We start from the raw sequence: 56,425 nt of genomic DNA, 5'->3' as shown, positions 1-56,425 counted from the left end.
GTGCAGCCTGGTCGTGGTGGTCGCCGCGGATCCGCCGACCCCGACACCGGACAACTCGTCGTACAACGACGCGGTGGACTTCGCCGAGGGACTCGATTCCGGCAGCGCCGGCTCGGTCGTCGCGGGGACGCCGGAGACGGCGCAGAACGGCGGCCTGCTGAAGGCGCTGCGCGGTGACGCCGACGCGACCAAGAACGTGTCGTCGGTGGACGTGGCCAACATGCCGAGCGGTCAGGCGACCATCGTGTTCGCCCTGGTCGAGCAGGCCGGCGGCAAGGCCGGCCAGTACGGCGGGGTCGACGCCAAGAACGGTGTCGCACCGACCGCCGTCCAGGCGAAGAACTGAGTGCCCCGTAAGCGACCTTTCGAAAGGCTTGAATCTGATGGGCTTGGGGAAGTTGGGCGCCGCTGTGGTGTCCGCTGCGGCCACTGTGGCGATCGAGCGGGCCGCCGCGAAGCTGCCGAAGGAGAACCGGGCGCCGTTCGAGCGCACGAACCATCGCGGTGAGACGGTCACCCTGCTCGAGGGCCCGGTAGCGGTCCTCGGTGCATTGGCGGGCGTCGCCGCTGCAGGCGGTCCGGCGAGGACGTCGGCGTTGATCGCCGGTGCGGTGTCCGGAGCGGTCGGGGCGTACGACGACCTGGCCGGAACCACGACCACCAAGGGTTTTCGCGGTCATCTGAGTGCGTTGAAGCGTGGCGAGGTGACGAGCGGCGCGGTGAAGATCCTCGGCGTCGGCGCGGCCGGGCTGGTCGCCGCGGCTTTGTTGCCGCGTCGCTCCAAGGGTTTCGGTGCGGTCGTCGAGATCGTTGCCGACAGCGCCTTGATCGCCGGCACCGCGAACCTTACGAACCTGATGGACCTCCGGCCGGGTCGCGCACTGAAGGCCGTGACTTTGTTGAGCGCGCCGGTTGCTCTGTCGAGTGGCCCGGCCGCGGCCGTGGTCGGAGCAGCTGGTGCCTCGGCGCCGTCCGACCTCGGCGAGCGGTCGATGCTGGGTGACTGTGGTGCCAACGGACTCGGCGCGATCACCGGTACGGCGTTGGCCGCTTCGCTGCCGCGTCCGCTCAAGGTGCTCGCGCTCGGTGCGGTCGTCGCGCTGAACCTCGCCAGCGAGAAGGTCAGCTTCACCAAGGTGATCGCCGAGACGCCGGTCCTGGACAAGATCGACCAGTGGGGCCGACGACCCAGGTGACCACGGGTGGTCGGATCGCCCGGGCGGCCCTGCTCGTCGCGGGCGTCACGGTCCTGGCCCGCGTGGTCGGGTTCGGTCGCTGGCTGGTCTTCTCCAAGACGGTCGGCGCCGGCTGCCTGGCGGATGCGTATGCGACGGCGAACCAGCTGCCGAACGTTCTCTTCGAGATCGTGGTCGGCGGTGCGCTCGCCGGTGCGGTGATCCCGGTACTGGCCGGTCCGGTGGCTCGTGGTGATCGTGCTGCACAAGGGCGAATCATCGGGGCGCTGCTGAGCTGGTCGCTGGTGCTGCTGACGCCTTTCGCCTTGCTGGCTTGGGCGTTGGCGTCGCACTACACGGACGCGATGCTGGCTGCCGGTGAGTCTTGTCCGGGGTCTGCATCTACGGCTACGCGGATGCTGTTGATCTTCGTGCCGCAGGTGTTCGGCTATGCCATTACGGTAGTCGCTACTGCTGTGCTGCAGTCGCACAAGCGTTTCGCTGCTGGTGCTGTGGCTCCTCTGGTTTCCAGCTTGGTTGTTGTCGCCACCTATGTCGCCTTCGCTTCAGTAGCTCCTGTTGCTGATCAGGCATCGCGTGGAGCCTCCGACTTGCTTGCCTGGGGCACCACCGCCGGTGTGCTGGCTTTGGCGGTCACAGTGCTGGTGCCGATGCTCTTCCTGCGCTTGCCCATTCGCTTGACCTTGCGACTCGAGCCAGGTGTTGGGCCCGTACTACGGAAGCTCGCTCTTGCGGGCCTTGCTGTGCTGGTTGCGCAGCAAGGTGCTTTCCTCGTCACGACCTACTTGGCCAACCACCGCGGAGCAGCTGGAAGCATCGCGGTCTACACGTGGGCCAACGCGGTGTACCTGTTGCCATACGCAGTACTGGCTGTGCCAATCACTACTGCGGTGTTTCCTCGGTTGGCGGCTGCTTTTGAGTCGCGGGACTTCTCCGCGTTTGATCTTTACGCTGGTGGGTCGACGAGGGCGGTCATGCTCGCTGGTGGAGCTGGTGCTGCACTGCTGGTCGGTACTGCTGTGCCGGTCGCGCGCATCTTTGCGTATGACGACGGCCGGGTAGTTGAGTCGCAGGCATCCTCGCTGGGTGCCGGGCTGGTCGCCTTTGCTCCGGCGATCATCGGGTTCTCGGTCTTGATGCATCTTGGTCGGGTTCTGTATGCGCGGCATGCAGGTCGCCAGGTCGCACTAGTCACTGGCGGGGCCTGGCTGGCTGTAGCTGTAGCTGGAGTACTGCTGACTTTGCGGTGGGACGGGTTGGACGCGGTGGGCGCTCTGGCGGCAGCGATGTCGATCGGCATGGTTGGCGGCGCTATTGCATTGCTGGTGGTGTTGCACCGGGTGGCCGGAGCTGGTGTGCTCAGCGGGTTGTCGCGTGCGACTGGAGCCTCGGTACTAGGGGCAGTGGTTGCTGGAGCTGCTGGCTGGCTCGTGGCCTTGCCTGCTGGTGACGGGGGCTGGGGGAGCGCCCTGGTGTTCTCGGTGTTGTCCGGATTGGCCTGTGTGGTTGTGTACGGCGCTGTAGTGGTTGCTGTGGATCGCTCGGACGTGCGGGTATTGCTCCGGAGGGGCGTTATGGAGGGGAAGCCATGAGAATCGGCCTGCTGCTGGCAGAGTCGCGGGGCGGGATCGGGCAGCACGTCGCCTCACTGGTGCCTCGGTACATCAAGGCTGGTCATGAAGTCGTCGTGTGCGCACCGCCTGGCACCACGGACCACTTCGACTTCGGTGATGCCGTAGTCGTTGCGCAGGCTCCTGGGTTGCGTGGCAGCGACGTGATCCACGCACACGGCTACCGGGCCGGTATGACGGCGCTGCGCGACCGGTCGCGCTTGAGGCCGCTCGTGGTGACGTGGCACAACGCAGTACTGGCTCCTGGGCCGCGTGGCGTTGTGATGCGCCTCGGGCAGCGGTTGGTGGCTCGTGGAGCCGACCTGACTCTAGGGGCGTCTAGCGACCTCGTGGAGCTCGCTCGCTCACTAGGTGCGCGCCAGGCTCGACTCGCGCCAGTGGCTGCGCCGGCAATCCCAGAGGTCCGTACGCCGTCCGCTGCGGTCCGGGAGTCGCTCGGGATCGGCGATAGGCCCCTGGTGCTCACTGTGGGTCGACTTGCACCACAGAAGGACTACCCGACGCTACTGTCCGTAGCCGCTCTCGTGGCCACGGAGCGGCCGGAGGTGGTGTTCCTGGTCGTTGGTGATGGGCCGCTCAGGGACAACTTGCAGGCGCGGATCGACGCCGAAGGCCTGCCGGTGCGGCTACTGGGGCATCGGGACGACGTGGCGGACCTCCTGGGTGCCTCTGATGCATTCCTGCTGACCTCGCACTGGGAAGCGCGTGCTCTGGTGTTGCAGGAGGCGCTGCAAGTCGGCGTACCGGTGGTGGCGACGGCGGTCGGCGGCGTACCGGAGCTGGTGGGGGACAGCGCGATCCTGGCGTTCCCGGGAGACTCGCGGGCGCTGGCGGACGGCGTACGGAAAGTTCTGGATGATCCGGCTGCCGCGGCCGCTATGCGGACAGACGGCCTCGAGTTGGCCGCTGGGTGGCCGGACGAAGACGAAGTTGCAAAGAATCTGTTGGACATCTATGCGGGTCTCGTCGCGACCACTGCTTGACACGAGGTAGCCTTAAAGCCCGTGGACAGAGCTTCGTTCGGGCAGCAGACCAAGCACGTATTCGTCACCGGTGGCGTGGCATCCAGTCTCGGCAAGGGGCTGACGGCATCCAGCCTCGGCAGTCTGCTGACGGCGCGGGGCATCCGGGTCACCATGCAGAAGCTGGATCCGTATCTCAATGTGGATCCCGGCACGATGAACCCGTTCCAGCACGGCGAGGTGTTCGTCACCAACGACGGCGCCGAGACCGACCTGGACATCGGGCACTACGAGCGCTTCCTCGACCGGGATCTCTCCCAGGTCGCCAACGTCACCACCGGCCAGGTCTACTCGTCGGTGATCGCGAAGGAGCGCCGCGGCGAGTACCTGGGCGACACCGTCCAGGTGATCCCGCACATCACCAACGAGATCAAGGAACGGATGCTGGCGATGGCCGGCCCGGACGTGGACGTGGTGCTGCACGAGATCGGCGGCACGGTCGGTGACATCGAGTCGCTGCCGTTCCTCGAGGCGGCCCGTCAGGTCCGGCACGACGTCGGGCGCGACAACGTGTTCTTCCTGCACATCTCGCTGGTGCCCTACATGGCCCCGGCGGGGGAGCTGAAGACCAAGCCGACCCAGCACTCGGTCGCCGCGCTGCGGTCGATCGGTATCCAGCCGGACGCCATCGTGTGCCGCGCCGATCGGGACATCCCGGACAGCGTGAAGAAGAAGATCTCGCTGATGTGCGACGTCGACATCGAGGCTGTGGTGGCCGCTGTCGACGCGCCTTCGATCTACGACATCCCCAAGGTGCTGCACGCCGAGGGGCTCGATGCTTTCGTCGTACGACGGTTGAACCTGCCGTTCCGCGATGTCGACTGGACGCGCTGGGACGAGCTGCTGCGCGTCGTGCACCACCCGGCCGATGAGGTGACGGTCGCGCTGGTCGGCAAGTACATCGACCTGCCGGACGCCTATCTGTCGGTCGCCGAGGCGTTGCGCGCTGGTGGGTTCGACAACGACGCGAAGGTGAATCTGCGCTGGATCGCTTCCGATGAGTGCGCTACTCCCGAGGCCGCGGCACGGTTGCTCGGGGATGTGGACGCGGTCTGCATTCCGGGTGGGTTCGGGGTGCGCGGGATCGAGGGGAAGATCGGCGCGATCCGGTACGCGCGGGAGAACGGCGTACCGATCCTTGGGCTGTGTCTTGGGTTGCAGTGCATGGTGATCGAGGTCGCGCGGGATCTGGCCGGGCTGGTGGAGGCGAACTCGTCCGAGTTCGATGTGGATGCTTCGGAGCCCGTCGTCGCGACGATGGAGGAGCAGAAGCACATCGTCTCCGGCAGTGGTGATCTCGGTGGGACGATGCGGCTCGGGTTGTATCCGGCCAATCTGGCCGACGGGTCGATCGTGCGCGGTCTCTACGGTTCGCCGTCGGTGCAGGAGCGGCACCGGCACCGCTACGAGGTGAACAACGCCTACCGGGACAAGCTGGAGACGGCCGGCCTGGTGTTCAGCGGGGTTTCGCCGGACAACGAGCTGGTCGAATTCATCGAGCTGGACAAGGCGCTGCACCCGTACTTCGTGGCGACCCAGGCGCACCCGGAGCTGCGGTCGCGGCCGACCAAGCCACACCCGTTGTTCTCCGGGCTGATCGGGGCTGCCCTGGTTCGCCAGCGCGAGTCGCGGCTGCCGGTGGGGGAGCCGTTGAAGAAGGCTGCCGCCTCTTCGTCGAAGAAGGCTGAACCGGTGAAGGCGCGATGAAGGACCACCCCGTACTGCGGTTCGGTGCCGGGCTGACTGATGCTCGTGAGTCGTGGTCGGTTTCTTCGTCCGAGGTGGTGCATTCGACTGGGCGGGTGATCTCCGTACGGCGGGACCAGGTGGTCCCGCCCGGCGGTGGCGAGCCTTTCGTACGGGATGTCGTCGTGCATCCAGGTGCGGTCGGGGTCGTCGCGCTGGATGCGGACAACCGGATGCTGTTGGTGCGCCAGTACCGGCACCCGGTGGGCTATCGGCTACTCGAGCCGCCGGCGGGGCTGCTGGACATCGCCGGCGAGGACTATCGGATCGGCGCCGAACGCGAACTCTGGGAAGAAGCCGCCACCAAAGCCGCCGACTGGCGAGTCCTGGTCGACGCCTTCACCTCACCGGGTCTCACCAACGAGGCCGTCCGCATCTTCCTGGCCCGCGACCTCTCCGAGGCCTCCGAGTCCTACGATCGGCTGCACGAAGAGGCAGACATGGAGACCGTCTGGGCACCACTGGTCGACGTCGTCGGCGCAGCTCTCGCGGGCGACCTCCACAATCCCATCCTGGTCATGGGCGCCCTCGCCGCCTGGGCTGCATTGAATGGCCCCGGCTTCGATAACCTCCGCCCCGCCGACTCCCCGTGGCCCGCCAAGGACCTACCGACTGGCTAGCTCCGTCAGCAACGGCTTCCCGTTCCTGGCCGCGCTCAGGTGACTTTGACAGAGGTGGCCAGTCGACGGGCGGATTTTTCGTTGTCTGCTTGGACCTCGATGATCGCGGTGTAGTGGCCTTCGACGAATCGCTGCAGATAGAGAGTCGTCCGGCCCTGGGGGCAGTCGTGGTACACCCAGTAGTGGAGGTCCGCATCGGGTTCGGTGACGACCTGGCTGACTGGATCAGAGCCGCACTTGCGCGCAGGAGTGAAGGTGCCCTTTAGATCGAACACGCTGACCTTGACGCGGGGCTCTTCGAACTTGCCGATCAGCAGATCAGCAGCCCGGTCGTCCGGCTTCCGGCCGTCGACCTCCTTCGTCCAGGCCCGCGGTACCCGCACCGAGATCCGCCCGGTGCTGTCCTGAACCTCCACCAGTTGACGCGGCCGCACGACCCACACCCACGCGCAGACACCGGCCGCGATCAACACCACTGCCAGACCAGCAGCGAGCACGAGCCGAAGCCGGCGCCGAGGCCGAGACGGTGTGAAGTTGCTTGGCGGCACGGAGTAATCCATGCCGCCAAGCTAGATCCCCCCAAGGCACCGGCGACCGATCTGACACCTTCAGGTCACACCATCCGCCGACCTCCGAGCTATCTGGAGGTCGTGACGGCTGTCGCTCGTTGCTAGCTGGGCATCGCTGCACGAAGGGGCGTTGTCGGGGGCAATGTAGTGCCGGGCCATCGGCGGAATCTGTATCGTCGGCCTCTAGCGGACTCGACGGGGGAGTGTTGTGGCGGAAGAGCATGTAGGCAAGGCGTTGATGCAGCGGTATGTGGAGCTGATGACCGGCGCCGACGACTCGATCATCGACGAGATCTTTCCGCCGGACTTCGTCGATCACGTGAGCGGCCGGACCGGCCGGGAGATCTGGCGGATGGTCCGGCACTGGGGTACGGAGAGCTTCGGGGACCTCCGCGTCGAGGTGCACTCGGTGATGACCGAAGGTGACCGGGTGATGATCTGGCTGACCACTACCGGCAAGCACATCGGCAACGGCTTCCCCTTCCTGGCCGGCAAGCCGATCACCGGCCGCGAGGTCAGCTGGGACGGTGTCCACTTCTTCCGCGTCGAGAACAACCAACTAGCCGAACACTGGGCCGTCCGCAACGACCTATCCCTAATCCGCCAACTAGAAGCCTGACCCAGTACTACGCTCCTCGCCGCACCCGAACTATTTTCTGCCGGCAGGAGCTCCGTTTCTTAAGTGGTCTAAACCTAGGCAACAAACATGCCCCAGCACCTCCACCTTTTATGCCGGCAGTCACGACACGCTCAAGTCCTTTGCGTCCCAGGCCGGGGGAAGCGCCAGCGGGGCTGGCGCGACCAGGCCAGACGCATGTACCAAAAGGACATGGGGCGGGGCGAACCGTCGAAGGTCCGGGGCTGACAGATTCCACCAAGCAGAACCTGCGGGATGATATTCTTACCGACCTAAGTGCAGGCTTCCAACAAATAAGGCAGAGCGCGATGAAAGGCGGCACTCGAGTGATCAGCAATCGCGTGGCATCTTTCGGGGGAAATGAGCCGCAGTTTGTTAGGGCGGTCTTCAATTCATCGAATGGCCTTGAGTACTTCGGATTATTCTCGTGAGCCACGAAGATGTTATCGGCTTCCCGTCGTCTATCGTTCTCGGTTTGATTGGTGCAGCGATAGAGGATGTACGGTACTGGATGGATGAGAATTCATTTCTGAACGTGGAGGATCCGGAATACTTTGTAAGCAACATTGACCATGGGCTTGTGCTTTCGACATCGCAAGGCGATCTCGACATCGCTTGGTGTGTCGACAATGGTCTTGAGTATCTGAAACTTTCCGCGCGTGTCGCCGATTCGCCGGCTAAAAACGTGGCTCAGTTGAAGAGCGTTTCCGGCATGGAACGTTGGGCCAGTCTCATTGGTTCCAGGATTTCTCGGATCGGTGTATCTTTTGCGGAAGCGGCAGTTGGATCCTTGCCGGTCCTCTGGGCATTTCGTATCGAGACGGATCGCGAAAGAGACGTCACTGTCGCCCTCGGTGAGGTCGAAGACGGCGAATATAGCTATCACCCTAGTGGGTTAGTTGCTATATTTGATAGTTCACTCTCGCAATCGGTGCAAATTCTCGGCTCCCCCGACCCGGCATGGGGGCGCAGTGTCTTGGGATGATGTTTCTGATCCGGAATTTGATCTCCAATTTCAACGGATGCTCGAGCGGCAAGGGTTGTCGGATCCGACGGGTTTCCGCCAGGTTGAGACCTTTGATGAAGTTCCCGTGTACTCGCGCCTCAGTGAGCTCGATTTCATGAGTTCGCTGCCGATTGTCGACCAGAATCGATTGATGATCCTCGCTGCCGCCCGTCACTTGATCACCATCGGTGAGGATCTTGACTCGTTGCCGGAAAGCGACCCCGCTCTGATCGTGCTGGTGTCGATGACGAGCTGGTGGATAGACGACGATCGGGCTCCCAGATGCAATGATGGAACAATCGAGAGCATCACACCCAGATTCTGGGTTGGCGACTTGGCTCACCCAGATATGAAGGCGCTCAGATTCCATCCACCTCGATCCAACCCCGCTAAATTTGTGATTCAAACTGTTGGCCTGGAACGCTTCGAAGTCGTTGAGAGTACAATGGAAGAATGGATGCAAGGCTGCCCGGAGCGTGTGTATATTGCTCGTGCCGGAGATATTCCTGCAACGGCGCGGGGTTGAATGAAAGATGGCGCTCTGGGAAGTCGAGGGCGCCATCTTTGTCGGTCAGAAGGGCAACGGGACCCCATGCCGGGCAGTCGGATCACCGTGCCGACGAGGTGCGCTGGGGACGGTTGTGGTGACGACCGAGGTGGCTATTCGGTATTCGATGCGGAGCAATGAGCTTGATGTCTCCGCTACTCGCGAAGGTCTCCTTGAGATTGCGGACTTGGTCGAGGCGGGCGATGGACGGGTGGTGGCCGACGATGGTGTGGATCCGTTGCCGTATGACGTGTGTATACCGCTTCTCGTGGTTCGGCGGCTTGCAGGGGGTGGAGTCGTGATTCGCGTTTCGAAAGAGATGAGCGACGTGACTCTCGAGGGTGGTCAGGACGCCCTGCGGCTGCTCGCGGAGAATCTTCGCGGCCTTGCGGTGGAGGGAGCCGACGACGAGCATCTGCACCTCGAGTATTTTGCGGGGCATTTCTATCTTGAAGAGGCGTCGGTGCCGGCTGTTGTGGGGCTTGTTGGGAATTAGGTGATGGTGCCCTCCGAGAGCCGAGGGCACCATCGGTTTGTTGTCAGAAGCCGAGTTGGCGGGCGACGAGGATTTTGGTGGTGCGTACTGGTGTGCCGTCTACGGGGGCTGGGTCTTCGGGGGTGGGTTGGACGCCGGCGGCGGCTACTCGGTCTAGGGCTTTGAGGCCTAGGCGGTCTACGGTGCCGAAGACGGTGTAGTTGGGGCGTAGGCGGGAGTCGGCGAAGACGAGGAAGAACTGGCTGCCGTTGGTGTTGGGGCCGGCGTTCGCCATGGCGAGGGTGCCTCGGGCGTAGACCTTGCTGGCGCCGGTCGGGTCGGTGGGCCAGTTGGGGAGGTCTGTCGGGAGCTCGTCCTTGTAGGAGTAGCCGGGGCCGCGTTCGCCGGTGGCTGTCGGGTCACCGCACTGGAGGACCTTGAGGGTGGTGTACAAGGTCAGGCGGTGGCAGGTGGTGAAGTCGTAGAAGCGGCTGCGGGCCAGGTGCAGGAAGCTCTGCACCGTGCAGGGTGCCTTGGTGCGGTCCAGGGAGAGCAGCATCGGTCCCTGGTTGGTGGCCAGGAGGACCTTCACGATGCCCTTGTTCGGAGTGTTGACCGGGTCCGGCGGTAGCGATACCGGGCGCGGCGACGGGTCGTCGGGCGTCGCGGTGTAGTGGCACGGGCCGTTCGTCGTACCGGTGGCTGGTTCCAGCTGTACGACCGGGCTCAACTCTGCCGGTGCCGGGTTGGGCGCAGCCAGAGCGGTGCCGGTGGTGGTGAGCAGTCCTGCGATGGTCAGCGCGGTAGCCGCGATGACACTGGTGGTTCTCATCGATCTGTCTCCTAGGGCGGTCGGGATCAGCCGGTGGCCAGCGTGAAGATCCGTAGGTCGCGGTTCTTCGGCAGAGTCACGCTAACCGGCGTCTTGCCCTCCGGGAAGGCCACCGGGGCGGTGGCGAAGATGTGAGTGGTGACGTTGTCGCGGCCGCCGCCTGCTTCGTTCCGGTACGGCGTGGTCGCGACGATCAGGTTGCCGTAGTGCACGGCGTCGCCGCCGCCTCCCAGCGTCCAGTCGCTGAAGGACAGGTCGATCGGTGTGGTGGTGCCGTCGGCATAGTTCAAAAGCGCCTGTGTCTGCTGGTTGCCGTTCACCGCGCTGCCGACGAAGGACAGCTTGGTGGCGCCGGCCGGGAAATCCAGGTTGAGGAGTTGACCGTCGGCAGGCACGTTGTCCGGGTCACCAGCCGGTACGCCGGGCCAGGTGAACGTCAGCCCCTCCTTGGTGACAGTGCCGCCCGGGGTGAGCCCAGCGGCGGACAGCGCTTGACGGGAGTAGCTGACGCCACCACCGTCGTAGTCGGCCTCGTTGTGGTCGCCCGCGTCGTCGGATACGGCGACACCTTCGCGTAGTACCGAGAAGGAGTTCGGTAGGCCGACAACGACCGTGAACCCGACCTGGGGAAGCGCAGTACCGTCTGCTGCCTTCATGGTCACGGTCACCGGGTAGCGGCCGTCCGGAGTACCAGCAGCGGCAGTGATGCGTACTGGAGCTCCACCGACGCCAGTGGCCGGGTCCACTGTGAAGGAACCACTTGCAGGTGACGCTGTCAGACCAGCGGGGGTTGTCACGGAGTACTGCACGATGCTGGCGGTGCCGCTCAGCCGGTGCGCCTTGAGCGTGACCGGGTCGCTAGTGGTGCCGGGTGCAACGACTACGCGGCTCGTGTCGGTGGCTGTCTGGAAGGGGATCTCACCTGTCCGCCAGGACGGCGGTGCGGCGGTTGTTGCAGATCCCCAAGCAGTGTTGGCCGTAGTGCCGAGCTTGAAGTCGAGGGTGCCGCCGTGGTTCACGAAGGACTCCGGCAGCCAGGGCTTGTCCGTACTACGTCCGTCCACCTTCAGACTCTGCACATACGTTGCGGGAGCGGCTGGTGCATTGATCCGGATCGTGCGGCCCTTGTCGCGGTGAATCACCGCGCGCGGGAACAGCGGTGAACCAACCTGCAGATCCGCACGGCTGGGAACGTCCGGGTACAACCCCAGCGCGGTCCAGACGAACCAGGACGACATAGCGCCCAGGTCGTCGTTGCCAGGGATGCCTCCGGTCGTGGTGTTCCAGAGCTGAGTCATTGCCTGCCGCAACGTCTCCTGCGTCTTGTAGGGCTGCCCGACGTAGTTGTAGATCCAGGGAGTGTTGATGGACGGCTCGTTGTCCATCTCCGCATGCAGATCACCCGAGTGCGTGAGTGCCCAGTTGCCATCGGCATCCTTGAAGAACGCATCCAGTCGCTCAGCAGCCTTCGCCGTACCGCCCATCGCATCGAACAGCCCGGCGCGGTTGTGCGGGATCATCCACGTGTACTGCGCGCTGCTGCCCTCCGCGAAGCCGTCACCGGTCGCAGGCTCGAACGCTGGCCAGGCGCCGTTGTCATCGCGGTTCTGGATGTAGCCGCCGTTCTCCGGGTTGAACACGTTCTGCCAGTACTGCGACCGCTTGAGGAACTTGTCGTACGTCGACTTGTCACCAGTTCGCGCAGCTAGCTGGGCGAGAGCGAAGTCGTCAGTGGTGTCCTCCAGCGTCTCGACGGCGCCACCCCAAGCATTGGACTTGGTAGGCAGGTAGTGCAGCGCCAGGTACTTGTCGAGCGACGGACGCTGCCCGATCGACATCACTGGCTTGCCTGCAGAGCTGAGGTCCTTCTCCGTGGGCACAGTGGCTGCCTTGACCAACGACTTGAGTGCAGTACGGGCGTCGAAGTTCGTACCGCCGAAGGCGTAGATCCCGGCAACGGCTGGAGCAGACGGGTCGCCGGTCATGACCGCCGTACTGCCTGATGCGTGCGTCCAACGGTCCCAGATGCCGTTGTTCTGCTGGGCTTGGTTCAGCAGTGACTGGGCGATGTCACCGGCCTTGCGTGGTTCAAGCAAGGTCAGTAGTTGCAGCTGTGATCTGTAGACGTCCCAGCCCGAGAAGGTCGCGTACTGCGCTGTCTGCCCGTGCTGTACGCGGTGTGGCTTCTGGTCGAAGCCCCAGTACTGACCGTTGACGTCACTGAACACATTCGGGTGCAGCAGTGCGTGGTAGAGCGCGCTGTAGAACGTAGTGCGCTGGTCGGCAGTACCACCGCCGATCTCGATGCTGTTGAGCTGGTCGCGCCACGCCTGCTTCGCCCGCGACGCAGTCTTCTCCAGCGACGTGCCGGAAGGGTTCTCGGCTTTCAAGTTGGCCGCTGCATTGGCCTGGCTCACGTACGAGATGCCGATGCGCATCGTGACCGTCTTGGCGTCGAAGCCGACATAGCCGCCCGAACCTTTGTTGGCCGGCATCCAGCCATCAGTCCCGTACGACGTACCGCCGTGCGCACTGGTCGATCCGGGAGTGACCGTGGTGTCCTGCCAAGTGCCCGTCTTCGCGAACGGCTGGTCGAACTCGGCGACGAAGTGCAACGTGTAGTAGCTGCGCTGGCCGACCGAGGCGAGGTAGCCGCAGAAGTTTCCGCTCGTCACCGAACCGGTGATGGTGCGTTTCGCCGGGTCGATGGAGATCTGGGCGTCGCTGGAGCCGACCTCGGAGTTCGACGTGCGGAACATCACCGTCGACGGCTTGTCCTGCGGGAAGGTGAACTTCGCGGCACCGGTCCGGGTGGTCGCGGTGAGTTCGGCGGAGGCGCCGGAGTCGAGGCCGACCTTGTAGTACCCGGGCTTCGCGATCTCGTTCGCGTGCGAGAACGTGCTCGCGTAGATGTCGTCCTTCGCGTCGGATTGCGGCGAGGAGGTGACGTCACCGGCGTACGGGAAGATCGGGATGTCGCCGGAGCCGCCTGCGCAGCCGGTGCCCGACATGTGGGTCAGGCTGAAGCCGCGGATCTTCGTGGCGGAGTACAGGTAGCCGCCGGGGGCAGCTGTGCGGTATGCGTTGCCGCGGCTGGTCTCGGGGCTGAAGGAGAACATCCCGAACGGGGTGACCGCGCCGGGGAAGACGTTGCCGGCGTTGGACGTGCCGATCAGCGGGTCGACCTGCTCGGTCGGGTCGGTGGAGCTGGCGGTGATTGTGCTCCGGCCGATCGCATCGGGTGCTTTGAGGTTCCGTAGTACGGGATCTGGCGGCGTCGCAGTTGTTGGCTGGTTCTTGGTTTGTACTGCGTCGGGCGGTGCCGGGCTGGGGCCGGCCTGCGCGGTGGCGGCCAGGACCAGGGCCGAGATCACCGATCCGGCGAGTACGGCGGACGCACGGCGGCTGCTGCGGTTCTTCACGGGATTTCCCACCTTCGACGTCGAGACAACGTCGCCACGCAAAGCACGGCGACGCGGTCACGGGCGGCGTGACATCGTTGTCAGCAATAGATAGCTGAGCGGCCAACGCGAGTCAAGAGTTCCGGCACGTTCCGCAACTACTGCTCATCAGAGAGCGACGGGTAGGTGCTGGTGGGATCAAAGGTGGGGAAGTCAGAGGCTGTACGCCGGGGGGTGGTGGGGCTGGTAGAGGCCTAGTTCGCCGCCGCCGGGGAGGCGGATCGCGGTGAGGATGCCCCAGCGGTGTTCCTCGGGCGGTTTGGTGAACTCGACGCCGCGCTCTGTCAGCTCCGCGATCGTCTGCTCGAGGTCGTCGCACATCAGGAACAGCTGGTGCTCGTCGGGACCCTCGGTGGGGTGGACGGCGACCTCGGCCGGCGGCAGCTTGAAGATCAGCCAGCCGTGGCCGGCGTCGACATGCGGATAGCCGAGCACGTCCTTCAGAAAGCCCCGGTCCGCCTCCGCGTCCCGGCTGTAGATGATGACATGCGCACCGTTGATCACCAGCCGACGATAACCCCGCTCCACCTCAGTCGGCGACGCTCCCGAGGGTGGTGGCGGAGGGTGTCAGGCGACCCCCCTCCGCCTCGGTCGGGGGAGGGGGTTGGCGACGGGTGGCGGTGGAGAGGTGCAATCGGCGGTGGGCGGTGGGCGGTGGGCGCTGGGTGGTGGTGGAAGAGGTCAGTCGGCGGCGATACCGACGGGGTTGCCGGAGAGTTCGGCCAGGGCGGTGGCGACCGTGCGGGCGTTGGCGTGGGACTCGGCTTCGGGGATGTTGGGGAGGAGGTCGTCCCAGAGGGCGAGCATCGCGCCACGGAGTTGCATCATGCCGAGCGGGCGGGCGAGGAACCAGACGTGGAAGTGCTCGCTGCCGTCGCCCCAGCGGCTGAAGTGCGTCCGGCCGACGCCCTCGATCCGGCCGATCGCGCCGGCGACCCGCTGGATCATCGGGCCGAGCGTCGCGGTCAGCTCAGGCGGCAGGTTGTCGAGCCGGTAGTGCTCGCGCGGCTGCAGGATCGCAACCATCTGCAGCCCACCCTTGAAGCCCGCTTTGACCACCCACTGCTCATCTGCCCAGATCGCGCTCCACAACGGATCCGCGCAGGCGCCGCACGGCTCCCCGCCCGGCTCACCGCGGCGAGGCGGTTCAGGCAACACCGGTTCGGCCAACGGCACGACCTGGATCTCCCCTTCGAACGGGAAGATCTCGTCGCCCACCAGGGGATCCGGCGACATCCGCTCGCCGTACGGAAGCCTGCGGTGGTACTCGGACGGCAGCTCGGCATCACTCATACCCCAAACTCTGCCCAACTCGCCCCACCCACACCACTCCTTTGCACGGACCTGCAGTTTGGGCGCGGAGCGCCAGACCATCAGTCAGCTGCTCCGTGGCGAGGCGGTGAGCGTGAGTGGGCGATCGGGGGCGCGCTGAGAGTGCAGTATTGGTGGCGTGGCGGTTCGGGGGTGGTGGGTAGCGTTCGGGGTATGGGTGATGACGTGGTGCGGCCGGAGTTGGCTGAGGTGTTGGGGCTGGAGCGGCATCCTGAGGGTGGGTGGTTCCGGGAGACGTGGCGGTCCGGGGTGGAGTTCGAGCCGGAGGGGTACGGCGGGGCGCGGGCGAGCGCTACAGCGATCTACTTCCTGCTGGCGCCGGGGGAGGAGTCTCGGTGGCATCGGGTGCGGTCGGCGGAGATTTGGTTGTGGCACTCGGGCGGACCGTTGACGCTCGACCTCGGTGGCACCGGTGACGATCCTGGTGAGGCGGACCCCATCACGCTGGGTCCCGATGTGAAAGCCGGCCAGCACCCGCAGGCCGTCGTACCGGCGGGTGCTTGGCAAGCGGCGAGGCCGGCTGGGGATCAGCCGGTACTGGTTTCCTGCATCGTCTCGCCTGGCTTCGACTTCGACGACTTCACGCTGCGTTAGAGAAGCACAGTGGCGAGGGCCTCGTAGCCTGGGAGGAGCTCGGGGCCTTCCTTGCCGATCTGCTGTACGGCGACCTGGTCGGCGCCCGCTTCGAGGTGAGCCGTCAGACCGTCGGCGATCTCTACCGCCGTGCCGTGCAGGACCAGCGCGTCGACCAGGTCGTCACTGCCACCGTCGGCGATGTCGTCGTCGGTGTAGCCGAGACGCTTCAGGTTCGCCGTGTAGTTCGACAGCTTGAAGTACGTCGCCAGGTAGTCCCGTGCGACGGCACGAGCGATCTCCTTGTCAGTCTCCAGAACCACCTTCTGCTCCGGCACCAGCAGCACACTGTTGCCGAGCGTCGAGCGTGCCTGCTTGGTGTGCTCCGGCGTTGTCAGGTAGGGCACCGCGCCCGCAGTACGGGCCGCTGACAGCTTGAGCACTCGGGGACCGAGTGCTGCGAGCATCCGGCGTTCCATCGGCACTTTGCCGTCGTCCAGTGTGTCGAGATAGTCGACCAGAGTCTCGTACGGCGCTTTGTACTCGCCCGTCTGCTCCCGGTGACCGATCCCGACGCCGAGCATGAAGCGTCCGGGGAACTCCTCTTCGAGCCGGTGGAACGACTCCGCCACCGTGGACGCGTCGGACTGCCACGCGTTCACGATGCTGGTGCCGACGACAACCGAGTCGGTCGCGGCCAGCAGTACCTCGGCGTCGCGCAGATCAGCCGTCGGCGAACCGCCCAGCCAGAGCGTGCCGTAGCCGAGTTGCTCGAGCCCGACCGCGAGCTCCGGTCCCCATTTGTGGGTCTGGTGCCAGACCCCGACGCGTCCCAGATCGACCGCCACGTCCTACCCCTCTCGTCAGAACTTCCGTTCATGGCAACCCAGGGCGGTGGGCCGGTCATTCCTCCGCGCGTGCCCCAGGTCACCGGGCGGAGGAAAGGCGACAAGGCAAGCATCGCTGACACCCCCGCAGGGAAGTCAACGATCGTTGCAGGGGCAATGATTCGAATCCGGTGAAAAAGTGCGCTAACTCACCCACACCCCGGCAACGATGCCAGACGAAATCTGGCAACGCTCTCAGAACGAAGGGAAGGAAAGAGAGGGGAGAGGAGGTGGCAACGGTCTCCCGGTGTGGTGAGGGAAGGCCTGGGGGTGGCGGTGGTGCGGGGGGTGAAGGAAGGGAGGGGTGTCGGGGGTGAGGGAGGGTCTGGGGTGGCGGTGGTGCCGGGCGTGGAGGGAGCGAGGTGGGAGGGGGCGGTTAGAGGTGTTGGGCGATGGTGGGGAGGCGGTGGGTTAGGGCGGCTGCTCGGGTTTGCGAGTTGGTGGGTTCGCCGTGGTGGGCGAGGTTGAGCATGCCGGGGTCGCCGGCTAGTTGGCCGGTGTGGATGACGTGGGCTGAGCGGAGTGCGAGGAGCGGGGCTGCCTCCAGGATCTGGAGGGGCGTGAAGACGTCGCCGTACGCGGTTGCCATCAGGCGTAGGCGGGCTGCCTGGTACGACGGATCCCCGGGGAGGGCTAGTGGGGCTGTGTTCCAGGCTGTGAAGGCGATGTCGTCCAGGGCCGTCCCGGGGCCTGCGAGGTCCCAGTCGATCACCCCGCTGAAACCGGCCTCGGTTCCGATCCAGTTGTAATAGCCGAAGTCGTGCATGCAGACGATCTGGTCAGGACCCAGCACGGCGGGACCGGCCCGCCAGACGAGCTCACCGGCCGGCCGGTACGACGCCACCACCCGGTGGTACTCCCGTAGCCACCGCATCGCGTCGGCCAGCACGTCGTCGGGAACCTCCGGCCCGTACGCCGTACCCGGAAGGTAGTCGAGGACCTCCCGGCCGCGATCGTCGAACCCGTGCACCCTCGGCACCCCGGGCAGCCCGGTGGCGGCCAGGTGGTCCAGCAAGCCGTGCACGGCCGGCGTCCAGGGCCCGGTCGGCCGCCGTACGGTCGAGCCCACCCGGACCGCGCCGCCGACGTTGCCGCCGGGGAGCGCGATCTCTGCCTCTTCGGCCATCTCGGTTCCTCCCGATCGTTTCAGGATGGGGTACCGGAAGGGCGGTCGGACAGAGCTCTCCCGGGTAGTGCAAAGCGGGCGTAAAGGAGAGTGAAAGATTTGCGTCAAAAATGCGCGAACGCGCCGAGGTGCCTTCCAGAGCGTGGAATCAGCGGCCAACCTCACGTCGTGCCACGACGTCTTACGAGAGTGTAACCGGACTGCCGTGCCAGTCGTTAGCGCGTCGGGACGGGACAAGACCAACCGGTCGGGTGGTATGAACCTTGCGGGCTTACACTCGGCAACGACCTGGCGTTCCCAACCCCTCGAAACGGCCGGGCCGCGGATCACACCGAGGTGACCCGCACACCTGGAAACGGAAGAAGGGCAAGTTGTGAAGGTCGGAGTTCCGAAGGAAGTCAAGAACCACGAGTACCGGGTGGCGATCACCCCGGCCGGCGTGCACGAGTTCGTGCGGAACGGGCACCAGGTTCTGATCGAGCAAGGGGCCGGGACCGGCTCGCTGCTCACCGACGAGGAGTTCGTCGCGGCCGGTGCGCGCATCGTGCCGACGGCCGACGACGTCTGGGCCGATGCCGAGCTGGTGCTCAAGGTCAAGGAGCCGGTGGCGGAGGAGTACCACCGGATGCGCAGGGACCAGGTGCTGTTCACCTACCTGCACCTAGCCGCCAGCCGGGAGACCACCGACGCCCTGACGAAGTCCGGCATCACCGGCATCGCGTACGAGACGGTTCAGCTGCCGGACGGTTCGCTGCCGCTGCTCGCCCCGATGAGCGAGGTCGCCGGCCGGCTCGCGCCGCAGGCCGGTTCGTACCACCTGATGGCCAACGGCGGCGGCCGTGGCGTCCTGATGGGCGGTGTCTCCGGCGTGCACGCGGCCCGGGTGGTCATCATCGGCGCCGGCGTCGCGGGGATGAACGCCGCGGCGATCGCGCTCGGCATGCAGGCCGAGGTGCAGCTGTTCGACCGCAACATCGCCCGCCTCCGCGACGCCGACCGGACCTACCAGGGGCACCTGCGGACGGTCGCGTCGAATGCGTTCGAGATCGAGAAGGCGGTGCTGGAGGCCGACCTGGTGATCGGTGCGGTCCTGGTCACCGGTGCGAAGGCACCGAAGCTGGTCAGCAACGACCTGGTGGCGCAGATGAAGCCGGGCAGCGTGCTCGTCGACATCGCGATCGACCAGGGCGGCTGCTTCGAGGACTCGCGCCCGACCACGCACGCCGACCCGGTCTACAAGGTGCACAACTCGCTGTTCTACTGCGTCGCCAACATGCCCGGCGCGGTCCCGAACACCTCGACGTACGCGCTCACCAACGTGACACTCCCGTACGCCGTGGAGCTGGCGAACCTGGGCTGGCGCGAGGCGCTCAAGAACGACCACAGCCTCGCCCTCGGCCTGAACACCTTCGACGGCCACGTCACCTACGGCCCGGTCGCCGAGGCGCACGACCTCGGCCAGCTGAAGCTCGACGAAGTGCTGGTCTAATTCCCGCATGGTCAGTGAGGTAGGGCGGGCGGTCGGTTCGTATCTCGACCATCTGACGGTCGAACGCGGCCTGGCCGCCAACACCCTGGCGTCGTACCGGCGGGACCTGCGCCGGTACGACGCGTATCTGAGCAGCACCGGGATCGACAGTCTCGGCCGGGTCACCGAGGCCGTCATCGGCGACTTCCTGATGCGCCTGCGCGAAGGCGACGCGGATCATCCGCCGCTGACCGCGTCGAGCGCGGGCCGGACCGTGGTCGCCGTTCGCGGGTTCCACAAGTTCTGCCTGCGCGAAGGGCTCACCGAGATCGACCCCGCGTCCGCGGTGAAGCCGCCGACCCCGCCGCAACGGTTGCCGAAGGCACTGACCGTGGACGAGGTCACCCGGATCCTGAAGGCAGCGGCCGGCGCCGAGGCGGAGCCCGCCGTACTGGCGACTCGTGATGCCGCGTTGCTGGAGTTCCTCTACGGGACGGGTGCGCGGATCTCGGAGGCGGTCGGACTCGATGTCGACGAGGTCGATCTGGAGACCGGCACGGTGCTGCTCCGCGGCAAGGGCAGCAAGGAACGCGTCGTACCGGTGGGGTCCTACGCGCGCGATGCCCTCTCGGCGTACCAGGTCCGGGGCCGTCCCGAGCTGGTCGGCCGGGGCCGCGGCACGCACGCGCTGTTCCTGAACGCGCGCGGCGGCCGGCTGTCGCGGCAAAGTGCCTGGACCGTACTACGGCGCGCGGCCGAGCGGGCCGGGATCGCCAAGGAGATCTCGCCGCACACGCTCCGCCACTCGTTCGCCACTCATCTCCTCGACGGCGGTGCGGACGTCCGGGTCGTGCAGGAGTTGCTCGGGCACGCCTCCGTCACCACCACGCAGGTCTACACGCTCGTCACGGTCGACAAGCTCCGCGAGGTCTACGCCACCTCCCACCCGCGCGCCCTGTCCGGCTGATCTGCAGCGGTGTGCAATCATTCGGTCACGGTCGGTCATTCGGGCGGTATGATCGGCTGCGCCTGACGGACGGACCGACCCCGCTGCGGAGTGGCTGGTTGAGAGTGCTTGAATGCACGCTTACAGTCGCTGGGATCGCCCGTATCGGTTGAAAGGTTTGACGAGTCATGAACGAGTCGACATTCCCGGGCACCCAGCAGCTGCCGACGTCGATGGAGCCGATCCCGTCGACCCCGGATCAGGCGCCCGCCACGCCGCCCGAACAGCACCCTGCAACGCCCGCGCCCGCCGCGCCTCCGGCACCCGTGCGGACGGTCACCCCACCCAGCAACTATGCGGAGATGCCCCGGCCGACGGCCAAGCTGACCGCGGAGGACATGGCACCTGTGAATGACCCGCACGGTCCGAGGAACAAGATCGGACCGACCGGCCGGCCGCTTCCGGATCTGCCGCCGGTGTTGCCGCCGACCAGGCGCGGACCCGCGCAGGTGATCGCGATGTGCAACCAGAAGGGTGGCGTCGGCAAGACCACGACGACCATCAACCTGGGCGCCGCGATCGCCGAGACCGGACGCAAGGTGCTGCTGATCGACTTCGACCCGCAGGGATCCGCCTCGATCGGGCTCGGCGTGCAGCCGCACGACCTCGAGCTGTCGGTCTACAACCTGCTGATGCAGCGCGACATCACCCCCGGCGAGGTGATCCAGGCGACCCGGGTCGAGAACCTCGACCTGCTGCCCGCCAACATCGACCTGTCCGCGGCCGAGGTCCAGCTGGTCCAGGAAGTCGCCCGCGAGTACACCCTGCAGCGGGTGCTGGAACCGATCATCCCGCTGTACGACGTGATCCTGATCGACTGCGCGCCCTCGTTGGGTCTGCTCACCGTGAACGCGCTGACCGCGTCCAACGGCATCGTCGTACCGCTGGAGTGCGAGTTCTTCGCGCTGCGCGGGCTGGCGATGCTGACCGACACGATCGGCAAGGTGCAGGACCGGCTGAACCCGAAGCTGGAGATCGTCGGCATCCTCGGCACCATGTTCGACGGGCGCACCACGCACGCCCGGGAAGTGCTCGACCGGGTCGTCCAGGCCTTCGACGAGCGGGTCTTCCACACCGTCATCCGGCGTACCGTCAAGTTCCCCGAGACCACGGTCGTCGGCGAACCGATCACGACGTACGCGCCATCGTCCCAAGCGGCTACCCAGTACCGCGACCTTGCCAAGGAGGTGCTGGCGCGTTGTCCCGCCGGGTGAGCCTGCCAGGTGCCAGCGAACTGTTCGGGAGTGCGGCACCGAAGCAGACCAGACCCGAGAAGCGCACAGCCACTGACGGATCGTCGCTCGACGACCGCCCCGGTTCGAACGGGCGGTCGCGGACGGCTGTCGTCGAGGACCGGAAGTCCAGTGGCCGGATCCGGCACGACACGAAGATCACCGTGTACGTGACCGAGGAAGAGCTGCTCGGTTTGGAACAGACCAGACTCGCGTTGCGCGCCGAGCACGGCCTGACCGCCGACCGCGGCCGGATCGTCCGCGAGGCGATCGACGTCCTGCTGGCCGATTTCGTCGACCACGGCCCGGACTCGGTGCTTGTGCAGCGGTTGCGGGCAGCCGAGTCGGCCGCTGCCGCAGCGGTGGAGCCTGCCTCGTCATGAGTGATGCCCCTACCTCGGAACTGCCGATCGAGTTGCCGGGTGCCGCCCCGGAACTCCCGGTGGTGGCCGAGGGCAAGGGGTTCAGCGTTCACCTGGTCAACTTCGAGGGTCCGTTCGACCTGCTGCTGCAGCTGATCAGCAAGCACAAGCTGGACATCACCGAGGTCTCGCTGTCGACGGTCACCGACGACTTCATCGCGCATATCAAGGCGCTCGGGTCGGAGTGGGACCTGGATCAGACGTCGGAGTTCCTGCTGATCGCGGCGACGCTGCTGGATCTGAAGGCGGCGCGGTTGCTGCCGCAGGGTGATGTCGAGGACCACGAGGATCTGGCCCTGCTGGAAGCGCGGGATCTGCTGTTCGCGCGGCTGTTGCAGTACCGGGCGTTCAAGCAGATCGCGGCGTTGATGCAGACCCGGATGGCCGAAGAGGCGAAGCGGTTCCCGCGGGCGGTGGGGATGGAGCCGCGGTTCGCCGATCTGCTGCCCGAGGTGTTGCTGGGGATCGATCCGGCGGGTCTTGCCGCGTTGGCTGCGCGGGCGTTGGCTCCCAAGGACATCGTTGTTCCGGAAGGGGTTTCGCTCGCGCACTTGCATGCGCCGGCGGTGACGGTACGCGAGCAGGCGCTGGTGATCGTCGATCGGTTGCGGAGGCAGCGCAGTACGACGTTCCGCGCTCTGGTTGCTGATTCGCCGGACACTGTGACGACCGTCTGCCGGTTCCTGGCGTTGCTGGAGTTGTTCCGGGAGGCGGCCGTCGCGTTCGATCAGGTGACGCCGTTGGGTGAGTTGACGATCCGGTGGACCGGGACCGACGACGGGGAGATCGACGTCAGCGACGAGTTCGACGAGGTCGCGGAACCGGAGTCGGGCGAAGGTGAGGCACCCGAGGTGGTCGACGAGACACCCGAATGGTTCGAATCCGGCACCCCGGTGACGGTCGACGATCCGCCCGAACCCGAGCCTCCAGCAGTCCAGAACGAGACGGTGGACCAGTGACCGAGAACCGAACCACAACTCCCGAGGCCGAGACGATTCCGTCGGACGCGGCAACCACCGACGCCCTGGACTCGGTCACCACTACCGAACAGATCATCACCCCGGACCCCGCGGCTGAAGAGTTAGCGTCCGACGACGCTGCATCCACATCTGACGACACCGACTCGCCGGACGACGCCAGTTCCTCCGACGACGTCCTCGCTTCCACCTCCGAGGTGGAGACCTCCGACGACACCGACACCTCCGATGTAGGCGTGGGGGCGCCGTTCGGGGAGGAGGAAGGGGTTTTGTCGGGGGTTGAGGTTGTTGTCGACGATGCGACGATGCGGCGGGCGCTGGAAGCTATTTTGATGGTGACGGACGAGCCGTTGCCGGCGTTGACGTTGGCCCGGACGGTGGGGCGGCCGACCGGTGATGTGACGAACGCGCTGAACGAGCTGGCGGGGGAGTACACCGAGCAGGGTCGTGGGTTCGATCTGCGTGAGGTGGGAGGCGGGTGGCGGTACTACACGCGAGCCGACGCCGCGCAGTACGTGGAACGTTTTGTTCTTGACGGGCAGCAGTCGCGGTTGACGCAGGCGGCGTTGGAGACGCTGGCGGTGGTCGCGTACAAACAGCCGGTGAGTCGCGCGCGGGTGTCGGCGATCCGTGGTGTGAACGTCGACGGTGTGATGCGGACGCTGATCAGCCGCGGGCTGGTGGAAGAGGCGGGCGCGGATACCGAGTCGCAGGCGACGCTCTACCGGACGACCTCCTACTTCCTGGAGCGGATGGGCATGCAGAGCCTCGACGACCTGCCCGAACTCGCGCCGTACCTCCCGGACATGGACGACATGGAAGAAGAACTCGCTGCCCAGAACACCACTCCCGAAGCCGAAACGGTGCAGGCAGAGGCAGAAAGTGAGGACGCCGTGGAGGCAGTGGCTGAGGATGGTGGGCCGGAGGAGGAGTTGGAGCCGGCTGAGGAGTTGGAGGCTGGTGGGGACGAGATCGAGACTGCTGCGGACCCGGCTGAGATCCCGGCTGGTGAAGAAGATGCTGATGGCAACGATGATGACGACGAGAGTGCCGATTTCGACGCTGCGGTAGGCGATCTCGACGAGGATGACGAGGACGAGGACGACGACCTCGCCATCGATGCGATCGAGGACGTCGATGCTGCCGACGATGACGATGACGACCTCGACGAGGACGACGAGTCGGTGGACGAGCGGCTCGAGGCCGCTGAGGATCTTGAGCTTGCCGGGGTACCCGACGAGTCCGACGACGAGCCGGTAGCCGGCGGATCGCAGTACGGGACCGAGGCGAACGAACGCGATGAGTGACACCGACGAGTCCGGCATCCGGCTGCAGAAGGCGCTCGCGCAAGCCGGCGTCGCCAGCCGCCGCAACTCCGAACTCCTGATCGAGCAGGGCCGGGTCGAGGTCGACGGCGTCGTCGTCACCGAGTTCGGCACCCGCGTCGACCCCGCCGTCTCGGTGATCCGGGTCGACGGTGAACGGATCCCGCCGCTCACCGAGCACGCGTACCTGGTGCTCAACAAGCCACGCGGTGTCGTCACCACGATGTCCGACCCGCAGGGCCGTCCGTGCATCGCCGACTACGTGCACGACCGCCCGGAGCGCCTGTTCCACATCGGCCGGCTCGACACCGACACGGAGGGCCTGCTGCTGCTCACCAACCACGGTGAGTTCGCGCACCGGCTGGCCCACCCGTCGTACGAAGTCTCCAAGACCTATGTCGCCGAGGTCGACGGCAACGTCAAGACCGGCACGCTGCGCCGCCTCCTCGACGGCGTCACACTGGACGACGGCCCGGCCCAGGCCGACACCGTCAAGGTGGTCTCGGAGATCAAGGGCCGCACGCTGATCCAGATCACCCTGCACGAAGGCCGCAACCGGATCGTCCGTCGCATGTTCGACGCGATCGGGCACCCGGTCAAACGCCTCACCCGTACGGCGATCGGCCCGGTCCGCCGCGGCAACCTGCACACCGGCGAACTGCGCGACCTCGACCAGAAAGAACTAGGCCAACTCCTGGACCTCGTCAACCTCTGAGCTCTAGAGGGCGTGGTTGAAGAAGGTGCGGACGAGGGTTCGTACTGCGGGGGTCGCGTGCGGGTTGTCGCCGGTGAGGTGCCGGCGGGCGGTGGGCGTGGTGAGGCCGGCTGCGACGAGTTGTGGGGTGAAGGCGGCGTAGTCGGTCCAGATCCAGTGGTTGGCGTGGGGTAATTGCGTACGGCGTACTGGGCCGCCGTGGGAGAGCAGGGCCGACCAGGTGCGGTCGAAGCGGGCGTCGCGGAAGCCGTCGGTGCCGGCGAGGAGGACTGGCTTGCGGGTGCCGTGCTGGGCGATCTGGAAGAGCTCGCCGTCGAGGTAGTCGAGATAGCCCTCGAGGTTGGCGGCGGCTTTCAGGCGAGGGTCGCGGTGGAGAGACTCAGCGGCTGTTGCGCCGCCGGCCGAGTGGCCGTAGATGCCGATCCGGCGGAGGTTGAGTGCGCGAGCGAGACCGCGTGGGAGCGCTCGTCCCGGCAGCGCATCGAGGTGGTTTGCATGGAGTTGGTCGAGGATGAAGGTGATGTCTGCGAAGCGGGTCGTCAGCATCGTGCGGAGGACGGCTGGGTTGGTGGGGCCGTCGGGCGGGAGTTCGATGACGCGCGGGGGTCGGCCGGGGAAGTCGACCTCGCTGGTTTCGCCTGGGTGGTCGATGGTGATGACGACGTAGCCGTGGCTGGCCAGGTCCTCGGCTAGTGAGGTGCCGATGGTGCGTGGGTCGGCGCCACCGGGGCTGTAGAGGAGGACCGGGTGACGACCGGGCAGGACGGGCGCGTCGACGTACGAGTGGGTGAGCGTGGCTGCCCAGTCGACTCCGCTAGCCGGAAGTTCGGGGTGGAGCAGGCCGGCGTCGAGATCCTTGAAGATGGCGGCGGCGGTTGGGGTGAGTTGTGGTGCTCGGTGATGACCGCGGATGTCGGTGGCCGGGTAGAAGACGGTGAGCATGAGCTCCCGGGTGGTCGCGCCGTTCCACGGATCGGACCGTCCGGTATCGGTCAACGGAAACATCGTCGTCCCCACCCGATGAGACCCGGTCGGCGCTGGGAGTCGGAGCACCTCGTCAGAGCCCACGGCGCCCGGGACCGAACTGGCTCCGGCAGTGCCGGTCGAGACTGAACCGGGTGCGGCCCAGCTTGAGGAGGGGTGTCCGGACAGGAGTCCGGTGAGGGCTGTGGAGGTGGCGGCGGTGAGGAAGGTTCGTCGTCTCATGGCAATCACCGTCGCAGTGGTTGGCGCCTGACGTCCGGCGTACGGGGTGATCTCCACCCGAAGATCCACCCGGCGGCGGAACGGCGTACGAACCGTTCTGGAACCACGGTTTGTTGACATCAAAGGAGTAACGGCGAGAAACGCCGCGCCTGAGACCGCTCACGAATGTCGGAAGGGCGCCGTAGGGTGGGTGATGTGAACCGGCGAATCTTCGGCCTGGAGAACGAGTACGGAGTCACCTGCACTTTTCGCGGTCAGCGCCGACTGACCCCCGATGAGGTGGCGAGGTACTTGTTTCGGCGAGTCGTGTCCTGGGGGCGGAGCAGTAACGTCTTCCTCCGCAACGGGGCCCGGCTCTACCTCGACGTGGGCTCCCACCCGGAGTACGCGACCGGCGAGTGCGATTCGGTCACCGACCTGATCGCACACGACAAGGCGGGTGAGCGGATCCTCGAAGGACTGCTCGTCGACGCGCAGAAGCGGCTGCACGACGAAGGCATCTTCGGCGACGTCTACCTGTTCAAGAACAACACCGACTCGGCCGGCAACAGCTACGGCTGCCACGAGAACTACCTGGTCAGCCGGCACGGCGACTTCGCCAAGCTGGCCGACGTGCTGATCCCGTTCCTGGTCACGCGGCAGCTGATCTGCGGTGCCGGCAAGGTGCTGCAGACACCCCGCGGCGCGGTGTATTCGGTGAGCCAGCGCGCCGAGCACATCTGGGAAGGCGTCTCCAGCGCGACGACGCGGTCCCGGCCGATCATCAACACCCGCGACGAGCCGCACGCGGACGCCGAGCGGTTCCGCCGGCTGCACGTGATCGTCGGCGACTCGAACATGTCCGAGACCACGATGCTGCTGAAGGTGGCGAGCACCGATCTCGTCCTGCGGATGATCGAGGCCGGCATCGTGATGCGCGACCTGACCCTGGACAACCCGATCCGGGCGATCCGCGAGATCAGCCACGACATGACCGGGCGCCGCGAGGTGCGGCTGGCCAACGGTCGCGAGGCGAGCGCACTCGACATCCAGGGTGAGTACCTGACCAAGGCGCGGGACTTCGTGGACCGGCGCGAGCTCGGTACGCCGGCGGTGGAGCGTGCGCTGAATCTGTGGGAGCGGTGCCTGAAGGCGATCGAGTCCGGCGACCTGTCCGGGATCGAGCGCGAGATCGACTGGGTGATCAAGTACCGGCTGATCGAGCGCTACCGCCAGCAGAACAACCTCGGGCTCGCGAGTCCGCGGGTGGCGCAGCTCGATCTGGCGTACCACGACATCCACCGGCCGCGCGGGCTCTATTACCTGCTCGAGCGCAAGGGTGCCGTCACGCGCGTGGTCGACGACCTGCGGGTGTTCGAGGCGAAGTCGGTGCCGCCGCAGACGACCCGGGCGCGCCTGCGGGGCGAGTTCATCAAGCGTGCCCAGGAGCGCCGCCGCGACTTCACCGTCGACTGGGTGCACCTGAAGCTGAACGACCAGGCTCAGAGAACAGTCCTCTGCAAAGACCCCTTCAAGTCTCATGACGAGCGAGTCGAGAAGCTCATCGCGAGTATGTGAGGGCGGGAGCAACCTCCGGTACGGCGTACCGGGGGTTGCTGTGAGCGGGCTGGCAGTCTGCTGTGCGACGCTGCGTGACGTGATCGAACGGTGACTGAGGTGAGTGCTCGCGTGCTTGCCCGTGCAGGCTAGGGTGGGCGGCGTTCATCTGGCCGTATCCAGGCAGGTCCGCGGTTCCGGGCCCACGCCGTGAGATTTCGAGGTGCTCGTTTCGTGCGCAAGTTGTTGAGTCTGGTCGCTGTGCTCGCGCTGGGGTCGTCCCTGGTCGCCTGCGGTTCGGAGGATTCCAAGGCCGGAGGTGACTTCGGCAAGAACGGGATCAAGGTGACCGCGGACTTCGGCCAGAAGCCGACCGTGACGCACCGCGACGGGGACCCGGACAAGTCCCTGGTGACCGAGGTCCTCAAGGAGGGCGACGGCCCGGAGGTCAAGAAGGGCGAGCTGCTCACCGCGAACTACCTCGGCCAGATCTGGCGTGACGGCAAGGTGTTCGACAACTCCTACGACCGCGGTGCGCCGTCGTCGTTCCCGATCGGGGTCGGTGGCGTCATCACCGGCTGGGACGAGGGTCTGGTCGGCAAGAAGATCGGCAGCCGCGTGCTGCTCTCGATCCCGGCCGACAAGGGTTACAAGGAGCAGGGCAACGCCGACGCCGGCATCAAGGGTGACGACACGCTGATCTTCGTCGTCGACCTGGTCAGCGCCGCCGCGAACGACACCAAGCTGGACGCCGACCCGGTGGCCGCACCGGCCACTCCGTTCAAGGTCACCGGTGAGCTGAACGCGGAGCCGAAGGTCACGGTCCCGGCCGGCACCAAGCCGCCGGCGAAGCCGGGCAAGCCGGTCATCATCGCCACCGGCAAGGGCAAGCCGGTCGAGAAGGCCAGTCAGATCGTCGGCCGCTACGTCGTCTACGACTACACCGGCAAGAAGCAGGCCAGCACCTGGGCCGGTACGCCGGCTTCGGCGACCGCGCCCGCGCAGCCCGGCGCCCCGACCGACCAGCTCCAGGTCGGCCCCGGCCCGAACGGCCAGACCGGCGCACTGGACGGCCTCGCCGGCATCCCGATCGGCAGTCGCGTCCTGGTAGAACTCCCGGCCAGCAAGGATGACAAGGGCAAGACGGTCAACGCCTTCGCCGTGATCGACATCCTGAACTCGTTCCCGGCCCCGAAGCCGGCGACCCCGCAGCCGAGCACCAGCGGCAGCCCGTCGAACTGATCCAGCCAGAGCGGTCTGGGGCTTTCCGGAGCCTCAGACCGCTTTTCGCTGCCCGGCCGGAATGTCCACCAGCCCGGCCGCATGACGGCCTGCGGCAGCCGCGGCCTCGAAGTAGGAACGGTCGCCGTCGAGGTTGCGGCCCATCGTCGACAGCTTCACCGGCGCGGCCGCCAACGCGTCGTACAGGCCGTCCACGGACACCCGTACGACGTGATGCCGCGCCTTCAGTGGTTCGGCGGCGTCCCGGACCAGGTCGCCGAAGTCACCGTCGAGATCCGGTACGACGACGTCGGCGGGCTGCAGCGCGACCCGCCCGTACGCCGTGAGGCTGTGATGTGAGATGCCCCGATGTCGCGGGCGCGGGTCGGCCTCGGAGATCCGTAGTGACGCCACGGCCCGTCCGCCCAGCGTGCCGACAGCGTTGACTGCCTCGCCCGACTGCACACCGGAGAAGCCCCAGCGAGTCCCGGTGCCGAGATTGCCCGGCCCCTGGGTGATGACGACGACCTCCGCCGCCAGGACATGTACTGCGGTCAGTAGGCCGGTGTGGACGGTCACTGCTTCCCGGTCCCCGCCGAACGCCTGCCCAACGGTCACTGTCCCACCTAGCCAACCCGCGTCCTTCAGAGCCGGCACAGTGCGCGAGAAGGCGAGCGGTAGAGCGCCGCCGTCGGTCATGACGTACACGACTCGGGTACTGGGTCGAGCCTCGTACACCCCAGCCAGTACTGCGGGCAGCGCAGAGTGCAGGTCAGCCACGACGACCGGCGTACCGAACAAGTCGTCCGCATCACGCAGTACGGCGTGGTCCGGGGAGTCCTGCTCATCCGCGCCGAGCACCATCGACTGCAGCGGCGTGTAACGCGCCTTGACCAGGTGACCGGTCTCTGGCGGATCAGGAGGCAGCCGGTCGGGGATAGCGACCACCAATGCGTACCCACCGGTCCCTAGACCACGGTCGAGCGCACCGACGTTCAGTAGCACCCGGTCACCCACAGCAGGCGACCCCACCAAGTCCGGGTAAGCCAGTGCGCGCACAGCGCGGTCCCCGATCACCACAGCCAGCTCCTGTGCTCCAGGCCAGCTACGACCGAGCTCGCTGACAACACCTTCGCGCCACCGCATCACCCGCTGACTGTAGCCAACCGCCCGCAGCGGCTACGACGCGGTGCGTTTGAGGAAGTCCAGGGCGGTGTCGGCCACCTCTTGCCAACCGCTGTCGATGGTCAGGGCGTGACCGCGGCCTTCCATCTCCACGATCTCGGTGACGCCGGGATTGCCCTGTTGCTGCTTGTAGGAGGCGTTCGCGACGGCCCACGGGACCGTGTTGTCCTTCTCGCCGGAGATGATCAGCAGCGGACCGCGGTCGGGGTTCTTGGTGTCGACCTTGGCCTCGGTCCAGGGGTTGAGATTGGCCGCGGCTGCCTGGAACAAGGGCTTGCCGCCCGCCGGTACGGCGTAGGTCTCGTACAGGTACTTGGCTTCGTCCTCCTCGACGGCGTTGGCGAAGCCGAACCGGAACTGGTCGTAGGTGAGCGGAACCGCCCGGTTGCGGTTGGCCGGATTCCCGAGCACCGGGAACGCCGACTTCAGGGCGGAGATCGGGAGCGGGAGTACGCCGCGGAACGGCGCCGGGTCGATCGCCACCGACGCCGAGGCCAGCCCGCGGCCGGCCAGGATCTGGGTCAGCAGTCCACCGAAGGAGTGACCGACGACGACGGGTTTGCTGTCCAGTCCGCGGATGATCTCCTCGAAGTGGTCGGCGACCTGGCCGATCGACTTCCCGGCGAACGCCTCGGGATGCGCGTTGGCCTCCTCGACCGTCTCGGGATCGTCCGGCCAGCCGGGCGTGAGGGCGACGTACCCGCGCTCCTCGAACAGCGTCGCCCAGCGCTCCCAGCTGTTCGGCAGCAGCCACAATCCGTGGACGAACACCACTGGCGGCCGGCCCGCGGCGTTCGCCTGCTTGCACTGTTCGAGCTCGTGCTCGGTGATGGTCCGGGCAGCGCCGGATGCGGAATCGGACATGAGGGCCCCTAGCTTGGAAGGAACGGTAGGTCAGACAGTGGTGATGAGACCGCCGTCGATGACGAAGTCGCTGCCGTTGACGTTGCCGGCCCGGTCGCTGGCCAGCAGCAGCGCGAGATCGGCGACCTCTTGCGGGGTCGTGAACCGGCCGGTCGGGCTGTCGGCGGCTGCGCTGCCGGCGACCTCGTCGGGCTTGATGCCGCGGGCCCGGGCGATGGTTTCGGCGACCCCGCCGGCGCCGAGCCACAGGTCGGTCTGCACCGGACCGGGGCTGATCGTGTTGACCCGGACGCCCTGTGGACCGAACTCCTTGGACAGCGACTTGCACAAGTTGCTCAGCGCGCCCTTGGCCGCGCTGTAGTCGATCACGGCCGGATCGGGCAGCGAGGCGTTCACCGAGGCAACGGTCACGATGCTCGGGTTCGATCGCCCGAGCATGTGCGGCAGAGCGGCGCGGATGCTGCGGACCGCAGCCAGGAAGTTGATCGTGAGAGTGGCGTTCCAGTCCTCGTCCGTGATGGCCAGGAATCCGTCGAGCCGCGGCCGGACCGCACCGACGTTGTTGACCAGGATGTCGAGCCCCTGGTGCCGGCCGACGGCTTCCTCGATCAGGTACGCCGGTCCGCCCGCCTCGGTCAGGTCGACCTTGACCACAGTCACCGGGAAGCGGTCGGCCAGTAGATCGAGCTCGTCGCTACCGTGCAGTGCGCCGGCCACCACCGCGACACCTTCTTCGGCGAGTGAACGTGTGATGGCGAGGCCGATGCCCTTGCTCGCACCAGTGACCACTGCCACCTTGCCGGTCAGATGAAGCTCCACGTGATCTCTCCCAGGTCGACGTGGTCTGGACAGTAGGCCACGGGCTCGCGGGCCGACACCACGTGATCACGTAGTTCGAATCGCTTGCCGCGCGGGGAGTCGCAGGCAAGGATGAGTTCAGGTCGTACCTGGGGATTCCGGCCGCCGCCCATAGCGTTCACCGACGCCGGAGGAGCCATGGACGACGCGGGGGAGCCACCACGCATGGGGTCGGTCCAGCACGTCCTCGACCGGGTCGCACACGGCGGCCATGGACCGGGCGTGGTCTCGGAGGCGATCCAGCTTTCCTGGCAGCGCTCCGCCGCGGCCGGTCTGCCTGCTGACCACGTCGCCGTGCCGTTCGACGCCGACGTCGACAAGGACGGCAGGCTTCGCTGGGCCGCCGCGCCGGCCATGGCTGCCGTCAGCGCGGACTTGTCCGATCTCCCCGTTGCACTGCTGCTCAGCGACCAGGCCGGACACGTGGTCGATCGATGGACCGGGTCCAGCGACACCTCGGACCTGATGGGCGGCATCGGTGCGGCGCCTGGTTACGTATGCCGCGAGGAGCTGGTCGGCACCAATTCGATCGGCCTGGCCCTGCTGACTTCCGGACCGGCCGTCGTCCGCGGCTTCGAGCACTACGCCGACAACCTGACCGCCGTGTCGTGTGCCTCCAGCGCGGTCGTCCATCCCGCGACCGGACAACTGCTGGGCGTCATCAACGCGACTTGTCCGGGGAACAGCTACAACCCGGTGATGCCCGCCCTGGTCGGGCGCGTGGTGGCCGAGACCCGTCGCCGGCTGATCGAGGAATCGCGCGTCCCGTCCGCCGCACTCCGCGCCGCCTTCCTGACCGCACGCCGCCGGTCGAAAGGCGCGCTCGCCGCCATCAGCGCCAACACCATGTTCTTCAACACGGCCGCCGGTCCGATCCTCGCGGCGCCGACCGACCGCGCGCTGCTGTGGGACTGGGCCGAACGAGCGATCCGCGACCACAACGGAGCCCTGCAGACGGTCGTCGCCTACACCTCCGGACCCAGATCCACTCGCTGTGCCCCCGTGTACGACGGCTCGACCCTCGCCGGCGCCCTGGTCTGGATCGGCCGGCGGATGAACCCCGCGCCCTCCGGCGCCCTGTCCGACACAGGCTCCGCGGCCCGATGGTCGCTGCTCACCGACTCCGAGCGAACCATCGCCGAGACCGTCGCCCGCGGGCTCACCAACCGGGAGACTGCCGCACTGTTGTTCCTCTCCCCGCACACGGTTGACTACCACCTGCGGCAGATCTTCCGCACCCTCGGTGTCCAGTCCCGGGTGGAACTCGCCCGCATTGTCGAACGAGTCCGTTGACGGCCCGGCCGGCCGGCGCGAAGGCTTAAGGGAACACCTGTTCGGCGCGGGGCTACGGAGTCGGACCTGGTACGCCGTAAGGTGGTCGGGTGTCGGCGCGGAAGAGTGAGCGGCTGCTCAATTTGGTGATCTGCCTGCTGGTCGCGCGCACTTATGTGACCAAGGAGCGGATCCGCGAGGTGGTCGAGGGCTACGCGGGTCAGACCGAGGACGCCTTCGAGAAGATGTTCGAGCGCGACAAGGACGAGCTGCGCGACCTCGGCATCCCGATCGAGATGGGCACCATCGACAAGTTCTTCTCCGACGACGTCGGCTACCGGATCCGCCGGGACGTCTTCGAGCTGCCCGAGGTGCACCTGGAGCCGGACGAGGCGGCCGTGCTCGGTGTCGCCGCCCGGGTCTGGCAGCACGCGAGCCTGGCCGAGGCGACCACGTCGGCCGTGCTCAAGCTGAAGGCGGCCGGGATCCAGACCGACCAGTCCGCGCTGAGCGCGATCGAGCCGCACGTCGGCGCCTCCGAACCGGCCTTCGACACGCTCTGGTCGGCCGTGGTCAGCCGCAGCGTGGTCCGCTTCGAGCACCGCCGCAGCGGGCTGGCCGAGCCGACCCAGCGCACCCTCGAACCGTGGGGGATCGTGTCCTGGCACGGCCGCTGGTACGTCGTGGGCCGCGACCGCGACCGCGAGGCGACCCGGATGTTCCGGATGTCCCGGATCGGCGGCGAAGTGAAGACGGTCGGCGAGCCGGGTGCGTTCGTCGTACCGGAAGGCACCGATCTGCGCTCGCTGGTCTCCGAGCTGGCTCCGCCGAGGCCGACGTCCGAGGCGAAGGTCCGGGCCCGGGCCGGCTCCTGCGTCAGCCTGCGTCGGCGGGCGAACGCGATCGAGCCCTACGAGGACGGCTGGGACCTGCTGCACGTCCCGTACGCCGACTCGGCTGTGCTCGCCGAGGAGATCACGTCGTACGGGACCGATGCCGTGGTCGAGGGACCCGGAGACGTGCTGGACGGCGTACTGAGCCGGCTGCGGACCATCGCCGGAGTGTCCGTATGAGCAATGCCCGCGATCAGGTGCAGCGGTTGCTTGCGCTGGTGCCCTATCTGCGTGAGAACGACGGTGCGCGGGTCGACGACGTCGCGGCGGAGTTCGGGGTCCGGCCGAAGCAGATCATCGCTGACTTGAAGGTGCTCTGGTTCTGCGGCCTGCCCGGTGCGCAGATGGGCGACCTGATCGAGATCGACATCGACGCGGCCGAGGGCGACGGCGTCATCCACCTGAACAACGCCGACTACCTGGCCCGCCCGCTGCGGCTGGCCGCGGACGAGGCGCTCGCGCTGCTGACCGCGCTGCGCACGCTCCGCGAAGTCACCGCCGGGCACGACCGGGACGCTGTCGACCGTGCCATTGCCAAGCTGGAGCGAGCCGCGGGGGAGGGTGCGGCCGCGGTCGAAGGATCCGCCGCGCACGTCCACGTGGAGCCCGCTGCGCCGGAGATCGCCGACATGGTGAACCGCGCGCTCGCCGAGCACCGCCGGATGCACCTCACGTACGACGTACCGTCCCGCGACGAGACCACCGAGCGTGATGTGGACCCGATGCGCCTGGTCGTCTCGGACGGGCGGACCTATCTCGAGGCCTGGTGCCGGCTGGCCGAGGACGTCCGGCTCTTCCGGCTGGACCGGATCGCCGCCGCCAAGGTGCTGGATCTGCCGAGCGAGCCGCCCCCGGAGGCGACGCCGCGAGACCTGTCGAACGGCATGTTCCAGCCGTCCGAATACGATCTGCTCGCCACCGTCCGGCTCGAGCCGCCGGCCCGCTGGGTCGCGGAGTACTACCCGACCGAGTCGGTCGAGGAGGGCCCGTCCGGTTCCCTCATCGTCAAGCTCCGGGTCGCCGACACAGCCTGGCTCCAACGCCTCGTACTCCGCTTAGGCGGCTCCGCAACGGTCCTGGAACCCGCCGACCTCAGCGACCAGATCGCCGCAACCGCCCGCGACGCCCTCTCGGCGTACGACCTCTGACACCTGTCAGCCCTGGGAGAGCGTCTTCTCCAGCGGTGACCGGAAGCGTGGGGTGACTCGTACGCCGGCCAGCCAGCTCGTCCATTTGGCGGCCTCGGCCTCGATCTGGCGGGTGGCCTCGGCGCCGACGTCCTCCAGCACTCTGAAGCGGACCTCGCCCGACTCGGGCTGGCCCCAGCCGCCCACGATCCGGCCGTTCACCCAGACCGTGGGGCCCACGTTGCCGGTGGTGTCGAAGAGCTGGGGTTTGTAGTCACCCAGGTACCAGTCGCGCTCCTTCCAGCCCATCGGGGTCGGGTCCAGGGCGGGGAGGAGGGCGACCCACGGCTCGATCTCGGGGTCCGGCTCCTCGTCGCCCGGCAGGACGTAGCCGACCGTGCCGTCCAGGTCCACCTCGACGGCGTCGACCGCGGTGAGCGCCTTCCGGGTCTGACCCATCGTCCAGCCCGACCACCACTGCAGATCCGCGGCCGTGCCAGGCCCGAATGAGGCCAGCCAGGCCTTGGCGAGTTCCGCGCGGGCTTCGTCCGCCGGGAGTTTGTCGCCCAGACCACCGGGGAGCCACTTCTCGGCCGGAGACCATTGATGCTGGCCGCTGAGCCAGGTGCCGAGCGGACGGCCGCGAACGATCCGGCCCTCCGCGGCGAGCTGGAAGAGGACGCGACTGGTGACGTACGGCTGAGCGGCGTACGACTTGCCTTCGGCCATCGACAGGCGGGTCCGGAGGCGCGGCTCATCGGCGGAGAGCTCGTTCGCGGTGGCGGAACCCCGGAGCGTGAGGGCCGTTGCGGTCGACTCCTCGACGGCTCTTAGCCACTTGCCGGCCGCCTCCAGGTCAGCGCCGATCCCCGCCTCGGCGAGGTGCTTGGTCAGGAGCTTGCGCTGCTTCACGGCGATCTCGTCGGTGCAGGCGGCCTGGATCACGGGGGCGAGCGTGGTGGGCGCGACGAAGACGGTCCGGCGCATGCCGAGCATCCGGATCAGCGTGCGCTCGTCGTACAGGGCACGCTCTGTGATCGCGACCTCACTCCCCGGCACCCGGGCGGCGACGGAGAGGTGGACCGTCGCGGGGTCGGTCGCGTGCAGGACGACCATCGAGCTGGCCGCCTGGACCGGGTCCGCCGCCTGGCAGGAGGGTGCCAGCCGGTGCCGCCGCCCGATCCTGGCCCGCCGTTCGGCCACCCCGATCCGCTCCATCGAACGCCCCCTGTGCCTCGGTGATACACCGTTCTTACCATTACGTTCCAGCCACGTTCCGCCACCGTTGTACCCCACGACTGCCCGCGAGCCGTGATCATGTCCTGGAACCGGATAGGCTCGGGGCATGTACTGGTTCCTGCTGTTCCTCGGCGTACTGGCGGTGTGGCTTCTGGTCCTCGTCCTGCTCGCCAAGAAACTGTGGGGCCAGACCAAGGCACTGACACGTGAGTTGGTCGCCGCCCAGTCCAAGCTCGATGCCGCGCAGTCGGAGGCCAGGTCCGTACGGGCCGCCGAAGACGCACCGGCCCGGGCGTAGTATCGGCGCTCACTGTTGAGCCACGAGTAGAAGTCGGTAGAGGGAGTTCGTCATGATTCCGTTTCTCGGAATGCCCCAGGGCGCGGAGTGGCTCGTTATTCTCGCGATCGTCGTGCTGCTGTTCGGTTCGGCGAAGCTGCCGGCCCTGGTGAAGCAGCTCGGCAAGTCGAAGAAGATCTGGGAAGAAGAGGTCGGCCCGGGTCGCAAGAAGGACGACGAGCTGACCGAGGGCGTGCAGGCGCCGACCCAGCAGGTCAACCCGCAGGTGCAGGCCCCCAGCCAGCAGCCGGTGCAGCAGCCGAACCAGGTGAACGGCCAGGGCGACGGCCTGCCGCCGACTCACACGGCCAACTGAGCCGCGCGCTCCATCTGTGACAGTGGTGAGGATCGGACGGCGGAAAGAGCGCCGCCCGAAAGACGAAGAGGGTCGGATGACCCTGCGCGAGCACATCATCGAGCTCCGCAACAGGCTCGTCATCAGTGTGCTCGCGATCGTGGTCTGTACGGTGATCGGCTGGTTCATCTACGACCAGGCCTTCCACCTCCTCACGGCGCCGTTCAAGTCGAGCGTGCGCCAGCTGGACCCGACCGGTAAGCCGCCGGAACTGATCCTCGGCGGGGTCGGCGACGCGCTGACCTTCCGGATCAAGATCTCGGCGCTGTTCGGGTTGCTGCTGGCCGCGCCGGTCTGGCTCTACCAGCTGTGGGCGTTCATCGCGCCCGGCCTGCACCGCAGCGAGAAGAAGTGGGCGATCCTGTTCGCCTCGATCGCGGCGCCGCTGTTCGCCGGCGGCATGGCGGTCGCGTACTGGACGCTGCCGAAGGGCATCGCGATCCTGATCAGCTTCACGCCCGAATCGGTGCAGAACCTGATCGACCTGCCGCACTACCTGGACTTCGTGATCCGGACCATGCTGGTCTTCGGGATCGCGTTCCTGATCCCGTTGGTGGTCGTGCTGCTGAACATGGTCGGGATCGTGCCGGCCTCGGTGCTCGGCAAGTTCCGGCCGTACATCATCTTGGTGATCTTCGTCTTCGCGGCGGTCGCCACCCCGTCCGGTGATCCGTTCACGATGTGTCTGCTGGCCATCCCGATGTGCCTGCTGTTCTTCGTCGCCGAAGTGATCTGCCGGATCAACGACAAGCGCCGCTCGCGCAAGACCGAGGAACTGCTGGCCGACTGATGAGCCGACACATCGCCCTGGTGGTCAACCCCACCAGCGGCCGGGGCCTCGGCGCCCGGGTCGCGCCCGTCGTCCGGCAGCGCCTGGAATCGGCGGGGCTGAGCGTCACGCAGTACGAGACGGCCTGCGCCGAGGACGTCGGCCGGATCTCCGCCGAGGTGATCGCGTCCGGTGCCGACGCGGTGGGCCTGGTCGGCGGGGACGGCACGATCCATCTCGGTGCGCAGGTGCTGGCGAAGTCGGGGATGCCGTTCGGCGTGATCCCGGCGGGGACCGGGAACGACTTCGCGCGCGGGATCGGCGTACCGCTGAAAGATCCGGTCGCGGCGGCCGACCTGATCGCCGGCGGGCGGACCCGGTCGGTCGACCTCGCGGTGGCCAAGGACGAATTCATCACGACGGTGGTGGCCGGCGGCTTCGATTCGCTGGTGAACAAGCGCGCGAACGCGATGAGCTGGCCGAAGGGCAATTCGCGGTACACGCTGGCGACGCTGGCGGAGCTGCGGACGTTCAAGCCGCTCTCGTACGTCGTGACGGTCGACGGCGAGGTGATCGAGACGGACGCGATGCTGGTCGCCGTCGGCACCGGTCCGACGTACGGCGGCGGACTGCAGATCTGCGCCGGCGCCGAGATCGACGACGGACTCCTCGACATCACCATCATCAAGCCGGTCTCCCGGCTCACCCTGCTCCAGATGTTCCCGAAGCTCGCCAAGGGGACCCACGTCGGCCACCCGATGCTGCAAACCCTCCGCGGCCGCGCCGTCCGCCTGGAGTCCCCCACGGTCACCGCGTACGCCGACGGCGAGATCCTCGGGCCCCTCCCGGTCGACATCACCATCGCCCCAGGCGCCCTCACCGTCTTCGCCTGAGCCTCTCAATCACGGTAAGAATCTGTGTGATCCCTTTTCGTGACGGGAATTGTCTGATAGGAAAGCTTCCTAACAGATAACTCTCGACGCCCCTCGAAGGAGAGATCGTGCTCAACCGCCCCCGCAAGACCAGCACGAAGTTGGCCGCAGTCCTGATCGGCTTCGCCGTCGTCGCTACTCCCGCCTACGCGATGGCTTCACCGTTCACGCCGCACACCGACGTCGCCCACCAGGTGATGAAGGTCCAGGCGACCGGTCTCGACGACCCGGCCAAGAAGGAAATCGCGATGAAGATCGTCTCCAGCGCGGAGAACTCCTCGCTGGACTGGAAGGCGCAGTACAAGTACATCGAGGACATCGACGACGGCCGCGGCTACACGGCCGGCATCATCGGGTTCTGCTCCGGGACCGGCGACATGCTCGACCTGGTCAAGCTGTACAAGGCCCGCAAGCCCGGCAACGTGCTCGAGAAGTACCTGCCGGCACTCGAGCGTGTCAACGGCACCGACGGACACTCCGGTCTCGACCCGAACTTCACCAGGGACTGGAAGACCGCGGCGAACGACTCCGTCTTCAAGGCTGCCCAGGACTCCGAGCGCGACCGGGTCTACTTCAACCCGGCCGTCTCCCAAGGTAAGTCCGACGGCGTCGGCACCCTCGGCCAGTTCACGTACTACGACGCGATCGTCATGCACGGCGACGGCGACGACTCGACCAGCTTCCGCAACATCCGCAAGCGCGCCCTGGCCAAGGCCAAGCCGCCGTCGCAGGGTGGCAACGAGACCACCTGGCTGAACGCCTTCCTCGACGCCCGCGTCTGGGCGATGAAGCAGGAGGAGGCGCACAGCGACACCAGCCGGGTCGACACCGCCCAGCGCGTCTTCCTCCGCAACGGCAACCTCAACCTCAACACCCCCCTCGACTGGAAGGTCTACGGCGACAGCTACCACATCGGCTGACCCCCACCCCAACCCTCGCACCCCACCTGTCCCGGGGTGCGAGGGTTTCCGTTGCCTCAGGAAGTGGTGGGCTTGGACATGGCATTACTTGTTCAAGCCCCCGGTTACGTGTTCAAGCCTCTGTCGGTGGATAGGTTCGTGGAATGGCGAGCAGGCGACGGGTGGGGGAGAAGGTCTCGGGGGATTCTGCGCGGCGGGTTGCGTTGGGGGCTCAGGGGTTTGGGGTGCGGCGGGCTGGTGGGAAGGTGGGGGTGCGGGAGATCAGGCGGGTGGTTGATCGGGTCGGCGTGTTGCAGGTGGACTCGGTCAATGTGCTTACGCGGTCGCATTACCTGCCGTTGTTTGCGCGGCTCGGGGGATATGAGCGGGAAAGGCTGGATCGGCTCTGCTGGGGTGAGAAGCGGGAGCTGTTCGAGTATTTCTGGGGGCACAAGGCGGCCCTGATCCCGCTGAGTAGCTACCGGTTGCTGCGCTGGCGGATGCGGGCGGCCGAGCGGCAGGACTGGAGTGATCCGGACGTCACCGCACCCTGGTCGGTCGTGGTCGGGATGCAACGGCTGAACGAGGAGCGGCCCGGGTACGTCGGCCAGGTGCTGAAGCTGGTCGAGGAACGCGGGCCGATCTCGGCGGGTGAGGCCAGCCCGGACGGCGTACGGCGTAAGTCGACCGACCCGCATCCCGATCCGAGCACCGGCACGATGTGGAACTGGCAGGACGCCAAGATCGCCATCGAGTACCTGTTCTGCACCGGCCGGGTGACGATCGCCGGCCGCCGCAACTTCGAGCGCCTCTACGACCTGACCGAACGCGTCCTCCCGGAAGCCGTCCTCGAAGCCCCCGAACTCACCGCCGACGAGGCCCGCCGCGAACTCGTCAAACTCTCGGCCAAGGCCCTCGGTATCGCCACCGCAAAAGACCTCTGCGGCGCGCGAGGCTACTTCCCGTTGCCCTCGGCAACCGCCAGGCCCATCATCAGCGACCTGGTCGACACCGGCGAGCTCATCCCGGTCCAGGTCGAAGGCATCCCTCAGCAGAGCTACCTCGCCGTCGGCGCCGAGGACCACCCGATCGACGCCCGCGCCCTGCTCTCACCCTTCGACACCCTGATCTGGAACCGCGACCGCACCGAACGACTCTTCGACTTCTTCTACCGGATCAGCATCTACACCCCTGCCGCACAACGCATTCACGGGTACTACGTACTGCCGTTCCTCCTCGGCGATCGACTCGTCGCCCGCGTCGACCTCAAAGCCGACCGCCAGAACTCCGCCCTCCTGGTCCCCACCGTCACCCCCGAACCAGGCGCCAAGAACCTCGCCGAGCCAATGGCAGCCGAATTCACCAAGATGGCCGATTGGCTCAACCTCGACCGGGTCCAGGTGACCGCCTCCAGCAAACTCGGCCGCGCCCTGTCCGAGCTCACTAGGGGCTGAGCAACGGTCAGGCGAAAGTGTCGACTGTCGCAACCTCCGGCTGACTCTGTACTACGACGTCGGGCTGCCGATCGATGACCGGCAGGAGCCGGTCGAGCCAGCGGGGGATCCACCAGTTGGCTGTACCCAGCAGGGTCATTGCCGCCGGCACCAGAATCATCCGGACGACGGTCGCGTCGATGAAGATGGCGACGGCCAGGCCGAGACCGAACATCTTCGCCGACGGGTCGGTGCTCAGCACGAAGCCGAGGAAGACAGAGACCATGATCAGCGCGGCCGACGTGATCAGTCGCCCGGTGGTGGCGATGCCGTGCACGACCGAACCGGTGCTGTCGCCGCTGACGACATACTCCTCCCGCACGCGCGACAGCAGAAACACCTCGTAGTCCATCGAGAGCCCGAACAGGATCGCGAACATGAACATCGGGATGAACGGCACGATGGGAACGGTCGTCTCCAGCCCGATCAGGCCGGCACACCACCCCCACTGGAACACCATCACCATGATCCCGAACGAGGCGCCGATGCTGAGCAGGTTCATCAGCGCCGCCTTGAGCGGTACGAGAATCGAGCGGAAGACCAGGATCAGCAGCAGGACCGACATCAGGATCACGGCGCCGACGAACAGTGGGAGTCGATCACCGACCTTGGCACCGACATCGGCGAAGCTCGCGGTCGGTCCACCGACATGTGCGGTCGCCGGGCTGCCGCGTAGTACGGAGGGAAAGACGTCGGAGCGGAGTCGCCGGATCGTTTCGACGGTGGCGTCGGCCTGGGGTCCCGTGGTCGGGAACGCGAGGATGGTCGCCAGGCCGGTGGTCAGCTCGGCGGGCGCGACCGCCGCGATGCCGCGATCGGCCTTGATGGCATCGGCCAGCGGCTGGACGACGCCCGGGTCCCGGGTGGTGTCCACGGCGATCACCAACGGGCCGTTGATGCCCGGACCGAAGCCTTGGGCAACGAGGTCGTAGGCGCGGCGCTCGGTCCTGGTTTCGGGCAGCGAACCCTCGTCGGGTGAGCCGACCCGCAGCGCCAGCACCGGCGCGGCGAGGGCCAGCAGAGCGATGCTCGCGCCGACGAGATAGGCCACGGCGTTCCTGGAGACGTGCCGGGCCCAACGCTGCCAGCCTTCGGTGCGCGGCCGGGCGAGGTGCCGTACGCCGAGGCGGTTGATCCAGTGCCCGGACAGACCCAGGAACGCGGGCAACAAGGTGATCGAGGCAACGACCATGATCAGCACGACGACCGAGACGGCGATCCCGCCCGCGGTCATGAACGGTACGCCGGCGACCGCCAGACCGAGGATCGCGATCACCACCGTGCCACCGGCGAAGACCACGGCCTGTCCGGCGGTGGCGACCGCCCGGCCGACCGACTCCTGCACGGTCAGCCCTTGGGCGAGGTATTCGCGGTGCCGGGTGACGAGGAACAACGCGTAGTCGATCCCCACCCCGAGGCCGACCATGCTGCCGATCACCGGTGCCCAGCTGGGAACGTCGATCAGGTAGCTGATCAAGGACATCGAGCTGATGCCGAGCGCGAGCCCGAACAGCGCCAGCCCGATCGGCAACCCCATCGCGATCAGCGATCCGAACGTCACCAGCAGGATGACGACGGCAACCAGCAAGCCGAGCCCTTCGCCGATCCCCGTCCCGGGCTGCTCGAAGGCGAAGAACAGTTCGCCGCCCAACTCGACCCGCAGGCCGGGATGACCTGTACCGGCGAAGTCCTTGAGCCTCGCCAGGTCGGCCGGGCCGAGTTTGTCCTGTACGGCGTACTGAAGGCGGATCACCGCGACGTGGCCATCCGGCGAGATCGCCGGTTCGCTGACGCCGACCACGTTGGGCAACCGGGCGGCTCCGGCCTCGAGATCGGCCAACGAGCGGAATCCTGTACTGCGGTCGGTCGGCGTGATCACCATTTGCGCGGTCATTCCGGCGTGATCCGAGCGGCTGAGCAGGTCGGCCGCCTGTTGCGAATCGAGTCCCGGTGCGCCCATCGAATCCTCGAGTTTCTGGCCGAAGGCGCCGGCGGCGGCGACCACGAGCAGCGCGACGACGAGCCAGGTACCGATCACCGTCCACGGCCGACGGGCGGCGTACCGGCCCAGTGTGTAAAGAGCGTGCGACATCATCGGTGGTCTCCTTCAGAGCCCGGTTGGCAGGTGGCCTCAGCCTGGCGAGATCCGGGCCTGCGAACCTCGGGAGAAGGGCCGGACTTCACCTGGCCAAGTGGCTGACCAGTGAGCCGTACTTTGGGCCGATCCGCGGCGCGCTCGAGTTGTCTACTGTGAGGTCATGTTGCTGAAGAACGCGATCCGCTCACTGTGGGCAGAACCGCGTGCACAGCAGCCGCCGAAGCGCGTGTGGCGGGATTGGTTGCTTGCTGCCTTGCTGGTGTCGACGGCCCTCCTCGAAGGCATCTTCCGGACTGATGTGGTCTGGCGGCCGGTTGCCGTCGTGCTCGCCGTACTGCTCGGCGTCGCCATGTTGTGGCGGCGTACGCACCCGCTCGCGGTGGTCGCTGCCGTGTTCGGTTCGTTCGTTGTGCTCGACCTCGCCAGCCTGCTCAGCGGCGTTGGGTCAGTGGGGCTGTACACGGCGGTCAGCGCAGTGCTCTTGCCGTACGCGCTGTTCCGCTGGGCGTCCGGGCGGGAGATCGCGATCGGCTCAGGGTTCATCCTGACCGCGCTGTTCCTCGGGCTGTTCGTCGACACCACGGGGCTCGGCGAGTCGATCGCCGGGAGCATGTTCCTGCTCTTCCCGGCGACGCTCGGTGCTGCGATTCGCTACTGGTCGACGGCCCGGCTGCGGGAATTCGATCAGGTCCGGCTCCGCGAGCGCGAGCAACTGGCTCGCGAACTGCACGACACGGTCGCCCACCACGTGTCGGCGATCGCGATCCGGGCCCAGGCCGGCCGGGTCGTCGCCGCGACCGATCCGTCGGCGGCGCTCGACGCGCTGATCATCATCGAGACCGAGGCCTCCCGGACGCTCGCCGAGATGCGCACGATGGTCGCGGGTCTCCGGGCGGATGAGACGGCCGCCCTCGCTCCACAGCCGGGATTGGCTGATCTCGAGCGCCTGGCCCGTAGCACCGGAATGTTGGTCGAGGTCGATCTCTCGGGCAATCTTGAGGACCTCGTCCCTTCGGTCGGGGCAGCCATCTACCGGATAGCTCAGGAGTCGATCACGAACGCCGTCCGCCATGCCCGCGCCGCGACGCGGATCGACGTACGGGTGGCGGGAGAGAGCGATGTCGTGCGGTTGACCGTCCGCGACGACGGGTCGCCGGGGCCGGCAGGGTCGCCCGGATACGGGCTGGTCGGGATGACCGAGCGGGCCACGCTGCTCGGCGGCTCCTTCGAAGCGGGGCCGGGGCCGGACCGCGGCTGGGTCGTCGAGGCGGTGTTGCCGCGATGATCCGGGTGCTGGTCGCCGACGACCAGGAGCTCGTCCGGACCGGGCTGACGATGATCCTCTCCGCCCAACCCGACATCGAGGTGGTCGGTCAGGCTGTCGACGGCCTGGAGGCGGTCGAGCTCGCCCGCCGGCTGCGCCCGGACGTCTGCCTGTTCGACATCCGGATGCCCGGGATGGACGGCATCGCGGCCACCCGCGAACTCGCCGGGCCGCAGGTGGAGGACCCGCTGGCGATCGTGGTGATCACCACCTTCGACGAGGACGAATACGTCCACGGCGCGCTGAAGGCCGGCGCCCGCGGCTTCCTGCTCAAAGGCGCCGGGACCGATCTCCTGGTCCAGGCCATCCACGCCGCCGCCAACGGCGACGCCCTGATCGCCCCGAACATCACCGCTCGTCTCCTGGCGGCCTTCTCCGACACCCGCCTCGGCCGACCACCCGTTCAACCGCTCGAGCCCCTCACCACCCGCGAAGAAGAAATCCTCCGCACCGTCGCCCAGGGTCGCACCAACTCCGAGATCGCCACCGACCTGCACATCAGCCTCAGCACCGTCAAAACCCACCTCACCAGCATCATGACCAAACTCAACGCCCGAAACCGGGTAGAACTGGTCATGTGGGCCTACGAAACCCACCGGGTCCACCGCTGACCCAGCCTGTTCGCCGTGGGGGGAAGGGGTTCTGGGGGTGGGGGCAGATAGATTGGGGGACATGAGCACCCCGTCCGAGAAGTATGCCGTTTTCCGCTCGGACCAGGAGCACCCCGCAGTGAAGGAGTTCCGGGAGCTGTACGACTTCCGGCTGGACGACTTCCAATTGCGGGCGTGTGCCGCGCTCGAGGACGGTCACCAGGTGCTGGTCGCGGCGCCGACCGGGTCCGGGAAGACGCTGGTCGGGGAGTTCGCCGTCCACCTCGCGCTCCAGCGCGGGCAGAAGTGCTTCTACACCACCCCGATCAAGGCACTGAGCAACCAGAAGTACAGCGACCTCGTACGCCGGTACGGCAGCGACAACGTCGGCCTGCTCACCGGCGACAACTCGATCAACTCCGAGGCGCCGATCGTCGTGATGACGACCGAGGTGCTCCGGAACATGCTGTACGCCGCCTCGCAGACCCTCCTCGGCCTGTCGTACGTCGTGATGGACGAGGTGCACTACCTCGCCGACCGGGCCCGCGGCGCCGTCTGGGAAGAGGTGATCATCCACCTCCCCGATTCGGTAGCCGTGGTGTCGCTGTCCGCGACCGTGAGCAACGCCGAGGAGTTCGGCGACTGGCTCGAGACGGTCCGCGGCAACACCGTCGTCGTCCTGGAGGAGAAGCGCCCGGTCCCGCTCTTCCAGCACGTGATGGTCGGCAAACGCCTGCACGACCTGTTCGCGGGCGAGGCGCCGACCGCGCGCGCCGGCCAAGCGCAGTACGGGCCGCAGTCACGATCAGGCAACCCCGCCAAAGCCAACCAGCCGGGCAGCACCGATCTGAAAGACCTGGTCAACCCGCAGCTGGTCCGGATCGCCCGCGACGACAACCGGATCTTCCGCGACGACTCCCGCAAGCCGCGTCGTCGCCGTGACCTGCCGAAGCAGCGGCCGCCGAAGTCGCATTTCACGCCGTACCGGTCGGATGTGGTGGAGGAACTCGACGCGGGCGCCCTGCTGCCGGCGATCTACTTCATCTTCTCGCGCAAGGGTTGCGAGGACGCGATGTTGCAGTGCCTGCGCTCCGGCCTGCGGCTGACCAAGCCGAGCGAGCAGGCCGAGATCAAGCGGGTGCTCGCCGAGCGGATGGTGGATCTGCCGGACGAGGACCTCGGCGTCCTGGGCTACCACGACTTCGCCGAAGCGCTCAGCCGCGGGATCGCCGCGCACCACGCCGGCATGCTCGCGGCCTTCAAGGAGGTCGTCGAGGAGCTGTTCGCGCGCGGCCTGATCAAGGTCGTCTTCGCCACCGAGACCCTTGCCCTCGGCATCAACATGCCGGCCCGCACGGTCGTGCTGGAGAAGCTGAGCAAGTGGAACGGCGAGGCCCACGTCGACATCACGCCGGGGGAGTACACGCAGCTCACCGGCCGCGCCGGGCGCCGCGGCATCGACGTCGAGGGGCACGCGGTCGTCCTCTGGCAGCCGGGCTTCGACCCGCGCGCCGTGGCCGGCCTGGCGAGCACCCGGACGTATCCGCTCCGCTCGTCGTTCTCCCCGTCGTACAACATGGCCGTCAACCTGGTCCGTCAGGTCGGCAGGTCCAGGGCGAGAGACATGCTGGAGCTGTCGTTCGCGCAGTTCCAGTCCGACCAGGCCGTCGTCGGGCTGGCTCGTCAGGTGCAGCGCAACACCGAGGCGCTCGAGGGGTACAAGGAGTCCATCAACTGCCACCTCGGCGACTTCCTCGAGTACGCCGCGCTGCGCCGCCGGATCGGTGATCGCGAGTCGTCCGGTTCGAAGCGGCGCAAGCTGGACCGCCGGGTCGAGGCGCAGGAGTCGCTGGAGAAGCTGCGGATCGGTGACATCATCCGGATCCCGGCCGGCCGGAGTGCGGGCTGGGCGCTCGTCCTCGACCCCGGTGTCCGGTCCGAGCGCGAAGGTCCGCGGCCGACCGTGCTCACGCTCGACCGCCAGGTGCGGAAGCTGTCGATGATCGACTTTCCGACCCCGGTCGACGCGATCAGCAGCCTCCGCGTGCCGAAGAAGTTCAACGCGCGCAACCCGCAGCAACGGCGCGAACTCGCCCACGTACTCCGCGGCCGGACCGACATGCTCGGCGAAGAAGGCCCGCCGTCGTCGCGTAGCCGCAACGGTGACGTCGTCACGCACGCGGACGATCCGGAGCTCCAGCAGATGCGGGCCGAACTGCGCGCGCACCCCTGCCACGGCTGCTCCGATCGCGAGGACCACGCCCGTTGGGCCGAGCGGTACTTCCGGCTGGACCGGGAGAATCGCGATGTCCAGCGCAAGATCGAGCAGCGGACGAACACCATTGCCCGCCAGTTCGACCGGGTCTGCCAGGTGCTCGACGCGCTGCACTACCTTGAAGGCGACAAGACCACCGAGGCCGGCGACCGGCTGTCGCGGATCTACACCGAGCTCGACCTGGTGGCCGCCGAGTGTCTGCGCGTCGGGGTGTTCGACGACCTCGACGTACCGGAGCTTGCCGCCTGCCTTGCCGCGCTCGTCTACGAGTCGCGGTCGAAGGACGAGCCGACGTCGCCGCGGTTGCCGCGCGGCGAGGTGCGCCCGGCGCTGGAGCAGATGGGCCTGATCTGGCGCGAACTCTCTGCGCTGGAACGCGATATGCGGGTCGACTTCCTGCGCCCGATGGACCTCGGCTTCTGCTGGGCCGCGTTCCGCTGGGCTTCGGGCGCCTCGCTGGCCGAGGTTCTCTACGAGTCGGATCTGGCGGCGGGCGACTTCGTTCGCTGGGTCAAGCAGCTCATCGACCTGACCGAGCAGGTGGCCGATGCGGCCGGTCCGACGCCGCTGCGCAAGACGGCCCGCGCGGTCACCGAGCAGATCCGCCGCGGCGTCATCGCCTATGCCTCGGTGGTCGACGAACCGGACAGTTAGACGAGAACCGTTACTGACCCGATCCTCCTGTAGATAAAAGGCTTCGTCTTCATCTCCAGGAGGATCATTCAGTGGAACTGTCGCGCCGCACCCTTGGCAAGTTCGCCGTCGCTGCCGGAGCATCCGCAGTCGTCGGTACTACGGTCGCCCGGTCCGCCGGTGCTGACACGACGTGGCGCGCCAGCGGCACCGCGGTACCGGCGCTGGCCGGGTTCGACAATGAGCTGAAGAGCTTCATGCAGGCGCGCGGGGTGACAGCCGGGCAGATCGCGGTCACCTACAAGGGTCGCCTGGTGCTTGCCCGCGGCTACAGCACGTCCAGCACGTTGGACGTCCAGCCCACCTCGCTGTTTCGCGTTGCCAGCTTGACGAAATCGTTCACTGCCGCGGCCATCCTCAAGCTCGTCCAGGATGGGAAGCTGAGCCTGACGACGCCGGTGACGTCGATCCTCACGTTCACCCCGCCGGCCGGGCAGACCGTTGATCCGCGGCTGAAGACGGTCACGATCAAGCGGCTCCTGCAGCATCTCGGCGGCTGGGATCGGGACGTCTCCGGCGACCCCCTCGGCATGGACGGAACGATCTCCCAGGCGCTCGGCGTACCGATGGAGCTGAAGCATGCCGACCTGATCAAGTTCATGGCGGGCCGGGCGCTCGACAACGCGCCTGGGACCAAGGTTGCCTACTCGAACTTCGGCTACCTGCTTGCCGGCCGGGTGATCGAGAAGGTGTCCGGCCTGAGCTACTCGACGTACGTGCAACAGAAGTTGCTCACGCCGCTGAAGATCACCCGGATGAAGCCTGGGCAGACGCTCGTGAAGCAGACCGGTGAGGTGCCGTACGAGTCGCAGTACACGGGGCGCACGGTGCTGGACAACTCGGGCAAGGTCGTCCCCGCGCCGTACGGATCGTTCAGCATGCGCCTCCACGATGCCAACGGTGGCTGGCTCTCGAGCGCACCTGATCTGGTGCGCTGGGCAAGGATGTTCGACGCGCCGTCCAGTGTCCTGAACAGCACGTCGCTGGCGAGCGTCTGGGCGAAGCCGGAGACCGGCATTCAAGATGGTTGGTACTACGGAATGGGCTGGCAGGTTCGCCCGGTGACGGGCGGCACCGGTCGCAACACCTGGCACACCGGCAGCCTGCCGGGCACCTTCACGCTGCTCGTCCGTACCTACAACGGGATGAGCTGGGCCGCCCTGTTCAACCGGCGTGACGACGCCAGCGGCAAGTCGTACGGCGACATCGACCAGGCCATGTGGAACGCAGCCGCCACCGTCAGGACCTGGCCCACCAACGACCTGTTCCCCAAGTACTTCCCGGCTTAATACATCAGCGCGCGGAAGTGCGGATCGGTGGTCCGGTCCTCGCCGACCATTGCGGCGAGAACGTTGCGCACAGCATCGATCGCGGCATCGCCATGCGTCTTGCGGAGGCGGCGCTCGTACGACTGGTGGAACTTCCGCGCAGTCGAGAGCGCCGCCTCACCGCGTTCCGACAGGTGCAGCAGCCGCGCCCGTCCGTCTGTCGGATCAGGCTTCCGTACGACGTATCCCCGGCGCTCCATGTCGTCGATGATCTGCCCGGCGCCCTGTTTGCTGATGCCGAGTCGCTCGGCCAGCGCGCTGATCGTCATCGGTGTCGCACCGAGGGTCCGGAAGACGAACCCGTCCGAACGGCCCTGCTCGTCGAAGCCCTGCGCCGCCATCGAGGCCCGGAGTTCGCGGACGAACTCCTGGTCGGCCAGCACCAGCAGGATTCCGAAATCGGGGTTGCGCGAAGCGGTCATGTCCTCCATGATAGACAAGTCAAGTTGAACAAGTCAGCTTGTCTAAATTTCGAGGGGGACAGATGCAGATCATTCGTGCGACCGATGCACCGAAGTTCCAGCTTCCGGGAGTCGAGTTCACCGTGCTCGCCGCGCCCAGCAGTGGTTCGGCCGGCCTGTGCACCTGGCGGCTGTCGGTCGATGTCGGGGTGGACAACGAAGAGCCGCACACCGTCGACCGCGACGAGGTGTTCATGGTGCTGTCGGGCACCGTCCGGGTGACCAAGGACGGTGACAAGCTCGGCCCGGGCGACGCGATCGTCGTACTGGCCGGGGAGCCGATCCAGCTCGCCAACCTCGGCGAGACCAAGGCAGAGCTCTACGTTGCCGTCACTGCAGGCTTCACCGGCACGATGGCCGACGGCAGCACCGTCCAGCCGCCGTGGGCTCAGTAGGTGTTGCAGTAGGTCGCGGTCAGCAGCGGCGCAGGGGAGCTGTGTAGGTCGTCTTGCTGGCGGTGGCTACGTAGTAGTCGGTGACGTAGCTGCCGTCAGTCAGCCGGTCCCACACCGACGTAGTACCGACCTTGGTCCCCGGCGCCTGACAGGTGATCCAGGCAAGCGCGCCGGCGTTGAGCGCGCCGAGCACGGCGTACGACGTACCGGGGCCGCTCCGCCTGCTCAAGCCGGCTGTCTTGGTCTGGAACGGCAGACTGCAGCCAGGGATCGGTGCGCTGTACGTCGTGTTGGACGGCGTGTTCACGTAGTAGTCGCTGACGTAGCCTCCGACGATCAGTTTGTTCCAAACCGTCGTCGTGCCCACCTTGGTGCCGTAGGTCTGGCAGGACACCCACACTGTCGACCCACTCGGATAAGTGGCGACTACCGGGTACGCCGTGGTCGGGCCACTGCGGGCGGTCAGAGTGGCCGTTGTCTGGTAGGCAAACCCGACTGAACCGACCGGTGCGTCGAACCGGTCGTTGTCGATGTTCAGAGTGACTCCGCCGTACGTCTCGGTGTGATCACCCCTGTACTGCTTGGCCCGCTGGCCGACGCTCCAGTAGAGATTGGAGACGGTCGGCCAGTTGATCAGTGATGCGTTCAGGTCCCACCGGGCGATCCAGATTGCATCCGGTCGGGCGTAGGCGGTGGAGTTGTAGACCTGTGCGAGTTGAAGCGCACCGGAGTCCTGGTGTGCGTACACGCCGGCCAGGAAGCCGCGCCGGTGCAGCTCCTTGGTCCACCAGGTCAGGTAGCTGAGCACTGTCGATTTGCAGCTCGTGTTGTTGACGTCGTAGTGCTCCATGTCGTTGTAGATCGCGCTGCCTGCTAGTAGGCCGAGTGCTCTGGCTTTGTTGAAGGCATCGGTGGCAGCAGCCGTTCCCTGCGTCCCGGGAGCGCTCGCTGAGATCTTCTGAGATGTCGTCCTGGTACTGCAGGGTGCCTGCAGGCCGATGTAGATGGGGATCAGCTTCCAGCCCATCCTGGTCACGCTGCTGACCCAGCTCGCGGTGAGCTGCGGCTGCGCGCAACTACGGTTCACGCCGCCGATGTAGATGCCGATCGCCTTGTACGGAGACGCCTTCCACGCGGTCATCTGGGCGACGGTCGGCGCCGTACAGGTGTCGAACGCCAACCCGACGTACCGGTTCGAGACCGAGCCACTCGGAAACACGAGCGTCGTCGTCGGTTCTGCTCCGGCCGGCACCGCACCGCTCAGCAGGAGCGCTCCGGCCGCCAACCCCACTGCAACCTTGATGGAAAACACTGCCCCCACCCCCTGCCGCTAAGTAGACGCCGGTTCGACGCCTTTGCCTAGAGGCTGTCTGAGGCGTCGGGCAGTATGTGGTCTGGAGAGGGAGGAACCATGGTGGAACCGACGATTGTCGAGCGGGACGAGCAGCCGTACGTCGCGCTGCGGGGCAAGGTGCCGATGGACGGGATCGCGGCCTTCGCGGACCGGATGCACGAGGTGATCGGCTGGATCGCCGCCCGCAACATCGAGCCGGTGGGTGCGCCGTTCTTCAAGTACGACGTGGTCGACATGGATGAAGGTCTGGTGATGGAGATCGGCTTCCCGATCGAGGAGCGCCACAGCGGCGAGGAAGAAATCGTCGGCGGCGTCCTCCCGGCCGGGCGCTACGCCGGCGTGACCCATCACGGCCATCCCGACGGCCTCCTCGGCGCCACCCGCGACCTGCTCGCCTGGGCCGAGAAGGAGGGCCTCGAATGGGACGCCAACGGCAACAACTGGACCTGCCGCCTGGAGGTCTACAAATCCGACCCGCGTGAGGTCCCTGACATGAACGACTGGGAGACCGAACTCCTCTTCCGCCTCTGCGACTAACCCGGTGGCGAGGAGGGGATCCCGGCCGTAGGGTTGCCGGAATGTCGACCTGGAGTACGCCTGAGCGAGTTGTGCCGCCGAACAATCCTGTCGACGAGCGGGCCGCACTCGAGGATCGGCTTGAGTTTCAGCGCACGACCCTGCTGATGAAGTGTGGCGGGCTGACGCCGGAGCAACTGGCGCTGCGATCCGTGCCGCCGTCGCCGCTCTCGCTGCTGGGCCTGGTGAGGCACCTGTCTGGCGTCGAGGCCTGGTTCCACGAGTACGACGACCTGCCGGATCACCAGTATTTCTGGGACTACGCGCCAGGCTCGACGGGAGGCAGCGCCGACGTCGACATCGCCCACGCCGACGACGACCTGGCGAGCTACCTGGCCAGCGTCGCCCGCTCACGAGCAGCAGTAGCCGGCCTCAGCCTCGACGAAGTCAGCCCCGGCGAGGACTACACCCTCCGCTGGATCTACCTCCACCTGATCGAGGAATACGCCCGCCACAACGGCCACGCCGACTTCCTCCGCGAAAGAATCGACGGCACCACCGGCGAATAGCTCGCTGCTCCCCTGCGTCAGCATCCGCACGCCTCCAACGCGAGCCCTCACCCGTTGCGGACGAAGCCCAGCTCGTTGCCATCCGGGTCCGCAATGGTGAACTTTCGTGTCCCGTACGGCGTATCGAAAAGCGGCTCGACGACCACAGCCGCCTCCCGCACCTGCTCCCAGAGCGCGTCCGGATCGTCCGCCGTGAAGTTGAACCGCCCACCTCGCCCGTCAGCCTCCATCACCGCGAACGTCGCACCACCCTGCGCCTTGAAATGCGCGTAATTCGGCACGTCCGGCGGCCAGTACGCCTCGACCTCAAACCCCAGCACCGTCGTGTACCACTCGACGGCAGCCTTCAGATCAGCCACGTTCGCCCGCACATGCTCAAGCCGAGTCCCAACCATCCCCCGACCCTGCCACACGCCATGGACAGGTGGGGCCAACGATCCTGACAGAAGGTGAGGGCTCGGGATACCCGTGCGCCCATCTGCATGCGCTCGGCCAGCGCCCGGTGCTGTGCGTGGTGTCCCGATCGACAGGAGATGGTTGGGCTGCGTTTGCGGGTGCACGCTCAGGTGGGTGGGGATGGGGATGGCGTGCGGGGGATTTCGGGGCGGGGGAGTCTCGGTAGGTGGAAAGTTTCCGAATTTGGTGAGGGGTGGGAAATTTCTGATATGGGGAGTACAAAGAAGTGCTGTAGGTCTTACCGCCCCTAGGCCTGGAGGTACTTCATGGACGTCATGTACGGACTTGTCGGCGAGGCATCGTGGTTCTGTTGCGGGAACGCATGGGGACCCTGCGCGAGCACCGGGACCGGTGCTTGTGGGACGTGTCATTCGGGCAATTTTCAGCACGCCTGGACGAACACTTCGGACGCCTGTTACTCGATCACGCGGCCGGACAACTGCGGGATCACCGGGGTGTCCCGCAGGACGTGCGGGTTCCGGCATGCGACGACGCACCTGTGCACCGGCGCACGGGTGGTCACGTCGATCGCGGACTGTGGACCGCGGACGCGGTCGTTCTGTGGTGAGCGGGCTTGCTGCGGAGGGACGTGTGCGTCGAACCGGGTCATCGATCTGACCCCGGCGGCGTTCAGCCGGATCGCGAGTCTCAACTCCGGTCTGATCCCAGCCGGCATCGATGTGGGATGAGGTGAGCTGAGATGACTTCCACGATGGATCGCCGTGCTCTGCTCACCCGCGCCGCCCTGGGTGCGACCGGCCTGGTCGCGGCCAGTGCGATGGGCTCGCTCGCCCCGGAGGCCGCCTTCGCAGCGTCACCCCAACTGCCGGATCCGGGTGCGCCGGATCCCAACTTCGCCGAAGGCCTGATCACCGGCCGCAACCAGGATCTCCTGCAGGTGCAGGGATCCGACGGCCGGCTGCACAAGATCCAGCTGACCGGCGTCACCAGCATCTGGAAGCTGCAGCCGACCACGATCGACCAGGCGAGGATCGGCGACGGACTGTACGCCCGCGGCGTCAAGATGCCGAACGGCGTCCTGGCGGCGGAATCGGTCTGGCTCAACATCGTCAACCTGGACGTGATGATCAACTCGATCAGCCGCACCGGGCTGAACCTGGATCACTTCGGCCAGAAGATCTTCGGGCACCTGCGGCAAGGGATCACCGCGGCCGTCTACAACGGCACACCGGCGATCTCGGACCTGTCGTTGCTGAAGGTCGGCCGGCATGTTCAGGTGATCGGTGCCTGGCGCCCCGGCACGAGCGAGATCGACATCGCGACGATCTACGCGGCGAGCTGACCGGGAGGCCGCGATGTTCGCACAGCAAGTGGCGACCGCCCAGCCACTACTGATCGGACTGCTTCTCCTCTGTACGTCGTACGGCAAGCTGACGAACCCAGGGGAAGCAGAGAAGACCGCCCTCCCGAAGCTTGTCGGCGAGAAACGGGCCGTGCCCGCCTACCGCGCCGTCGGTGTCGTCGAGGCGATCCTGGCCCTGGCCCTTCTGAGTCCACCCGCCTGGACTGCAGAGGTGCTCGCCGCAACCGCACTCGGTCTCGGTTTCACCGGCTACCTGGTTTACGCCAAGGTCGTCGTACCTGAGGCGTCCTGTGGTTGCGCAGGCAAGTCGGCCAAACCTGTCGGCTACCGCTCGATCTCGCGCGCATTGTTGCTAACAGCAACAGCAGCGGTCACGCTGACGACCAACCAAGGATGGTGGTCGGCCGGACCGGCCGCGGCCGTCCTGATCGCCGAAGCGGCCTTGTTCGTGGCGCTGTCGCCCGAGCTCGACCGCTACTGGCTCCTACCCCTTCGACGGCTGCGCGTCCGGCTCAGCCACCCACTCGCTGGTACGGCGAGCAACGCTGTACCGCTCGCTGCCACCCAGCGCCGCCTGGTCAATAGCCCCGCCTATCGCGCGGTGACCGGACTGCTCAGGTCCGACATCCGTGACTACTGGGACGAAGAGGACTGGCGGTTCGTCAGCTACACCGCCCGGTACGACGGTCGCCCGGCGACTGCCGTTTTCGCCGTACCGCACGGCGATTCGGCACCGGAGACCGTCCGGGTCGCCGTCGTCGACGAGTCGTCGGGACAAACCCTCTACCGCCCTGCGCTCCTGAGCATGGCCAGCTAGCCGACCCAGCCCTCGCGGAGCTGACCGAACAACTCCGCGAGGGCTAGGCGGCGACCGGAAGTAGAAGGTCTCTGAGGGAGCGGGCTGCGATGAAGCCGGCCCGGTTCCCGCCGATGGTGCTGGCTGACGGGCCGTAGCCGATCAGGTGTACACGTGGGTCCAAGACTGTGTGCGTGCTGTCCATCCGGATCCCTCCGGAAGGCTCGCGGAGATGGAGCGGAGCGAGGTGAGCCAGGTCGGCGCGGAAGCCGGTCGCCCACAGGACCGCGTCAACTTCCTCCGCACGGCCGTCTGGCCACACCACCCCGGTGGGAGTGATCCGCTCGAACATCGGCAGCCGGGTGTAAACACCACGCCGGTACGCCGCTTGCTCCTGTTCACGGAGTTGCAGCCCAGTCACACTCACCACGCTCTGCGGAGGCAGCCCTGCGCGGACCCGTTCCTCCACCTTGGCGATGATCTTCCGTCCGAGTTCCGGCCCGAACTCGCCGTCAGTACGCCACTCGGGTGGCCGGCGCGTGACCCACGTCGTACGGGCGACCTCGGAGATCTCCGCGAGGAGCTGGACAGCAGAAGCGCCACCGCCGACAACAAGCACGTGTTTGCCCGCAAACTCCGAGGCTCCGTTGTAGTCAGCAGTGTGAAGTTGCCGACCAGTGAAGGTCTCGATCCCCGGATACCAAGGCACGAACGGCCGATCCCACGTGCCGGTCGCGTTGACGATCGCCTCCGCGCGATAGCTGTCATGCTCGGTCCGCACCAGATAGCCGTCACCATCACGCTGCACGCTCTCCACACTCACCGGCCGAACCACCGGCAGGTCGAACCGAGTCTCGTAGTCAGCGAAGTACCGCGGCACGAACTCGTTCGCGCGTTCGTCGCCGGCACTGGCCGGTACTGCGACGCCCGGCAGGTTCGCGATTCCGTGCACGTCGTGCATGGTCAGCGAGTCCCAGCGATGCTGCCACGCTCCACCCGGTGCCGGATTGCGATCGAGGACCACCACCCCGGCGTACGGGCTGAATCCCATTCTGACCAGGTGGTACGCGGCCGACAGTCCCGCTTGGCCGGCGCCGATTACCACTACCTGGGTCGTCTTCACAGGTAAGTTCAACGTCTGAAACAGGCCGGGATCTTCCCGCGCACGTTGCTACGGTGATGAGTCAGCGCAGGAGGGGAGAGGTTGCATGGTGCAGTTTCGTTCGGCTGGACCGGGAGATGCCGACTGGGTGGC

General features: G+C 66.9%; 57 protein-coding genes (2 of these 57 running past the window's edge). 39 read left to right on the top strand and 18 right to left on the bottom strand.

Translation table 11 applies throughout. The features are described 5' to 3' along the window. The 6 genes in view from ABZ004_RS16435 to ABZ004_RS16410 are tightly spaced (at most 37 nt apart) and all read left to right on the top strand, a layout consistent with a single transcriptional unit that may run on beyond the window. Positions 1-346, top strand: the 3' portion of a protein-coding gene (locus ABZ004_RS16435; protein ID WP_355680685.1) for a copper transporter. 596 nt of this gene lie to the left of the window's left edge; only the last 346 of its 942 coding nucleotides appear in the window; the start codon falls outside the window, past its left edge; its stop codon occupies positions 344-346. A gap of 37 nt (positions 347-383) precedes the next feature. Continuing rightward, positions 384-1,196, top strand: a complete 813-nt coding sequence (locus ABZ004_RS16430; protein ID WP_355680684.1) for a hypothetical protein — start codon at positions 384-386, stop codon at positions 1,194-1,196. Further along, positions 1,175-2,788 (top strand): lipid II flippase MurJ, encoded by a 1,614-nt coding sequence (locus tag ABZ004_RS16425; RefSeq protein WP_355680683.1) that lies wholly within the window; start codon positions 1,175-1,177, stop codon positions 2,786-2,788. The genes ABZ004_RS16430 and ABZ004_RS16425 overlap by 22 nt, the downstream gene beginning before the upstream one ends. Continuing rightward, positions 2,785-3,810, top strand: a complete 1,026-nt coding sequence (locus ABZ004_RS16420; RefSeq protein ID WP_355680682.1) for a glycosyltransferase family 4 protein — start codon at positions 2,785-2,787, stop codon at positions 3,808-3,810. Before ABZ004_RS16425 ends, ABZ004_RS16420 begins: the two co-directional genes overlap by 4 nt. A gap of 21 nt (positions 3,811-3,831) precedes the next feature. Beyond that, entirely contained in the window at positions 3,832-5,556 is a 1,725-nt protein-coding gene (locus ABZ004_RS16415) for a CTP synthase (RefSeq protein WP_355680681.1), read from the top strand. Then, positions 5,553-6,215, top strand: a complete 663-nt coding sequence (locus ABZ004_RS16410; protein WP_355680680.1) for an NUDIX hydrolase — start codon at positions 5,553-5,555, stop codon at positions 6,213-6,215. The genes ABZ004_RS16415 and ABZ004_RS16410 overlap by 4 nt, the downstream gene beginning before the upstream one ends. A gap of 35 nt (positions 6,216-6,250) precedes the next feature. Here the strand turns inward: ABZ004_RS16410 and ABZ004_RS16405 are convergent, their stop codons facing one another. Next, a complete protein-coding gene (locus ABZ004_RS16405; RefSeq protein WP_355680679.1) occupies positions 6,251-6,775 on the bottom strand; it encodes a hypothetical protein in 525 nt (174 codons plus the stop codon). 217 nt (positions 6,776-6,992) lie between these two features. On the opposite strand from ABZ004_RS16405, the gene ABZ004_RS16400 reads away from it, so the two are divergent. From ABZ004_RS16400 to ABZ004_RS16385, 4 genes are all read left to right on the top strand, one after another. Then, on the top strand, positions 6,993-7,403 hold the full coding sequence (locus ABZ004_RS16400) for an ester cyclase (RefSeq protein ID WP_355680678.1): 411 nt from the start codon (positions 6,993-6,995) through the stop codon (positions 7,401-7,403). Positions 7,404-7,848: 445 nt separating this feature from the next. Then, the gene (locus ABZ004_RS16395; protein WP_355680677.1) at positions 7,849-8,406 is read left to right on the top strand and encodes a hypothetical protein; all 558 of its coding nucleotides are present in this window, start codon (positions 7,849-7,851) and stop codon (positions 8,404-8,406) included. Continuing rightward, a complete protein-coding gene (locus ABZ004_RS16390) occupies positions 8,393-8,953 on the top strand; it encodes an Imm15 family immunity protein (RefSeq protein ID WP_355680676.1) in 561 nt (186 codons plus the stop codon). The genes ABZ004_RS16395 and ABZ004_RS16390 overlap by 14 nt, the downstream gene beginning before the upstream one ends. A gap of 118 nt (positions 8,954-9,071) precedes the next feature. Further along, positions 9,072-9,470, top strand: coding sequence for a hypothetical protein (locus ABZ004_RS16385; protein WP_355680675.1), 399 nt, complete (start codon positions 9,072-9,074; stop codon positions 9,468-9,470). A 43-nt stretch (positions 9,471-9,513) separates the two neighbouring features. On the opposite strand, the gene ABZ004_RS16380 is transcribed toward ABZ004_RS16385, so the two are convergent. The 4 genes from ABZ004_RS16380 to ABZ004_RS16365 form a co-directional block, all read right to left on the bottom strand. Continuing rightward, entirely contained in the window at positions 9,514-10,281 is a 768-nt protein-coding gene (locus ABZ004_RS16380; RefSeq protein WP_355680674.1) for a peptidylprolyl isomerase, read from the bottom strand. Positions 10,282-10,307: 26 nt separating this feature from the next. Further along, complete coding sequence (locus ABZ004_RS16375) at positions 10,308-13,703, bottom strand: GH92 family glycosyl hydrolase (RefSeq protein ID WP_355680673.1); 3,396 nt, start codon at positions 13,701-13,703, stop codon at positions 10,308-10,310. A 192-nt stretch (positions 13,704-13,895) separates the two neighbouring features. Beyond that, on the bottom strand, positions 13,896-14,246 hold the full coding sequence (locus ABZ004_RS16370; RefSeq protein WP_355680672.1) for a VOC family protein: 351 nt from the start codon (positions 14,244-14,246) through the stop codon (positions 13,896-13,898). A 177-nt stretch (positions 14,247-14,423) separates the two neighbouring features. Continuing rightward, entirely contained in the window at positions 14,424-15,035 is a 612-nt protein-coding gene (locus ABZ004_RS16365) for a hypothetical protein (protein WP_355680671.1), read from the bottom strand. A 192-nt stretch (positions 15,036-15,227) separates the two neighbouring features. Between ABZ004_RS16365 and ABZ004_RS16360 the strand changes: the two genes are divergently transcribed. Then, the gene (locus ABZ004_RS16360) at positions 15,228-15,668 is read left to right on the top strand and encodes a cupin domain-containing protein (RefSeq protein ID WP_355680670.1); all 441 of its coding nucleotides are present in this window, start codon (positions 15,228-15,230) and stop codon (positions 15,666-15,668) included. On the opposite strand, the gene ABZ004_RS16355 is transcribed toward ABZ004_RS16360, so the two are convergent. Both ABZ004_RS16355 and ABZ004_RS16350 read right to left on the bottom strand, forming a co-directional pair. Continuing rightward, positions 15,665-16,495 carry an LLM class F420-dependent oxidoreductase gene (locus ABZ004_RS16355; RefSeq protein ID WP_355680669.1) on the bottom strand — a complete coding sequence of 277 codons (831 nt, stop codon included), beginning with the start codon at positions 16,493-16,495 and terminating at the stop codon, positions 15,665-15,667. The genes ABZ004_RS16360 and ABZ004_RS16355 overlap by 4 nt on opposite strands. A 415-nt stretch (positions 16,496-16,910) precedes the next feature. After that, on the bottom strand, positions 16,911-17,660 hold the full coding sequence (locus tag ABZ004_RS16350) for an aminoglycoside phosphotransferase (protein ID WP_355680668.1): 750 nt from the start codon (positions 17,658-17,660) through the stop codon (positions 16,911-16,913). A gap of 373 nt (positions 17,661-18,033) precedes the next feature. Here ABZ004_RS16350 and ald point away from each other — a divergent pair, with 373 nt between their 5' ends. From ald to ABZ004_RS16315, 7 genes are all read left to right on the top strand, one after another. Then, a complete protein-coding gene (gene ald / locus ABZ004_RS16345; RefSeq protein ID WP_355680667.1) occupies positions 18,034-19,149 on the top strand; it encodes an alanine dehydrogenase in 1,116 nt (371 codons plus the stop codon). Between the two features lie 7 nt (positions 19,150-19,156). Beyond that, positions 19,157-20,095 (top strand): site-specific tyrosine recombinase XerD, encoded by a 939-nt coding sequence (gene xerD / locus ABZ004_RS16340; RefSeq protein WP_355680666.1) that lies wholly within the window; start codon positions 19,157-19,159, stop codon positions 20,093-20,095. Positions 20,096-20,472: 377 nt separating this feature from the next. Further along, positions 20,473-21,348, top strand: a complete 876-nt coding sequence (locus tag ABZ004_RS16335) for a ParA family protein (RefSeq protein ID WP_355680702.1) — start codon at positions 20,473-20,475, stop codon at positions 21,346-21,348. Then, entirely contained in the window at positions 21,333-21,749 is a 417-nt protein-coding gene (locus ABZ004_RS16330; RefSeq protein ID WP_355680665.1) for a hypothetical protein, read from the top strand. The genes ABZ004_RS16335 and ABZ004_RS16330 overlap by 16 nt, the downstream gene beginning before the upstream one ends. After that, positions 21,746-22,747, top strand: coding sequence for a segregation/condensation protein A (locus ABZ004_RS16325; RefSeq protein WP_355680664.1), 1,002 nt, complete (start codon positions 21,746-21,748; stop codon positions 22,745-22,747). The genes ABZ004_RS16330 and ABZ004_RS16325 overlap by 4 nt, the downstream gene beginning before the upstream one ends. After that, entirely contained in the window at positions 22,744-24,072 is a 1,329-nt protein-coding gene (scpB, locus tag ABZ004_RS16320) for an SMC-Scp complex subunit ScpB (RefSeq protein ID WP_355680663.1), read from the top strand. Before ABZ004_RS16325 ends, scpB begins: the two co-directional genes overlap by 4 nt. Continuing rightward, the gene (locus ABZ004_RS16315) at positions 24,065-24,805 is read left to right on the top strand and encodes a pseudouridine synthase (protein ID WP_355680662.1); all 741 of its coding nucleotides are present in this window, start codon (positions 24,065-24,067) and stop codon (positions 24,803-24,805) included. The genes scpB and ABZ004_RS16315 overlap by 8 nt, the downstream gene beginning before the upstream one ends. 3 nt (positions 24,806-24,808) lie before the next feature. Here ABZ004_RS16315 and ABZ004_RS16310 read toward each other — a convergent pair whose 3' ends face one another. Continuing rightward, positions 24,809-26,011, bottom strand: a complete 1,203-nt coding sequence (locus ABZ004_RS16310) for an alpha/beta hydrolase (RefSeq protein WP_355680661.1) — start codon at positions 26,009-26,011, stop codon at positions 24,809-24,811. Between the two features lie 195 nt (positions 26,012-26,206). Between ABZ004_RS16310 and pafA the strand changes: the two genes are divergently transcribed. Both pafA and ABZ004_RS16300 read left to right on the top strand, forming a co-directional pair. Next, complete coding sequence (pafA, locus tag ABZ004_RS16305; protein ID WP_020386528.1) at positions 26,207-27,568, top strand: Pup--protein ligase; 1,362 nt, start codon at positions 26,207-26,209, stop codon at positions 27,566-27,568. Between the two features lie 213 nt (positions 27,569-27,781). Further along, positions 27,782-28,789 carry an FKBP-type peptidyl-prolyl cis-trans isomerase gene (locus ABZ004_RS16300; protein WP_355680660.1) on the top strand — a complete coding sequence of 336 codons (1,008 nt, stop codon included), beginning with the start codon at positions 27,782-27,784 and terminating at the stop codon, positions 28,787-28,789. A 33-nt stretch (positions 28,790-28,822) separates the two neighbouring features. On the opposite strand, the gene ABZ004_RS16295 is transcribed toward ABZ004_RS16300, so the two are convergent. Genes ABZ004_RS16295 through ABZ004_RS16285 form a run of 3 tightly spaced genes read right to left on the bottom strand, consistent with a single transcriptional unit; the run spans position 28,823 to position 31,636 of the window. Then, positions 28,823-29,914, bottom strand: coding sequence for a DUF3866 family protein (locus tag ABZ004_RS16295; protein ID WP_355680701.1), 1,092 nt, complete (start codon positions 29,912-29,914; stop codon positions 28,823-28,825). A 33-nt stretch (positions 29,915-29,947) separates the two neighbouring features. Continuing rightward, on the bottom strand, positions 29,948-30,817 hold the full coding sequence (locus tag ABZ004_RS16290; RefSeq protein ID WP_355680659.1) for an alpha/beta hydrolase: 870 nt from the start codon (positions 30,815-30,817) through the stop codon (positions 29,948-29,950). A gap of 30 nt (positions 30,818-30,847) precedes the next feature. Next, the gene (locus ABZ004_RS16285; RefSeq protein ID WP_355680658.1) at positions 30,848-31,636 is read right to left on the bottom strand and encodes an SDR family oxidoreductase; all 789 of its coding nucleotides are present in this window, start codon (positions 31,634-31,636) and stop codon (positions 30,848-30,850) included. Between the two features lie 111 nt (positions 31,637-31,747). Here ABZ004_RS16285 and ABZ004_RS16280 point away from each other — a divergent pair, with 111 nt between their 5' ends. From ABZ004_RS16280 to ABZ004_RS16270, 3 genes are all read left to right on the top strand, one after another. Next, the gene (locus ABZ004_RS16280) at positions 31,748-32,968 is read left to right on the top strand and encodes a LuxR C-terminal-related transcriptional regulator (RefSeq protein ID WP_355680657.1); all 1,221 of its coding nucleotides are present in this window, start codon (positions 31,748-31,750) and stop codon (positions 32,966-32,968) included. A gap of 89 nt (positions 32,969-33,057) precedes the next feature. Beyond that, the gene (locus ABZ004_RS16275) at positions 33,058-34,020 is read left to right on the top strand and encodes a WYL domain-containing protein (RefSeq protein ID WP_355680656.1); all 963 of its coding nucleotides are present in this window, start codon (positions 33,058-33,060) and stop codon (positions 34,018-34,020) included. Further along, positions 34,017-34,988: a WYL domain-containing protein gene (locus ABZ004_RS16270; protein WP_355680655.1), complete on the top strand. Its 972-nt coding sequence runs from the start codon at positions 34,017-34,019 to the stop codon at positions 34,986-34,988. Before ABZ004_RS16275 ends, ABZ004_RS16270 begins: the two co-directional genes overlap by 4 nt. A 6-nt stretch (positions 34,989-34,994) precedes the next feature. On the opposite strand, the gene ABZ004_RS16265 is transcribed toward ABZ004_RS16270, so the two are convergent. Further along, on the bottom strand, positions 34,995-36,185 hold the full coding sequence (locus ABZ004_RS16265) for a winged helix DNA-binding domain-containing protein (RefSeq protein WP_355680654.1): 1,191 nt from the start codon (positions 36,183-36,185) through the stop codon (positions 34,995-34,997). Between the two features lie 127 nt (positions 36,186-36,312). Here ABZ004_RS16265 and ABZ004_RS16260 point away from each other — a divergent pair, with 127 nt between their 5' ends. The 6 genes from ABZ004_RS16260 (at position 36,313) to ABZ004_RS16235 (ending at position 40,952) form a co-directional block, all read left to right on the top strand. Beyond that, complete coding sequence (locus tag ABZ004_RS16260) at positions 36,313-36,504, top strand: hypothetical protein (RefSeq protein WP_355680653.1); 192 nt, start codon at positions 36,313-36,315, stop codon at positions 36,502-36,504. Between the two features lie 52 nt (positions 36,505-36,556). Further along, positions 36,557-36,859, top strand: a complete 303-nt coding sequence (locus ABZ004_RS16255; protein ID WP_355680652.1) for a twin-arginine translocase TatA/TatE family subunit — start codon at positions 36,557-36,559, stop codon at positions 36,857-36,859. Between the two features lie 76 nt (positions 36,860-36,935). Next, complete coding sequence (gene tatC / locus ABZ004_RS16250; RefSeq protein ID WP_355680651.1) at positions 36,936-37,688, top strand: twin-arginine translocase subunit TatC; 753 nt, start codon at positions 36,936-36,938, stop codon at positions 37,686-37,688. Further along, positions 37,688-38,560 (top strand): YegS/Rv2252/BmrU family lipid kinase, encoded by an 873-nt coding sequence (locus ABZ004_RS16245; protein ID WP_355680650.1) that lies wholly within the window; start codon positions 37,688-37,690, stop codon positions 38,558-38,560. Before tatC ends, ABZ004_RS16245 begins: the two co-directional genes overlap by 1 nt. 107 nt (positions 38,561-38,667) lie before the next feature. After that, positions 38,668-39,519, top strand: a complete 852-nt coding sequence (locus ABZ004_RS16240) for a chitosanase (protein ID WP_355680649.1) — start codon at positions 38,668-38,670, stop codon at positions 39,517-39,519. A 251-nt stretch (positions 39,520-39,770) separates the two neighbouring features. Beyond that, positions 39,771-40,952, top strand: a complete 1,182-nt coding sequence (locus tag ABZ004_RS16235; RefSeq protein WP_355680648.1) for a crosslink repair DNA glycosylase YcaQ family protein — start codon at positions 39,771-39,773, stop codon at positions 40,950-40,952. Positions 40,953-40,959: 7 nt separating this feature from the next. Here the strand turns inward: ABZ004_RS16235 and ABZ004_RS16230 are convergent, their stop codons facing one another. Next, positions 40,960-43,083, bottom strand: a complete 2,124-nt coding sequence (locus ABZ004_RS16230) for an MMPL family transporter (protein ID WP_355680647.1) — start codon at positions 43,081-43,083, stop codon at positions 40,960-40,962. 166 nt (positions 43,084-43,249) lie between these two features. Between ABZ004_RS16230 and ABZ004_RS16225 the strand changes: the two genes are divergently transcribed. From ABZ004_RS16225 to ABZ004_RS16210, 4 genes are all read left to right on the top strand, one after another. Continuing rightward, positions 43,250-44,374, top strand: a complete 1,125-nt coding sequence (locus ABZ004_RS16225; RefSeq protein ID WP_355680646.1) for a sensor histidine kinase — start codon at positions 43,250-43,252, stop codon at positions 44,372-44,374. Then, the gene (locus ABZ004_RS16220) at positions 44,371-45,024 is read left to right on the top strand and encodes a response regulator transcription factor (protein ID WP_355680645.1); all 654 of its coding nucleotides are present in this window, start codon (positions 44,371-44,373) and stop codon (positions 45,022-45,024) included. Before ABZ004_RS16225 ends, ABZ004_RS16220 begins: the two co-directional genes overlap by 4 nt. 61 nt (positions 45,025-45,085) lie before the next feature. Next, positions 45,086-47,932 (top strand): DEAD/DEAH box helicase, encoded by a 2,847-nt coding sequence (locus ABZ004_RS16215; protein ID WP_355680644.1) that lies wholly within the window; start codon positions 45,086-45,088, stop codon positions 47,930-47,932. A 71-nt stretch (positions 47,933-48,003) separates the two neighbouring features. After that, positions 48,004-49,260, top strand: coding sequence for a serine hydrolase domain-containing protein (locus ABZ004_RS16210; protein WP_355680643.1), 1,257 nt, complete (start codon positions 48,004-48,006; stop codon positions 49,258-49,260). On the opposite strand, the gene ABZ004_RS16205 is transcribed toward ABZ004_RS16210, so the two are convergent. Further along, positions 49,257-49,721, bottom strand: a complete 465-nt coding sequence (locus ABZ004_RS16205) for a MarR family transcriptional regulator (protein WP_355680642.1) — start codon at positions 49,719-49,721, stop codon at positions 49,257-49,259. The two genes, ABZ004_RS16210 and ABZ004_RS16205, sit on opposite strands and share 4 nt — an antisense overlap. A 62-nt stretch (positions 49,722-49,783) precedes the next feature. On the opposite strand from ABZ004_RS16205, the gene ABZ004_RS16200 reads away from it, so the two are divergent. Then, complete coding sequence (locus ABZ004_RS16200; RefSeq protein ID WP_355680641.1) at positions 49,784-50,155, top strand: cupin domain-containing protein; 372 nt, start codon at positions 49,784-49,786, stop codon at positions 50,153-50,155. Between the two features lie 19 nt (positions 50,156-50,174). On the opposite strand, the gene ABZ004_RS16195 is transcribed toward ABZ004_RS16200, so the two are convergent. Continuing rightward, the gene (locus ABZ004_RS16195) at positions 50,175-51,467 is read right to left on the bottom strand and encodes a glycoside hydrolase domain-containing protein (RefSeq protein ID WP_355680640.1); all 1,293 of its coding nucleotides are present in this window, start codon (positions 51,465-51,467) and stop codon (positions 50,175-50,177) included. Between the two features lie 99 nt (positions 51,468-51,566). Here ABZ004_RS16195 and ABZ004_RS16190 point away from each other — a divergent pair, with 99 nt between their 5' ends. Together ABZ004_RS16190 and ABZ004_RS16185 are read left to right on the top strand one after the other, a co-directional pair. Continuing rightward, on the top strand, positions 51,567-52,046 hold the full coding sequence (locus tag ABZ004_RS16190) for a GyrI-like domain-containing protein (protein ID WP_355680639.1): 480 nt from the start codon (positions 51,567-51,569) through the stop codon (positions 52,044-52,046). Between the two features lie 41 nt (positions 52,047-52,087). Next, positions 52,088-52,594 carry a DinB family protein gene (locus ABZ004_RS16185; protein WP_355680638.1) on the top strand — a complete coding sequence of 169 codons (507 nt, stop codon included), beginning with the start codon at positions 52,088-52,090 and terminating at the stop codon, positions 52,592-52,594. A 47-nt stretch (positions 52,595-52,641) separates the two neighbouring features. On the opposite strand, the gene ABZ004_RS16180 is transcribed toward ABZ004_RS16185, so the two are convergent. Next, complete coding sequence (locus ABZ004_RS16180) at positions 52,642-52,989, bottom strand: VOC family protein (protein ID WP_355680637.1); 348 nt, start codon at positions 52,987-52,989, stop codon at positions 52,642-52,644. A 476-nt stretch (positions 52,990-53,465) separates the two neighbouring features. After that, entirely contained in the window at positions 53,466-53,660 is a 195-nt protein-coding gene (locus tag ABZ004_RS16175) for a hypothetical protein (protein ID WP_355680636.1), read from the bottom strand. Between the two features lie 90 nt (positions 53,661-53,750). Here ABZ004_RS16175 and ABZ004_RS16170 point away from each other — a divergent pair, with 90 nt between their 5' ends. After that, on the top strand, positions 53,751-54,353 hold the full coding sequence (locus ABZ004_RS16170; RefSeq protein ID WP_355680635.1) for a cell wall protein: 603 nt from the start codon (positions 53,751-53,753) through the stop codon (positions 54,351-54,353). A 13-nt stretch (positions 54,354-54,366) separates the two neighbouring features. Next, positions 54,367-55,191: a MauE/DoxX family redox-associated membrane protein gene (locus tag ABZ004_RS16165; RefSeq protein WP_355680634.1), complete on the top strand. Its 825-nt coding sequence runs from the start codon at positions 54,367-54,369 to the stop codon at positions 55,189-55,191. A 43-nt stretch (positions 55,192-55,234) separates the two neighbouring features. Here the strand turns inward: ABZ004_RS16165 and ABZ004_RS16160 are convergent, their stop codons facing one another. Next, positions 55,235-56,293 carry an FAD-dependent oxidoreductase gene (locus tag ABZ004_RS16160; protein WP_355680633.1) on the bottom strand — a complete coding sequence of 353 codons (1,059 nt, stop codon included), beginning with the start codon at positions 56,291-56,293 and terminating at the stop codon, positions 55,235-55,237. Positions 56,294-56,378: 85 nt separating this feature from the next. On the opposite strand from ABZ004_RS16160, the gene ABZ004_RS16155 reads away from it, so the two are divergent. Continuing rightward, positions 56,379-56,425, top strand: the start of a protein-coding gene (locus tag ABZ004_RS16155) for a GNAT family N-acetyltransferase (RefSeq protein WP_355680632.1). It continues 505 nt past the right edge of the window; the window shows 47 of its 552 coding nt (coding positions 1-47); the start codon lies at positions 56,379-56,381; its stop codon lies beyond the right edge, outside the window.

This window comes from Kribbella sp. NPDC006257 (assembly GCF_040613535.1).
Lineage (GTDB): Bacteria > Actinomycetota > Actinomycetes > Propionibacteriales > Kribbellaceae > Kribbella.
The sequence above is the reverse complement of the archived record's forward strand: the minus strand, read 5'-3'. Positions and strand labels throughout refer to the sequence as shown.

Bases quoted from the DNA above. Each gene is read 5' to 3' on its own strand.
- ABZ004_RS16360 (WP_355680670.1), top strand. From the start codon at position 15,228: ATGGGTGATGACGTGGTGCGGCCGGAGTTGGCTGAGGTGTTGGGGCTG.
- tatC (WP_355680651.1), top strand. From the start codon at position 36,936: ATGACCCTGCGCGAGCACATCATCGAGCTCCGCAACAGGCTCGTCATC.
- ABZ004_RS16265 (WP_355680654.1), bottom strand. From the start codon at position 36,185: ATGGAGCGGATCGGGGTGGCCGAACGGCGGGCCAGGATCGGGCGGCGG.
- ABZ004_RS16175 (WP_355680636.1), bottom strand. From the start codon at position 53,660: ATGACCCGGTTCGACGCACACGTCCCTCCGCAGCAAGCCCGCTCACCA.
- ABZ004_RS16315 (WP_355680662.1), top strand. From the start codon at position 24,065: ATGAGTGACACCGACGAGTCCGGCATCCGGCTGCAGAAGGCGCTCGCG.
- ABZ004_RS16200 (WP_355680641.1), top strand. From the start codon at position 49,784: ATGCAGATCATTCGTGCGACCGATGCACCGAAGTTCCAGCTTCCGGGA.
- ABZ004_RS16220 (WP_355680645.1), top strand. From the start codon at position 44,371: ATGATCCGGGTGCTGGTCGCCGACGACCAGGAGCTCGTCCGGACCGGG.
- ABZ004_RS16245 (WP_355680650.1), top strand. From the start codon at position 37,688: ATGAGCCGACACATCGCCCTGGTGGTCAACCCCACCAGCGGCCGGGGC.
- ABZ004_RS16405 (WP_355680679.1), bottom strand. From the start codon at position 6,775: ATGGATTACTCCGTGCCGCCAAGCAACTTCACACCGTCTCGGCCTCGG.
- ABZ004_RS16225 (WP_355680646.1), top strand. From the start codon at position 43,250: ATGTTGCTGAAGAACGCGATCCGCTCACTGTGGGCAGAACCGCGTGCA.
- ABZ004_RS16230 (WP_355680647.1), bottom strand. From the start codon at position 43,083: ATGTCGCACGCTCTTTACACACTGGGCCGGTACGCCGCCCGTCGGCCG.
- ABZ004_RS16310 (WP_355680661.1), bottom strand. From the start codon at position 26,011: ATGAGACGACGAACCTTCCTCACCGCCGCCACCTCCACAGCCCTCACC.
- ABZ004_RS16350 (WP_355680668.1), bottom strand. From the start codon at position 17,660: ATGGCCGAAGAGGCAGAGATCGCGCTCCCCGGCGGCAACGTCGGCGGC.
- ABZ004_RS16205 (WP_355680642.1), bottom strand. From the start codon at position 49,721: ATGACCGCTTCGCGCAACCCCGATTTCGGAATCCTGCTGGTGCTGGCC.
- ABZ004_RS16420 (WP_355680682.1), top strand. From the start codon at position 2,785: ATGAGAATCGGCCTGCTGCTGGCAGAGTCGCGGGGCGGGATCGGGCAG.
- ABZ004_RS16270 (WP_355680655.1), top strand. From the start codon at position 34,017: ATGAGCAATGCCCGCGATCAGGTGCAGCGGTTGCTTGCGCTGGTGCCC.
- ABZ004_RS16410 (WP_355680680.1), top strand. From the start codon at position 5,553: ATGAAGGACCACCCCGTACTGCGGTTCGGTGCCGGGCTGACTGATGCT.
- ABZ004_RS16380 (WP_355680674.1), bottom strand. From the start codon at position 10,281: ATGAGAACCACCAGTGTCATCGCGGCTACCGCGCTGACCATCGCAGGA.
- ABZ004_RS16190 (WP_355680639.1), top strand. From the start codon at position 51,567: ATGGTGGAACCGACGATTGTCGAGCGGGACGAGCAGCCGTACGTCGCG.
- ABZ004_RS16170 (WP_355680635.1), top strand. From the start codon at position 53,751: ATGACTTCCACGATGGATCGCCGTGCTCTGCTCACCCGCGCCGCCCTG.
- ABZ004_RS16325 (WP_355680664.1), top strand. From the start codon at position 21,746: ATGAGTGATGCCCCTACCTCGGAACTGCCGATCGAGTTGCCGGGTGCC.
- ABZ004_RS16185 (WP_355680638.1), top strand. From the start codon at position 52,088: ATGTCGACCTGGAGTACGCCTGAGCGAGTTGTGCCGCCGAACAATCCT.
- xerD (WP_355680666.1), top strand. From the start codon at position 19,157: ATGGTCAGTGAGGTAGGGCGGGCGGTCGGTTCGTATCTCGACCATCTG.
- ABZ004_RS16335 (WP_355680702.1), top strand. From the start codon at position 20,473: ATGGCACCTGTGAATGACCCGCACGGTCCGAGGAACAAGATCGGACCG.
- ABZ004_RS16215 (WP_355680644.1), top strand. From the start codon at position 45,086: ATGAGCACCCCGTCCGAGAAGTATGCCGTTTTCCGCTCGGACCAGGAG.
- ABZ004_RS16260 (WP_355680653.1), top strand. From the start codon at position 36,313: ATGTACTGGTTCCTGCTGTTCCTCGGCGTACTGGCGGTGTGGCTTCTG.
- ABZ004_RS16365 (WP_355680671.1), bottom strand. From the start codon at position 15,035: ATGAGTGATGCCGAGCTGCCGTCCGAGTACCACCGCAGGCTTCCGTAC.
- ABZ004_RS16290 (WP_355680659.1), bottom strand. From the start codon at position 30,817: ATGTCCGATTCCGCATCCGGCGCTGCCCGGACCATCACCGAGCACGAG.
- ABZ004_RS16255 (WP_355680652.1), top strand. From the start codon at position 36,557: ATGATTCCGTTTCTCGGAATGCCCCAGGGCGCGGAGTGGCTCGTTATT.
- ABZ004_RS16165 (WP_355680634.1), top strand. From the start codon at position 54,367: ATGTTCGCACAGCAAGTGGCGACCGCCCAGCCACTACTGATCGGACTG.
- ABZ004_RS16430 (WP_355680684.1), top strand. From the start codon at position 384: ATGGGCTTGGGGAAGTTGGGCGCCGCTGTGGTGTCCGCTGCGGCCACT.
- ABZ004_RS16295 (WP_355680701.1), bottom strand. From the start codon at position 29,914: ATGCGGTGGCGCGAAGGTGTTGTCAGCGAGCTCGGTCGTAGCTGGCCT.
- ABZ004_RS16180 (WP_355680637.1), bottom strand. From the start codon at position 52,989: ATGGTTGGGACTCGGCTTGAGCATGTGCGGGCGAACGTGGCTGATCTG.
- ABZ004_RS16280 (WP_355680657.1), top strand. From the start codon at position 31,748: ATGAGTTCAGGTCGTACCTGGGGATTCCGGCCGCCGCCCATAGCGTTC.